At 73.1% G+C, this 54,993-nt stretch carries 36 protein-coding genes, 1 tRNA gene, 1 rRNA gene and 2 pseudogenes; 28 read left to right on the forward strand and 12 right to left on the reverse strand.

Annotated elements, in window-relative coordinates; genetic code table 11:
- Both rrf and BM242_RS25670 read left to right on the forward strand, forming a co-directional pair.
- A 5S ribosomal RNA gene (gene rrf, locus BM242_RS25665) occupies positions 1-94 on the forward strand; the annotation flags it as partial.
- A 4-nt stretch (positions 95-98) separates the two neighbouring features.
- A tRNA-Thr gene (locus BM242_RS25670) sits at positions 99-171 on the forward strand.
- Positions 172-266: 95 nt separating this feature from the next.
- Here the strand turns inward: BM242_RS25670 and BM242_RS25675 are convergent.
- Positions 267-2,897: a SpoIIE family protein phosphatase gene (locus BM242_RS25675; RefSeq protein WP_093841327.1), complete on the reverse strand. Its 2,631-nt coding sequence runs from the start codon at positions 2,895-2,897 to the stop codon at positions 267-269.
- A 305-nt stretch (positions 2,898-3,202) separates the two neighbouring features.
- Here BM242_RS25675 and BM242_RS25680 point away from each other — a divergent pair, with 305 nt between their 5' ends.
- The 8 genes from BM242_RS25680 (at position 3,203) to BM242_RS25715 (ending at position 17,308) form a co-directional block, all read left to right on the forward strand.
- The gene (locus BM242_RS25680) at positions 3,203-8,845 is read left to right on the forward strand and encodes a HAMP domain-containing protein (protein WP_245834528.1); all 5,643 of its coding nucleotides are present in this window, start codon (positions 3,203-3,205) and stop codon (positions 8,843-8,845) included.
- Between the two features lie 205 nt (positions 8,846-9,050).
- Positions 9,051-9,734: a response regulator gene (locus BM242_RS25685; RefSeq protein ID WP_093841329.1), complete on the forward strand. Its 684-nt coding sequence runs from the start codon at positions 9,051-9,053 to the stop codon at positions 9,732-9,734.
- A gap of 106 nt (positions 9,735-9,840) precedes the next feature.
- Positions 9,841-12,639, forward strand: coding sequence for a DNA translocase FtsK (locus BM242_RS25690; RefSeq protein ID WP_093841330.1), 2,799 nt, complete (start codon positions 9,841-9,843; stop codon positions 12,637-12,639).
- 239 nt (positions 12,640-12,878) lie between these two features.
- Positions 12,879-13,709 carry a helix-turn-helix domain-containing protein gene (locus BM242_RS25695; RefSeq protein ID WP_093841331.1) on the forward strand — a complete coding sequence of 277 codons (831 nt, stop codon included), beginning with the start codon at positions 12,879-12,881 and terminating at the stop codon, positions 13,707-13,709.
- Between the two features lie 153 nt (positions 13,710-13,862).
- Positions 13,863-15,380 (forward strand): 30S ribosomal protein S12 methylthiotransferase RimO, encoded by a 1,518-nt coding sequence (rimO, locus tag BM242_RS25700; RefSeq protein ID WP_093841332.1) that lies wholly within the window; start codon positions 13,863-13,865, stop codon positions 15,378-15,380.
- Positions 15,377-16,114: a CDP-diacylglycerol--glycerol-3-phosphate 3-phosphatidyltransferase gene (gene pgsA / locus BM242_RS25705; RefSeq protein WP_093841333.1), complete on the forward strand. Its 738-nt coding sequence runs from the start codon at positions 15,377-15,379 to the stop codon at positions 16,112-16,114. Before rimO ends, pgsA begins: the two co-directional genes overlap by 4 nt.
- Before the next feature lie 47 nt (positions 16,115-16,161).
- Positions 16,162-16,635, forward strand: coding sequence for a CinA family protein (locus tag BM242_RS25710; RefSeq protein ID WP_093841334.1), 474 nt, complete (start codon positions 16,162-16,164; stop codon positions 16,633-16,635).
- Positions 16,636-16,930: 295 nt separating this feature from the next.
- Positions 16,931-17,308 (forward strand): helix-turn-helix domain-containing protein, encoded by a 378-nt coding sequence (locus BM242_RS25715; RefSeq protein ID WP_093841335.1) that lies wholly within the window; start codon positions 16,931-16,933, stop codon positions 17,306-17,308.
- A gap of 23 nt (positions 17,309-17,331) precedes the next feature.
- Here BM242_RS25715 and BM242_RS25720 read toward each other — a convergent pair whose 3' ends face one another.
- Positions 17,332-22,224 (reverse strand): Lhr family helicase, encoded by a 4,893-nt coding sequence (locus BM242_RS25720; protein ID WP_217652591.1) that lies wholly within the window; start codon positions 22,222-22,224, stop codon positions 17,332-17,334.
- Between the two features lie 48 nt (positions 22,225-22,272).
- Between BM242_RS25720 and BM242_RS25725 the strand changes: the two genes are divergently transcribed.
- The 6 genes from BM242_RS25725 (at position 22,273) to recX (ending at position 26,628) form a co-directional block, all read left to right on the forward strand.
- Positions 22,273-23,145, forward strand: a complete 873-nt coding sequence (locus BM242_RS25725; protein WP_245834529.1) for an AraC family transcriptional regulator — start codon at positions 22,273-22,275, stop codon at positions 23,143-23,145.
- A 164-nt stretch (positions 23,146-23,309) separates the two neighbouring features.
- The gene (locus tag BM242_RS25730) at positions 23,310-24,041 is read left to right on the forward strand and encodes an AzlC family ABC transporter permease (RefSeq protein ID WP_093841384.1); all 732 of its coding nucleotides are present in this window, start codon (positions 23,310-23,312) and stop codon (positions 24,039-24,041) included.
- A 5-nt stretch (positions 24,042-24,046) separates the two neighbouring features.
- Complete coding sequence (locus BM242_RS25735) at positions 24,047-24,367, forward strand: AzlD domain-containing protein (protein WP_093841383.1); 321 nt, start codon at positions 24,047-24,049, stop codon at positions 24,365-24,367.
- A 27-nt stretch (positions 24,368-24,394) separates the two neighbouring features.
- On the forward strand, positions 24,395-24,589 hold the full coding sequence (locus BM242_RS25740; RefSeq protein ID WP_093841338.1) for a DUF3046 domain-containing protein: 195 nt from the start codon (positions 24,395-24,397) through the stop codon (positions 24,587-24,589).
- Between the two features lie 257 nt (positions 24,590-24,846).
- Complete coding sequence (gene recA, locus BM242_RS25745; RefSeq protein ID WP_093841339.1) at positions 24,847-25,980, forward strand: recombinase RecA; 1,134 nt, start codon at positions 24,847-24,849, stop codon at positions 25,978-25,980.
- 3 nt (positions 25,981-25,983) lie between these two features.
- Positions 25,984-26,628 carry a recombination regulator RecX gene (gene recX / locus BM242_RS25750; protein WP_093841340.1) on the forward strand — a complete coding sequence of 215 codons (645 nt, stop codon included), beginning with the start codon at positions 25,984-25,986 and terminating at the stop codon, positions 26,626-26,628.
- 20 nt (positions 26,629-26,648) lie between these two features.
- Here recX and BM242_RS25755 read toward each other — a convergent pair whose 3' ends face one another.
- The 5 genes from BM242_RS25755 to BM242_RS25775 all read right to left on the reverse strand — a co-directional run bounded on the left by BM242_RS25755 (position 26,649) and on the right by BM242_RS25775 (position 31,706).
- Positions 26,649-28,184 carry an FAD-dependent oxidoreductase gene (locus tag BM242_RS25755; RefSeq protein WP_093841341.1) on the reverse strand — a complete coding sequence of 512 codons (1,536 nt, stop codon included), beginning with the start codon at positions 28,182-28,184 and terminating at the stop codon, positions 26,649-26,651.
- Positions 28,185-28,220: 36 nt separating this feature from the next.
- Positions 28,221-29,186, reverse strand: coding sequence for an amino acid ABC transporter permease (locus BM242_RS25760; protein WP_093841342.1), 966 nt, complete (start codon positions 29,184-29,186; stop codon positions 28,221-28,223).
- Complete coding sequence (locus BM242_RS25765; RefSeq protein WP_093841343.1) at positions 29,183-29,854, reverse strand: amino acid ABC transporter permease; 672 nt, start codon at positions 29,852-29,854, stop codon at positions 29,183-29,185. The genes BM242_RS25760 and BM242_RS25765 overlap by 4 nt, the downstream gene beginning before the upstream one ends.
- A 79-nt stretch (positions 29,855-29,933) precedes the next feature.
- A complete protein-coding gene (locus BM242_RS25770; protein WP_093841344.1) occupies positions 29,934-30,788 on the reverse strand; it encodes a glutamate ABC transporter substrate-binding protein in 855 nt (284 codons plus the stop codon).
- A gap of 129 nt (positions 30,789-30,917) precedes the next feature.
- Positions 30,918-31,706: an amino acid ABC transporter ATP-binding protein gene (locus BM242_RS25775; RefSeq protein ID WP_093841345.1), complete on the reverse strand. Its 789-nt coding sequence runs from the start codon at positions 31,704-31,706 to the stop codon at positions 30,918-30,920.
- Positions 31,707-31,971: 265 nt separating this feature from the next.
- Between BM242_RS25775 and BM242_RS25780 the strand changes: the two genes are divergently transcribed.
- Positions 31,972-32,691: a response regulator transcription factor gene (locus tag BM242_RS25780; protein ID WP_093841346.1), complete on the forward strand. Its 720-nt coding sequence runs from the start codon at positions 31,972-31,974 to the stop codon at positions 32,689-32,691.
- A 16-nt stretch (positions 32,692-32,707) separates the two neighbouring features.
- Positions 32,708-34,117: pseudogene (locus tag BM242_RS25785) on the forward strand (sensor histidine kinase); the annotation flags it as partial.
- A 254-nt stretch (positions 34,118-34,371) separates the two neighbouring features.
- Here the strand turns inward: BM242_RS25785 and BM242_RS25790 are convergent.
- Positions 34,372-35,397 (reverse strand): TAXI family TRAP transporter solute-binding subunit, encoded by a 1,026-nt coding sequence (locus BM242_RS25790; protein WP_093841347.1) that lies wholly within the window; start codon positions 35,395-35,397, stop codon positions 34,372-34,374.
- A gap of 185 nt (positions 35,398-35,582) precedes the next feature.
- Between BM242_RS25790 and miaB the strand changes: the two genes are divergently transcribed.
- The 8 genes from miaB to hflX all read left to right on the forward strand — a co-directional run bounded on the left by miaB (position 35,583) and on the right by hflX (position 46,423).
- Positions 35,583-37,103 carry a tRNA (N6-isopentenyl adenosine(37)-C2)-methylthiotransferase MiaB gene (miaB, locus tag BM242_RS25795; RefSeq protein ID WP_175541584.1) on the forward strand — a complete coding sequence of 507 codons (1,521 nt, stop codon included), beginning with the start codon at positions 35,583-35,585 and terminating at the stop codon, positions 37,101-37,103.
- Positions 37,104-37,263: 160 nt separating this feature from the next.
- Positions 37,264-38,004 (forward strand): class III extradiol dioxygenase subunit B-like domain-containing protein, encoded by a 741-nt coding sequence (locus BM242_RS25800; protein WP_093841385.1) that lies wholly within the window; start codon positions 37,264-37,266, stop codon positions 38,002-38,004.
- Between the two features lie 74 nt (positions 38,005-38,078).
- Positions 38,079-39,035, forward strand: a complete 957-nt coding sequence (gene miaA, locus BM242_RS25805) for a tRNA (adenosine(37)-N6)-dimethylallyltransferase MiaA (RefSeq protein WP_093841349.1) — start codon at positions 38,079-38,081, stop codon at positions 39,033-39,035.
- Positions 39,036-39,143: 108 nt separating this feature from the next.
- Positions 39,144-39,701 carry a hypothetical protein gene (locus BM242_RS25810; RefSeq protein WP_093841350.1) on the forward strand — a complete coding sequence of 186 codons (558 nt, stop codon included), beginning with the start codon at positions 39,144-39,146 and terminating at the stop codon, positions 39,699-39,701.
- Positions 39,702-39,803: 102 nt separating this feature from the next.
- A complete protein-coding gene (gene dapF, locus BM242_RS25815) occupies positions 39,804-40,721 on the forward strand; it encodes a diaminopimelate epimerase (RefSeq protein ID WP_093841386.1) in 918 nt (305 codons plus the stop codon).
- Between the two features lie 290 nt (positions 40,722-41,011).
- Entirely contained in the window at positions 41,012-43,180 is a 2,169-nt protein-coding gene (locus BM242_RS25820) for a RelA/SpoT family protein (protein WP_093841351.1), read from the forward strand.
- A gap of 104 nt (positions 43,181-43,284) precedes the next feature.
- Positions 43,285-44,811, forward strand: a complete 1,527-nt coding sequence (locus BM242_RS25825) for a M1 family metallopeptidase (protein ID WP_093841352.1) — start codon at positions 43,285-43,287, stop codon at positions 44,809-44,811.
- Positions 44,812-44,938: 127 nt separating this feature from the next.
- Positions 44,939-46,423 carry a GTPase HflX gene (hflX, locus tag BM242_RS25830; protein WP_245834531.1) on the forward strand — a complete coding sequence of 495 codons (1,485 nt, stop codon included), beginning with the start codon at positions 44,939-44,941 and terminating at the stop codon, positions 46,421-46,423.
- A 106-nt stretch (positions 46,424-46,529) separates the two neighbouring features.
- Here hflX and BM242_RS25835 read toward each other — a convergent pair whose 3' ends face one another.
- Positions 46,530-47,840 carry a hemolysin family protein gene (locus tag BM242_RS25835; protein WP_093841354.1) on the reverse strand — a complete coding sequence of 437 codons (1,311 nt, stop codon included), beginning with the start codon at positions 47,838-47,840 and terminating at the stop codon, positions 46,530-46,532.
- Positions 47,841-47,856: 16 nt separating this feature from the next.
- Positions 47,857-50,595 carry a cation-translocating P-type ATPase gene (locus BM242_RS25840; protein WP_093841355.1) on the reverse strand — a complete coding sequence of 913 codons (2,739 nt, stop codon included), beginning with the start codon at positions 50,593-50,595 and terminating at the stop codon, positions 47,857-47,859.
- A 723-nt stretch (positions 50,596-51,318) separates the two neighbouring features.
- Here BM242_RS25840 and BM242_RS25845 point away from each other — a divergent pair.
- Positions 51,319-52,455, forward strand: a complete 1,137-nt coding sequence (locus BM242_RS25845; RefSeq protein WP_245834532.1) for a tyrosine-type recombinase/integrase — start codon at positions 51,319-51,321, stop codon at positions 52,453-52,455.
- 8 nt (positions 52,456-52,463) lie between these two features.
- On the opposite strand, the pseudogene BM242_RS25850 reads toward BM242_RS25845, so the two are convergent.
- Positions 52,464-52,949: pseudogene (locus BM242_RS25850) on the reverse strand (IS5 family transposase); the annotation flags it as partial.
- 224 nt (positions 52,950-53,173) lie between these two features.
- On the opposite strand from BM242_RS25850, the gene BM242_RS25855 reads away from it, so the two are divergent.
- Positions 53,174-54,376 (forward strand): IS110 family RNA-guided transposase, encoded by a 1,203-nt coding sequence (locus tag BM242_RS25855; protein ID WP_093841358.1) that lies wholly within the window; start codon positions 53,174-53,176, stop codon positions 54,374-54,376.
- Here BM242_RS25855 and BM242_RS25860 read toward each other — a convergent pair.
- Entirely contained in the window at positions 54,346-54,651 is a 306-nt protein-coding gene (locus BM242_RS25860; RefSeq protein WP_093841359.1) for a transposase, read from the reverse strand. The two genes, BM242_RS25855 and BM242_RS25860, sit on opposite strands and share 31 nt — an antisense overlap.
- Positions 54,652-54,993: the final 342 nt, after the last annotated feature.

A 54,993-nucleotide genomic window follows, 5' to 3' on the forward strand; every position in this document is an offset into this window, starting at 1 on the left:
TACGCCCGGTTACTTTCCGAACCCGGAAGCTAAGCCTTGCTGCGCCGATGGTACTGCATGGGGGACCGTGTGGGAGAGTAGGTCGCCGCCGAACATCTGCCCCTATAGCTCAGTCGGCAGAGCGTCTCCATGGTAAGGAGAAGGTCAACGGTTCGATTCCGTTTGGGGGCTCTGGAAAAGCCTGATGGGCACTCGCCCGGCGAGTGCCCATCAGGCTTTTTGTCTTTCCCGGCCAGTTTCTCGGCTGTGCCTTCGGGCCGCCTCGTTCATTCCGGGACGCGAAGCGTCAGGATGGCCATGTCGTCCGACAGCGGGGCGGAGGCGAACCGTTCCACCGCGCGCTTGATCTTCGCTGCCACGGCCCCGGCGTTGAGGCCGGTGCAGGTTTTGAGGATCTCGGCCAGGCCGTCGTCGCCGAGCATGCGGGTTCCTTCGCGGCGTTCCGTGACGCCGTCGGTCACGCACAGCAGCACATCACCCGGGTCGAGCGTCACGGTCTGCTCGTGGAGTTCGAGATCCTCCATGACGCCGAGCAGCGGCTGCGGGTCGGTGGCCGGCTCGACGGTGCCGTCGGGGCGCAGGCGCAGCGGGAGCGGGTGCCCGGCGCACACCATTTTGAGTTCGGCGCCCCCGCCTGGCCTGGCGGCGAGCTCGCCGTACAGCAGGGTCAGAAAACGTGAGCGGGCGCCCTCGTCGAGAATGGCGGCATTGAGGCGTTCCAGCACGGCGGGGCCGCCCAGGCCCTCGCGGCCGAGGAGGCGCAGCGCATGCCGGGCCAGGCCGGTCACCGCGGCGGCCGGCGGGCCGGTGCCGCAGACATCGCCGATGGCCAGGCCGTAGACGCCCTCCCGGATGGGGAAGACGTCGTAGAAGTCCCCGCCGACCTCGTTGCCCTCGCCCGCCGGCTGGTAGATGACCTCGACCTCGACATTCACGCCCTCGATGGCCGGCAGACCGGGCGGCAGCAGGCTGCGCTGCAGGGACTGGCTGATGGCGGTGCGTTCGCTGTAGAGACGGGCGTTGTCCAGGGCGAGCGCGGCCCGGCGGGAGAGATCCTCGGCCAGCTCCAGGGTCTCCTGGCGGAAGTGCTCGTCGGCCGGCTTGCCCAGCACCAGCAGACCGATGACGCGGTTGCGGGCCAGCAGCGGCAGGATGACGGTCTCGCCGCCGACCGCCGCGGCCGTGGCCTGGCCGATCGGCGTATTGCCGCCGCCCACGCCGTTGAGGTCGCCCAGGGTGAGGCTGCGCAGCGAGGAGCGCAGCGGGATCTTGCGGCGGGCCGCCTCGGCCGGCTCGTGCCAGGTGCGGACGCCCAGGCCGGCGTCCGGGTCGGGCGGCGGCACCCGTTCCAGCAGATGGCGGATGCCGTCGATGCGGTCCTCGTCCTCGTGCAGCACATAGGACAGGACAGGCTCGGTGCCGGGTTCGGTGATGGTGTAGACGGCGCACCAGGCGGCCAGGGTGGGGACCGACATCTGGGCCATCAGAGCCAGTGTCTGGCGCGGATCGAGCGTCCCGGCCAGCAGCTCGGAGGCCTCGACCAGGAAGGAGAGCGAGCCGCGGCGCAGGCGTTCCAGCTCGGTCAGGCGGGCGGACTCCACGGCCAGGGCGACCCGGTCGGCGGCGAACTGGAGGCGCAGCGCCTCCTCGTTGGTGTAGCGGCCGGGGGACTCCGAGGCCACGCCGAGCGAGCCGGTCAGCCGGCCCTCCACCTTGAGCGGCACGGTCACCACGGCGTGCATGCCGGTGCCGCTGAGCAGCGGCACCGCGCCCGGGGCGGCGGCCAGGTCCTCGTGCACGGCGGGCATGCGCGCGGAGCCGTAGCGTCCGCTGCCGGTCTCCACCGGGACCCGGGCGAAGCGCTGGCGGGTGGAGGGCAGGCCGGTGGAGGCGCGGACCTCCAGCTCGGTTTCGTCGTCGGTGGCCAGCAGCAGGAAGGCGGCGTCGCCGTCGAGCATGTCGCGGGCGCGCTCCACGGTGCGCTGCAGCAGGCCGTCCAGATCGTCCGGGACGGGGGTGCCGATCAGGTCTTCCAGGGTGTCGGGTGCGGCGCCGCGTTGCATGGGGTCGCGGGGGCCGCCGCCGTGCCCGGGGCGCCGGCCGCCGCCCTGGAGGATGGCGCGCTCGTGCTCGGGCACGAGCAGGCAGACCGTGGAGGGTTCCCCATGGGTGTCGCGGATGCGCAGGTGGGAGGCGTAGACGGGGACGATGCGGCCGTCGGCGGCGCGCACCCCGTAGCTGCCCTCCCAGCGGGAGAGGGACAGTGCCTCGGCGATGCCGGTTCCGGTGCCCGGGCTGAGCGGCCAGGCGGCGAGGTCGGGCAGCGGCTTTCCGGTGACCTGCTCGGCGGGGTGGCCGAACAGCCGGCGGGCGTCGTCGTTCCAGGCGGTGATGGTGTGGGCGGCGTCCACCTGCACCACGGCCACCCGGGGCGGGGTCTCGGCGGTGGGCAGCTTCTCGACGGGGAGCACCGGGCCGGCGGAGCGGGTGCCGACCAGCAGCTCGGGCTCGTCCAGGCGGAACCAGACCCGCTTGTCCACGGCGGTGTACTCGACGCCCCAGCGGGTGGAGAGCGCGGCGCACAGCATCAGGCCGCGTCCGCCCTCGCTCTCGGCGTCCACATAGCCGCGCAGGGCCTCGGCGACCGGCAGGCCGCGCTCGGGGTGGCGGTCGGCGACCTCGACGCGGACGCCCTTGGCATCGCGCAGGCAGTGCACCTCGGCGCTGGTGCCCGCGTGGATCACGGCATTGGTGACGAGTTCGCTGGTGAGCACCACGGCGTCATCGATGAGGTCGTCCAGACCCCAGCCCTGGAGGGTGTCCCGGACGAAGCCGCGTGCGGTCGCGACGGAGCGCCCGACCGGCTCAAAGGTGGCCGCAGCTCGCGCGGTGATCACGTCACTCCCCCAAGAAGGTGTCTCGTCCGCCGTCCGCTCCCTCGCGGACGGCCAAGGGTCAGGTTACTGAGGTACCCGGCCGTGGTGGGCGGCGCATCCTGCGTTTTCCCTCCTTATGGGAACTGCCCGGTGCGCGATGCTGCCGAACTGTTATCGCCCGGTTGGGAATGGGTGAAACACTGGGGGTGCTGGACCGAAGATCCCGGCGGAAGAACCTAGCCTGCGGGAGGGCAACAGTGGCGGCTGAGGGAGCGGTGGCACGCGCCGGTACTCGTGCGCGTCAGGGCAGGGCGCGGAGCAACGGCATGGTGGACGTGGACGCCGCCGCTCTGGACCGTCTGCTCTCGGCTCTGGCGGCGATGCGGGACGGCAATTTCCGGCGGCGGCTGACGGTGGCGGGCGACGGCCCGATGGCCGAGCTGGCCGCTGTATTCAATGAAGTCGCGGACCGTAATCTTCATCTCACCGGACAATTGGCCCGGGTGCGGCGAGTGGCCGGCAGGGAGGGCAAACTCACCGAGCGGCTTGATGTCGGCGCCTGCGAGGGAGCCTGGGCGAAGGCCATCGATGACGCCAACGATCTGATGGAGGATCTGACCCGGCCGATGGCCGAGGTGGGCCATGTGCTCAGCTCGGTCGCCGAGGGTGATCTGTCGCAGCGGATGGATCTGCGCACCCAGGTGCGCAACGGTGCCAACCGGCCGCTGCGCGGCGAGTTCCTGAAGGTCGGGCGGACGGTGAACGGGCTGGTGGACCAGCTCTCCTCGTTCACCGACGAGATCTCCCGGGTCGCGAACGAGTTCGCCACCGAGGGCAAGCTGGGCGGCGGGGCGCGGCTGCGCGGTATGCAGGGGTCCTGGAAGGACCTGACCGACTCGGTCAACACCATGCTGTACCGGCTGACCGCCCAGGTGCGGGACATCTCGCATGTGACCACGGCGGTGGCGAACGGCGATCTGTCGCAGAAGGTCACCGTCCATGTGGACGGGGAGATGCTGGAGCTGAAGAACACCGTGAACCGCATGGTGGACCAGCTCTCGTCGTTCCAGTCCGAGGTGACCCGGGTGGCCCGTGAGGTGGGCACGGACGGCCAGCTCGGCGGTCAGGCGCAGGTGCAGGGCGTGGCCGGCGTGTGGAAGGACCTCACGGACAACGTCAACCAGATGGCGTCCAATCTGACCGCGCAGGTGCGGGAGATCTTCCGGGTGACCACGGCGGTCGCGGAGGGTGATCTGTCGCAGACCATCACGGTCTCGGCGCGCGGTGAGGTGGCGCAGCTCGCCGAGACGGTCAACGCCATGACCAAGACGCTGGCGGCGTTCGCGGCCGAGGTGACCCAGGCGGCGCTGGAGGTGGGCACCGAGGGCCGCCTGGGCGGTCAGGCGCAGGTGCCCGGTGTGGCCGGGGCCTGGAAGGATCTCAACGAGTCGGTCAACACGGCCTTCCGCAACCTCACCAACCAGGTGCGGGATATCGCCCAGGTGACCACGGCGGTGGCCAACGGCGACCTGACCCAGACGGTCACGGTGGACGTCAAGGGCGAGATGCTCGAACTGAAGAACACCGTGAACAAGATGGTCGGCCAGCTCTCGTCCTTCCAGTCGGAGGTGACCCGGGTCGCCCGGGAGATCGGTGACGAGGGACGGCTGGGCGGTCAGGCGCAGGTGCCCGGGGTCGCCGGGGCCTGGAAGGACCTGACCGACTCGGTGAACACGGCCTTCCGCAATCTGACCGACCAGGTGCGGGACATCGCCCAGGTGACGACGGCGGTCGCGGACGGCGACCTGACCCAGAAGGTCACCGTCGATGTGAAGGGCGAGATGCTGGAGCTGAAGAACACCATCAACAAGATGGTGGGACAGCTCTCCTCCTTCGCGGAACAGGTCACCCGGGTGGCCACCGAGGTGGGCATCGAGGGACGGCTGGGCGGCCAGGCCCAGGTGGAGGGCGTGTCCGGCACCTGGAAGGACCTGACCAACTCGGTGAACGGCATGGCCCGCAACCTCACCGAGCAGGTCCGGAACATCTCGCAGGTCACCACGGCGGTGGCGCGCGGTGACCTGTCGCAGAAGATCACCGTGGACGCCCGCGGGGAGATCCTGGAGCTCAAGAACACCTTCAACACCATGGTCGGGCAGCTCTCGGCCTTCGCCGAGCAGGTGACCCGGGTGGCGCTGGAGGTGGGCACCGAGGGCCGCCTGGGCGGCCAGGCGCTGGTGCCCGGGGTGGCCGGCGTGTGGCGGGACCTGACGAACTCGGTGAACGGCATGGCGCGCAATCTGACCGACCAGGTGCGCGGCATCTCCCAGGTGGCCACCGCGGTGGCCAGCGGCGACCTGACCCAGCGGATCACGGTCGACGCCCGGGGCGAGATCCTGTCCCTGAAGGACACCCTGAACACCATGGTCGATCAGCTCTCGTCGTTCGCCGAGCAGGTGACCCGGGTGGCCCGGGAGGTCGGCACGGAGGGACGGCTCGGCGGCCAGGCCGAGGTCCGGGGCGTCTCCGGCACCTGGAAGGACCTCACCGAGTCCGTGAACAACATGGCGAACAACCTGACCCTCCAGGTGCGCAACATCGCCGATGTGACCACGGCGGTGGCCAACGGGGACCTGACCAAGAAGATCACCGTGGACGCGCAGGGCGAGATCCTGGCGCTGGCGACCACGGTGAACGGCATGGTGGACCAGCTCTCCTCGTTCGCCGAGCAGGTCAGCCGGGTGGCGCGCGAGGTGGGTACCGAGGGGCAGCTGGGCGGCCAGGCCCGGGTGCTGGGGGTGTCCGGCACCTGGAAGGACCTCACGGACAACGTGAACCTGATGGCCCGCAACCTGACCAGCCAGGTGCGGAACATCTCGGACGTGGCGACGGCGGTGGCCGACGGCGACCTGACCCGCAAGGTGACGGTGGAGGCCAGCGGTGAGGTGGCGCAGCTCGCCGACACGGTGAACAAGATGGTCACCACGCTGTCGTCGTTCGCGGCCGAGGTGACCCGGGTGGCGCGCGAGGTGGGTACCGAGGGGCAGCTGGGCGGGCAGGCCCGGGTGCTGGGGGTGTCCGGCACCTGGAAGGACCTGACCGAGTCCGTCAACAGCATGGCGAACAACCTGACCGGCCAGGTGCGGAACATCGCCGAGGTCACCACCGCCATCGCCAAGGGCGATCTGACCAAGAAGATCGACATCGAGGCGCGCGGCGAGATCCTGGGGCTGAAGACCACGATCAACACGATGGTGGAGCAGCTGTCGTCGTTCGCCGACGAGGTGACCCGGGTGGCGCGCGAGGTGGGTACCGAGGGGCAGCTCGGCGGCCAGGCCCGGGTGCCGGATGTGGCGGGCACCTGGAAGGAGCTCACCGACTCGGTGAACGAGATGGCGGGCAATCTGACCCGCCAGGTGCGCGGCATGGCCAAGGTGGCCACCGCGGTGACCCGTGGCGAGCACGAGGTGACCATCGACGCCGAGGCGTCCGGCGAGATCCTGCAGCTCCAGGAACACATCAACACGATGATCAAGAACCTGCGGGACACCACCACGGCCAACAAGGAACAGGACTGGCTGAAGTCCAACCTGGCCCGGATCTCCAATCTGATGCAGGGGCGGCGCGACCTGAAGGAGGTCGCCGACCTGATCATGAGCGAGCTGGTGCCGGCGGTGCTGGCGCAGCACGGTGCCTTCTTCCTCGCGGTGCCGCTGGGCGCGGCCGACGACGTGGTGGCCGGTCCCGGCCGGGACGGCTCCTACGAGCTGCGGATGCTGTCCTCCTACGGCTATGCGGCGGGCACCATGCCGGCCAGCTTCCGGCCGGGCGAGTCGCTGGTCGGCACGGCGGCGCAGGAGCGCCGCACGGTGCTGGTGCGCAACGCCCCCGAGGGCTATCTGAAGATCTCTTCCGGGCTGGGCGAGGCCCCGCCGGCCGAGGTGATCGTGCTGCCGGTGCTGTTCCAGGACACCGTGCTGGGCGTGATGGAGCTGGCGGCGTTCCAGCAGTTCAGCCAGATCCAGCGGGACTTCCTGAGCCAGATGGCCGAGATGATCGCGACCAGCGTCAACACCATCGCGGTCAATGTCCGTACCGAGCGGCTGCTGACCCAGTCGCAGGAGCTGGCCGAGCAGCTCCAGGAGCGCTCGGTGGAACTGGAGAGCCAGCGGGCGGCGCTGCAGTCGTCCAACGCCGAGCTCAAGGAGAAGGCGGACCAGCTCGCCGAGACCAACCGGCACATCGAGGTCAAGAACTCGGAGATCGAGCAGGCACGGCAGGTGCTGGAGGAGCGCGCCGAGCAGCTCGCGCTCTCCATGCGGTACAAGTCCGAGTTCCTGGCCAATATGTCGCACGAGCTGCGCACGCCGCTGAACTCGCTGCTGATCCTGGCCAAGCTGCTGGCCGACAACGCGGAGAACAACCTCTCGCCCAAGCAGGTGGAGTTCGCCGAGACCATCCACGGCGCGGGCTCGGACCTGCTCCAGCTCATCAACGACATCCTCGACCTGTCCAAGGTGGAGGCCGGGAAGATGGAGGTCAGCCCCGCCCGGATCGCGCTGGTGCAGCTGGTGGACTACATCGAGGCGTCGGTGCGCCCGCTGACGGCGGAGAAGAACCTGGAGTTCTCGGTGCGGGTCTCGCCGGAGCTGCCGCCCACCCTGCACACCGACGAGCAGCGGCTGCTCCAGGTGCTGCGGAATCTGCTGTCCAACGCGGTGAAGTTCACCGAGAGCGGCTCGGTGGAGCTGGTGATCCGGCTGGCCGGGGGCGAGGTGCCGGGCGTGATCCGGCAGCAGATGCTGGACTCCGGTTCGATGAAGGATCCGCAGGCGCCGGTGGTGGCGTTCGCGGTGACCGACACCGGGATCGGCATCGCGCCCAGCAAGATGCGGGTGATCTTCGAGGCGTTCAAGCAGGCCGACGGCACCACCAGCCGCAAGTACGGCGGCACCGGACTGGGGCTGTCCATCAGCCGGGAGATCGCCCGGCTGCTCGGCGGCGAGATCCACGCGGCCAGCGAACCGGGCCGCGGCTCCACGTTCACGCTGTATCTGCCGCTGCATCCGGTGGAGCTGCCCCCGCCGGGCTACGCCCAGTTGGCGGTCGGGCTGCTGACCGCGGAGAGCGAGGGCAGCCGGGCCCGGTCGGCGGCGCTGGCGGCGGCCGGTGCCGCCGGCGCGGCAGCCGCCGCGCTGCCGGCCCCGCCGCCCGCCGCGGCGGGGCCCGAGGCGCCCGCCGAGGCGTCGCCACAGACCGCCCGGCAGACGGAGGCCCAGGAGGCCCAGGAGGCGCAGGAGGCGCAGGGGCCTGAGGAGCCGCGGGAGGGGCGGGAGCGGTCCGTGGCGGCGGCGGAGCCCGCCGCCGCGCCCGCCGGGCCCGGCCGGGCACCGGAGCCGGCCGGCGGCCCGGGCGGGGCCAATGGAACCGCGCCGCGTGAGCCGGAGGGTGCGATGACGCTCGCCGAGCGCACCGCGGAGTCCCTGGCCCGGCGCCGGCGCATGCGGGCCGAGGAGCCGGTCGCCGACACCCCGGCCGCCCCGGCCGGGGAGGGCGCCCCGGACCGCAAGTACGCCTTCCACCAGCAGAAGGTGCTGATCGTGGACGACGACGTGCGCAATGTCTTCGCCCTGACCAGCGTGCTGGAGCAGCACGGGCTCCAGGTGCTGTACGCGGAGAACGGCCGGGAGGGCATCGAGCGGCTGGAGTCCCACGAGGACGTGGCGCTGGTGCTGATGGACATCATGATGCCGGAGATGGACGGCTACGCCACGACCTCGGCGATCCGGCGGATGCCGCAGTTCTCCGGACTGCCGATCGTGGCGCTGACCGCCAAGGCCATGAAGGGCGACCGGGAGAAGAGCATCGAGTCCGGGGCCTCCGACCACGTCACCAAGCCGGTGGACCCGGACTATCTGCTGTCCGTGATCGGCCGGTGGCTGAGCGACGAGGAGTCTTCCGAGTCGTGAACACCGTTGCCGGCGCCCGGAGTAGGGGGAACCTTCCGGGCGCCGGGGACGTTGCGGTGCATGACGGTGACATCATCGTGACTGGGTGTGTCCGGGCCCGGGATGCGGCTACCATGTGCGGCACGGACAGCGGGGCGGCGCATCAGGGTGCCGCTCCGGAGGGCGGCAGCAGCGGCCAAGCCGCGGGGCGGAGGAGGAGCAGGCCATGGTGCAGAAGGCCAAGATCCTCCTGGTCGATGACCGGCCGGAGAATCTGCTCGCGCTGGAGGCCATTCTCTCGGCGCTCGATCAGACCCTGGTCCGGGCATCCTCCGGGGAGGAAGCACTCAAGGCACTGCTCACGGACGATTTCGCGGTGATCCTGCTCGATGTGCAGATGCCGGGCATGGACGGCTTCGAAACGGCCGCGCACATCAAGCGGCGGGAGCGCACCCGGGACATCCCGATCATCTTCCTCACCGCGATCAACCACGGGCCGCACCACACCTTCCGCGGCTATGCGGCCGGGGCGGTGGACTACATCTCCAAGCCGTTCGACCCGTGGGTGCTGCGGGCGAAGGTCTCGGTCTTCGTGGATCTCTACATGAAGAACCTTCAGCTCCGCGAGCAGGCCGCGCTGTTGCGCCGGGAACTGGACGGCGGCGCGGTCCCGGAGAACGGCACCGGCCAGGTCAACGGCGGCCTGCTGCCGGAGCTCTCGGCGCGGCTGGCGGCCGTGGAGGAACAGGCCGAGGCGCTGAGCAAGGAACTGGAGAAGGCACCGGGTGGCAACACCACCGCGGTGGCCACCGCGGCGCACCTGGAGCGCAAGCTGCGTTCCCTGCGCCGTGCCTTCGACGCCCTGGACCCCGGCGGCTCCGGCCCCGGCCAGGGCGACAAGCCCGCCTGAACGAACTCCCGCCCGCCGCCGCGCCGGTGACACCGGGGCGCGGGCCCGGGTGTCCGGGGCGGCATTCCTCCGTGCCGCGGCTCACCGTCCCCGGTAACCTCACCCCATGGCCTCAGGTACGTCCGGCAGAAATCCCCAGGACACGCGCGCCGGGCGCAGTGGCGGGGGACCGAAGAAGGCGGCGGCCCGCAAACCGGCCGCCGGGAAGACGGCTGCCAAGAAGACCGCCGCCAAGAAGACCACGGCCGCAAAGACCCCGGCCGTGAAGGCACCGGCGGTCCGGCAGCCCCCGCGCAACCCCGTGCTGCGGCTGCTGCGCGCCCTGTGGATGGGCATCGCCCACCCCCTGGGCGCCCTGCTGCGCTCGATAGGAAAGGGCGCCCGAGGGCTCGACCCGGCGCACCGCAAGGACGGCGAGGCGCTGCTGCTGATCGGCCTGGCCCTGGTGGTGGCCGCCGGCACCTGGTCCAGCCCGCAGGGGCCGGTGGGCGATCTGGTGACCCTGGTGGTCACCGGCGCCCTGGGCCGGCTGGATCTGGTGCTGCCGCTGCTGCTGCTGTTCATGGCGGTGCGGCTGTTCCGCTATCCGCAGCAGCCGGAGGCCAACGGGCGGATCGTCATCGGTCTGAGCGCGCTGGTGCTCGGGGTGCTGGGGCTGGTGCACACCGCCACCGGTGCGCCGGGGCGCAGTGCCGGGGCGCAGGCCCTGCAGGACGCCGGCGGGCTGATCGGCTGGGCCGCCTCCCGGCCGCTGATCTTCCTGGTCGGCGAGGTGCTGGCGGTGCCGTTGCTGCTGCTGGTCACCGTGTTCGGGGTGCTGGTGGTGACGGCCACGCCGGTGAACGCGATTCCGCGCCGGCTGCGCGCGGCGGCGGTCCGGCTGGGCCTGCTGGAGGCGCCCAGTGAACAGGAACCGGCCCCGGCACCGGCCGCGGCGGGGGCCGACGACGACGGCCCGGAGGACTGGGACGCCGCCGAGGAGAACGCACTGCGCCGGGCCCGGCTGCGCGCCCTGCCCGGCGGCCGGGACCCCTCCGGGGAGCCGGGTGCCGGTCCCGGGGCCGGCCGGGGCCGCGGCCGGGGCTCCCGGCGGCGCACCGCCAAACCCGCGGCGGAGCCGTCCGCCGGCGACCATGTGGTGGGCGATCCGGTGGACGTGGCCGCCGCGGCGGCCGCCGCGCTGGACGGCGCGGTGCTGCACGGCGTCAACCCCTCGCCGGTGGTGGCCGATCTCAGCAGCCGGATCAGCATGCGCCGCGCCGACCCGGGCACCGCCTCGGCGGCCCCGGTCGCGGAGCCCGCGGCGCCCGGCCGGGGGGAGGGCGAGGGCGACCCGGCCGCCTCGCGGGTGCCGGATCTGACCAAGCCCGCGCCGGTCTCCTCCGAGCCCCTGCCGCCGCGCGCCGAACAGCTCCAGCTCGCCGGGGACATCACCTACACGCTGCCCGCCCTGGACCTGCTGGAGCGCGGCGGGCCCGGCCGTACCCGCAGCCCGGCCAACGACGCCGTGGTGGATTCCCTCACCGAGGTCTTCTCCCAGTTCAAGGTGGACGCCCGGGTCACCGGCTTCACCCGGGGCCCGACCGTCACCCGCTACGAGGTGGAGCTCGGCCCGGCCGTCAAGGTGGAGAAGATCACCGCGCTCACCAAGAACATCGCCTATGCGGTGGCCAGCCCGGATGTGCGGATCATCAGCCCCATCCCGGGCAAGTCCGCGGTCGGCATCGAGATCCCCAACAGCGACCGGGAGATGGTCAACCTCGGCGACGTGCTGCGCACCGCGGACGCGGTGGGGGAGGACCACCCGCTGGTGGTGGCCCTGGGCAAGAACGTGGAGGGCGGCTACGAGACGGCCAATCTGGCCCGGATGCCGCATCTGCTGGTGGCCGGCGCCACCGGCTCCGGCAAGTCCTCCAACATCAACTGCCTGATCACCTCGCTGCTGATGCGGGCCACCCCGGAGCAGGTGCGGCTGGTCCTGGTGGACCCCAAGCGCGTCGAGCTGACCGCCTACGAGGGCATCCCGCATCTGATCACCCCGATCATCACCAACCCCAAGCGGGCCGCCGAGGCGCTCCAGTGGGTGGTGCGCGAGATGGACCTGCGCTACGACGACCTCGCCACCTACGGCTACCGGCACATCGACGACTTCAACACGGCGGTGCGCTCCGGCAGGCTCACGGCGGCCGAGGGCGAGGAGCGCGAGCTGAGCCCTTATCCGTATCTGCTGGTCATCGTGGACGAGCTGGCCGACCTGATGATGGTGGCGCCGCGGGACGTGGAGGACGCGATCGTGCGGATCACCCAGCTCGCCCGCGCTGCCGGCATCCATCTGGTGCTGGCCACCCAGCGGCCCAGCGTGGACGTCGTGACCGGCCTGATCAAGGCGAATGTGCCGTCCCGGCTGGCCTTCGCCACCTCCTCGCTCGCCGACAGCCGGGTCATCCTGGACCAGGCCGGGGCGGAGAAGCTGATCGGCAAGGGCGACGCCCTCTTCCTGCCCATGGGCGCGGGCAAGCCGGTCCGGATGCAGGGCGCGTTCGTCACCGAGGGGGAGATCGCCGCGGTCGTGGCGCACTGCAAGCAGCAGATGGCCCCGGTGTTCCGGGACGATGTGGTGGTCGGCGGCAAGGACCGGAAGAAGGAGATCGACGAGGAGATCGGCGACGACCTGGACCTGCTCTGCCAGGCCGCCGAGCTGGTGGTCGGCACCCAGTTCGGCTCCACCTCCATGCTCCAGCGCAAGCTGCGGGTCGGCTTCGCCAAGGCGGGCCGGCTGATGGACCTGATGGAGAGCCGGGGCGTGGTCGGCCCCAGCGAGGGCTCCAAGGCCCGGGACGTGCTCGTCAAACCGGACGAACTCGACGGTGTTCTTGCCCTTCTCCGGGGTGAAAACGGGTCATAGCGCGGATGGCGGACCGACCGTGGGGGAAGGGGTTGCGGCACGGCCGCCGCCGGCCGGTGCGCCACCCCGCGGGGCGCATTGTCCGGCGGCCGGCCACAGTCCGCCAGCCGTGCCGGGCCGCCGGAGCCACCCGGCACCAGATGGCCCACAAACTGAGGTCATCCCGCTTGCCGCTCCCTTCCCCCGAGCCCCTAGACTTGTCCGCATAACACGCGGCTTCACGCTCGAAAGGCGCCCCCGTGTCCCACGGCAACTCACCCCCCAGCGACCGGCCTTCGGTCGGCCGGACCCTCCAGCAGGCCCGTCTGGCAGCCAAGCTGACCGTGGAGGAGGTCAGCGCGACAACGCGCGTACGCGTCCCCATCATCCAGTCCATCGAGCAGGACGATTTCTCGCGCTGCGGCGGCGACGTCTACGCCCGCGGCCATATCCGGACGCTGGCGCGCGCCGTGGGTATCGATCCCGCCGAACTGATCGAGCAGTTCAACGCCGAGCGGGGCACCGCGCCGGTGACGGTCCCGACCGCGCCGGTGTTCGAGGCCGAGCGGATCCGTCCCGAGCCGCGCCGCCCGAACTGGACGGCCGCCATGATGGCCGCGATCGTCGCCGTCGTCGGCTTTGTGGCGTTCACCGTGTTCAGCGGGGACGACAAGGAAACCGGCACGGTCGCCGAGGACACCACCAACGGCGGCCCGCAGGCCGAGGAGACCACCGGCCCGGAGCCGGAGGAGGAGCCGGGCAAGCCCGTGGGTGACACCGGGCAGCAGCCCGAGCCCACCCCGACCGACAGCGCGGTGGCCGGTGTGCCCGCCGACAAGGTCACGGTCAAGGTGGAGGCCAACGGCCGGAGCTGGATCTCGGTCAAGGACCAGAACGGGCAGCAGCTCTTCGAGGGCGAGCTGAACAGCGGCGACTCCGAGACCTTCACCGCGGACGAGCAGATCGACCTGGTCACCGGGAACGCCGGCGCCATAGAGCTCTACGTCAACGGCAAGCACATCGACGACGTGGGCGGCGCCGGCGAGGTGCAGCGGCTCAGCTTCACCAAGGGAGATCCCGAGGAGGGCTGAGCCCTTCCGCATCCCGGGGCCCTTGTCCGGTCCCGTCCCGCTCTTCCCGGCCCCCGCCGCGGCGCACCCGCGGCGGGGGCCGGCCGGCGTTCGGGCACCAGTCCCCGGCCGTCCCGCGCGGAGAGCCGCTCCGGGACGAAGTACGCTGAGAGCATGTCTGAACGCCGCACCGTCGCCCTGGTCACCCTTGGCTGCGCCCGTAACGAGGTGGACTCCGAAGAGCTGGCCGGCCGGCTGGCCGCGGACGGCTGGGACCTGGTGACCGACGCCGGGCAGGCCGACATCGCCGTGGTCAACACCTGCGGTTTTGTGGAGGCGGCCAAGAAGGACTCGGTCGACGCCCTGCTGGAGGCGAGCGACCTCAAGGGCGCGGCCGGTGGCCGCACCCGCGCCGTGGTGGCGGTCGGCTGCATGGCCGAGCGGTACGGCAAGGAGCTCGCCGAGGCGCTGCCCGAGGCGGACGGCGTGCTCGGCTTCGACGACTACGCGGACATCTCCGACCGCCTGCAGACCATCCTCTCCGGCGGCCGTCACACCGCGCATGTGCCGCGTGACCGCCGCAAGCTGCTGCCGGTCAGCCCGGCCGAGCGGCAGGACGGCGCCGCCGGGGTGGCGGTGCCCGGCCACGGCCACGGGGCTCCGGGCGACCTGCCGCCGGGGCTGGCCCCCGCCTCCGGGCCGCGCGCCCCGCTGCGCCGCCGCCTGGACAGCAGCCCGGTGGCGTCGGTGAAGCTGGCCTCCGGCTGCGACCGGCGGTGCACCTTCTGCGCCATCCCCGCCTTCCGCGGCTCCTTCATCTCCCGGCGGCCGTCGGATGTGCTGAACGAGGCCCGCTGGCTGGCGGAGCAGGGCGTGCGGGAGATCATGCTGGTCTCCGAGAACAACACCTCCTACGGCAAGGACCTGGGCGACATCCGGCTGCTGGAGGCGCTGCTGCCGGAACTGGCCGCGGTGGACGGCCTGGAACGGATCCGGGTCAGCTATCTGCAGCCCGCCGAGATGCGGCCGGGGCTGATCGAGGTGCTCACCGGCACCGAGAAGGTCGCGCCGTACTTCGACCTCTCCTTCCAGCACTCGGCGCCGGGCGTGCTGCGCGCCATGCGGCGGTTCGGCGACACCGACCGGTTCCTGGAGCTGCTGGACACCATCCGGACCCGGGCGCCGCGGGCCGGGGTGCGGTCCAACTTCATCGTCGGCTTCCCCGGCGAGAGCGAGGCCGACCTGGCCGAACTGGAGCGCTTTCTGAACGGGGCCCGGCTGGACGCGATCGGGATCTTCGGCTACTCCGACGAGGACGGCACCGAGGCGGCCGGTTTCGACGGCAAGCTCGCCCCCGAGGCGGTCGCCGAGCGGGTGGAGCGGGTGACCCGGCTGGCCGAGGAACTGACCGCGCAGCGCGCCGAGGAGCGGATCGGGGAGACGGCCCGGGTGCTGGTCGAGGCGGTGGAGCCGGACGGCACGGCGGTGGGGCGCGGGGCGCACCAGGCGCCCGAGACCGACGGCCAGATCACGATCGGGCCCGGCGGCGGCGAGCCGCCGCGGGTGGGCGCCTTCGTCGAGGCGGAGATCACCGGAACCGAGGGCGTGGACCTGTTCGCGGTGCAGCGTGCGGCGGCGCCGGGCGCGGAGCGGGAACCGGCCTCCGCGATGGCAGCCGGGGCGGCCGGATGACGCGGGTACCGGCGGCCTCGGCCGCGGGCGCCGGGCGCGGCCGAGGCCGGGGCGGCGCGGGACCGGCGCCCAAGGCGTCCGCGGCGGCGGGCAAGGACACCGGTGCGGGCGGGGCCGGCGAGGGCTCCTCCGCCACCGCCCGGAGCGCCGGGCTGTGGAACCTGGCCAACATCCTCACCATGGTGCGGCTGCTGCTGGTTCCCGGGCTGGTGCTGCTGATGTTCGTGGACGGCGGGCATGACCCGGCCTGGCGCTCGCTGGCCTGGGCGGCGTTCACCATCGCCATGATCACCGACCTGTTCGACGGCGAGATCGCCCGGCGGCGTGATCTGGTCACCGACTTCGGCAAGATCGCCGACCCGATCGCGGACAAGGCGATCATGGGTGCCGCGCTGGTCTGCCTGTCCGTCCTGGGCGACCTGGACTGGTGGGTGACGGTGGTGGTCCTGGCCCGGGAGATCGGTATCACCCTGATGCGGTTCTGGGTGATCAGGCACGGGGTGATCCCGGCCGGCCGGGGCGGCAAGATGAAGACCCTGGCGCAGGGCATCGCGGTCGGGATGTACATTCTGGCGCTGACCGGGCCGCTGGCCACGCTGCGCTGGTGGGTGATGGCGGTGGCGGTCGCGCTCACCGTGCTGACCGGGCTGGACTACATCCGGCAGGCCGTGACGCTGCGGCGGCGCGGGCTGGCCCGGGAGCGGCGGCAGCGGGCCGCGGGCGGCGGGGGATGAGCGGGCCGGGCGGCCGGGGGGCCGTTGCCGCGGGGGACGGGACGGGCATGGCGGAGCAGGTGCTGGAGCTGCTCCTGGCACGCGGGCAGACCCTGGCGGTGGCCGAATCGCTCACCGGCGGGCTGGTGGCCGCGGCGCTGACCGGCGTACCGGGCGCTTCCCGGGCGTTCCGGGGTTCGGTGACCGCCTATGCCACCGGACTGAAACAGGAACTGCTGGGCGTGGACGGCGCACTGCTGGCCGAGCGCGGCGCGGTGGACCCCGAGGTCGCCCGGCAGATGGCGCTGGGCGTGCGGGACCGGCTGGGCGCGGACTGGGGCATCTCCACCACGGGGGTCGCCGGGCCGGAGCCGCAGGACGGCAAACCCGTGGGCACGGTGTACACGGCGGTGGCCGCACCGGGGGCGGCGGAGGCGCTGGCGCTGCGGCTGGCCACGGACGGTGACCGGGCGGCGATCCGGGCCGCCAGTGTGCGGGGCGTGCTGACCGCACTCCGCAACGCATTGGTCGAGGCGGGCTGACCGGCTTCCGGGCCGGCGCTGCATATGCCGCGGCTTCATCGGGCGTGCACCCGCCGGATCGTGGGTACCGGAGTTGATGCTGGGCGCACACTCCGTGGATCGCTCAGTGGATCAGGGTGTGACGCGCTCCCGATGGGTGTACGGTCGGGACGCGGGGAGTTCACACGAATGGATCTAGCGCCCACACCATGCGCCTTCAGCGAACACGGCAGCCTTCCCCTCACGGTTGGAGTCCGAGGCGGTACGGTGGGGCATGAAGCTAAGCGAGGCCAACGGTCCGAGGAGGGAGCCACCGATGATTCTGCTCCGTCGCCTGCTGGGTGACGTGCTGCGTCGGCAGCGCCAACGTCAGGGCCGCACGCTGCGCGAAGTGTCCTCGTCGGCCCGGGTCTCGCTGGGGTACCTCTCCGAGGTGGAGCGCGGACAGAAGGAAGCGTCCTCGGAACTGCTCGCCTCGATCTGCGACGCCCTCGACCTGAGGATGTCGGAGCTGCTGCGCGAGGTGAGTGACGAGCTGGCGCTGGCCGAGCTCGCCCAGTCCGCGGCGAGTGACACCGTGCCCGCCCCGATGCGGCCGATGCTCAACCCCGTCCGGGTCACCTCGGTCACCAGCCGGCCGGACAGCGTCACCATCAAGGCGCCGGCCGAGGCCGTCGACGTCGTCGCCGCCTGACCGCCGCGGCGGCGGCCCGCCTCTCAGGCGCGTATCCGCATTCCCTGGGGGGTGGCGTGGAAGCCCGCCTCCTCCAGCAGCCGCACCCATGACGGATCGCCGAGCACGGCCGCGCCATTGACCCGGCCGACCGTCACCGAGCTGCCCAGGGCGCCCGCCGCGGCGGCCCGGGCCAGCACCCGGACCGCCGTATCCAGCCGGGAGCCCGCACGCCGCCCGGCCTCCCGCCCGCCGAGCGCCCCGGGGGGCGCCGTGCCGCCGGTCCCGCTCTCCTCCTCGTCCCATGCCAGCAGGGTCCGCCCGCCGCGCTCCACATAGAGCATCAGCCGGCCGTCCACCAGCACCACCAGCGCCCCCGCCTTGCGGCCCGGTTTGTGACCGGCGCCGTCCGGCGGCTCGGGCCAGGGCAGCGCGGCACCGTAGGCATTGGCCGGATCGGCGGCGGCCAGCACCACCGCCCGGGGCGCGGGGGCGGCCGGAGCCCGCTCGCGGGCACTGCCCACCGCGCGCAGCCGGTCCACCGCGCCGTCCAGCGCGAACTGTGCCGCGCCCAGCCCTTCCACCACATAGCCGCGCCGGGCCTGCCCGCGCTCCTCGAACGCGGACAGCACCCGGTAGGCGGCGGCAAAGCCGCCCTCCACGCCCTCGGCGGCCACCGCGCCCCGGGTGATCACGCCATGCCGGTCCAGCAGGGTGTGGGCGAGGGCGGCGGCGCGCACCGTCGGGTCCGTCTCCCGCGGCGGCAGCAGCGACCAGCGGCCCGCCATGGTGGGCGGCGCGGAACGCGCCGCCGGGCGCCCGGCGGCCAGGGAGCCGTACCGGCCACGCGGCGCGGACCGCCGCGCCCGGTGCGCGGTGGACCCGGCGGTACGCCCGGAACCCAGCCGGGCCCGCAGCGGCCCCAGCGTGTCATTGGTCACCAGCCCGGCCCACACCAGATCCCACACCGCCTCCGCGATCAGGGCATCGCCGTGCGGCTCCGGCGGCCCGCCCCCAGCGCCCTGCCCGGCGGCCTCGGCGCCGCCCTCCGCCGCCGTGCCCGGGACCGGCACCAGGCGGGCCCGGACCTGGTCGGCGAGCTGGCGGAAGAACAGGCCGTAGCCGCCGGCCAGCACCTCCAGGACGGCCCGGTGCACCGGGGACTGCTCCAGCGGCCGGGGCGGCGGCAGCAGCAGCGGCGCGGTGTCGGCCGGATACAGCGACAGCCAGCCGTCCTTGCCGGGCAGCGCCCCCGCGCCCGCCCAGACCACCTCCCCCGAGGCGGTCAGCTCGTCCAGCATCGTCGGTGCGTAGCCCGGCACCCGCGAGGGCAGCACCAGCTTCTCCAGCGCCGAGGCCGGCACGGGCGCGCCCTGCAACTGCTCGATCACCCGGACCAGCCCCTCCGTGCCGCGCAGGCCGCCGCCGGCCCGGCCGTTCTCCGGCTCGGCGGCCGAGGCCGGGACGTGCTGCCACTGGGGCAGGAACTCGGCCAGCGCCTCCGGCGCCACCGGCTCCAGCTCCTGGCGCAGCGCCGCCAGCGAGCGGCGCCGCAGCCTGCGCAGCACCCCCGGATCGCACCACTCGTGATCCGGCTCCCCGGCCTCCGCGCCTTCCGCCGGCACCGGCCGGAAGCGGCCCTGGACCAGCCGGTTCTCCGCGGCCATCCGGCGCAGCGCGCCGTCCACCACCGCGACCCCCAGCCCGAACCGCGCCGCGGCCTGCGCGGAGGTGAACGGACCGTGCGTGCGCGCGTAGCGGGCCAGCAGATCGCCCAGCGGATCCTTCACCGGCTCGGTGAACGCCTCCGGCACCCCGATCGGCAGCGCCGCGCCCAGCGCGTCCCGCAGCCGGCCGGCGTCCTCCACGGCCGCCCAGTGCTCCCGGCCGCCGAACCGCACCGGAATGGCCCGCCGGGCCCGGCCCAGCTCCCGCACCCACTCCGGACCGGCACCGCGCCCGGTCAGCTCGTCCTCCGTCTGCGGCCCCAGCAGCCGCAGCAGATCGGCCAGGCCCTCCAAGTCCCGCAGCCGCCGCTCCTCGGTGCGCCACTGGAGCTCCCGCTCCAGCTCGTGCAGCACCGCGGGATCGAGCAGCTCGCGCAGCTCGGCCTGGCCCAGCAGCTCGGACAGCAGCCGGGAATCCAGCGACAGCGCCGCCGCCCGCCGCTCGGCCAGCGGGCTGTCCCCCTCGTAGAGGTACTGGGCGACATAGCCGAAGAGCAGCGAGCGGGCGAACGGCGAGGGCTCCCGGGTGGTGACCTCGACCACCCGCACCCGGCGCGACTCGATGTCGCGCATCAGCTCGCGCAGACCGGGGACGTCGAAGACGTCCTGAAGGCATTCGCGCACCGCCTCCAGCACGATCGGGAACGAGCCGAACTCGCTCGCCACCGAGAGCAGCTGGTGCGCCCGCTGCCGCTGCTGCCACAGCGGGGTGCGCCTGCCGGGACTGCGCCGGGGCAGCAGCAGCGCCCGGGCCGCGCACTCCCGGAAGCGGGAGGCGAACAGCGCCGAGCCGCCCACCTGGTCGGTGACGATCTGCTCCACCTCGTCATGGGTGAACAGCACATCGGCGGCCCCGACCGGGGCCCGGGCGTCGTCGTGGGCGGCGTCCCCGGCGCCCTCGGGCAGGGGGGCGGTACCGTCGAACTCGCCGTCGGGGAAGCCTTCGGTGCCGAGCAGATCGGCGTCGGGCAGCCGCAGCACGATGCCGTCGTCCGCGTGCAGCACCTGCGCGTCCAGCCCGTGCCGCTCCGCCAGCCGGGCGCCGAGCGCCAGCGCCCAGGGGGCATGCACCTGGGCGCCGAACGGGGAATGCACCACGATCCGCCAGTCACCCAGCTCGTCCCGGAACCGCTCGACCACGATGGTGCGGTCGTCGGGGACATGGCCGGCGGTCTCGCGCTGCTCGGCCAGATGCGCCAGGACGTTGTCCACCGCCCAGTCGTCCAGCCCGGCCGAGGCCAGCCGCTCCCGGGCGGCGGGCGTCCCGAGCCCGCCCAGCTCGCGCAGGAACGCGCCCAGCGCCCGGCCCAGCTCCAGCGGCCGGCCGAGCTGATCGCCCTTCCAGAACGGCAGCCGGGCGGGCACCCCGGGCGCCGGGGACACCAGCACCCGGTCCCGGGTGATGTCCTCGATCCGCCAGGAGGTGGTGCCCAGGGTGAACACATCGCCCACCCGGGACTCGTAGACCATCTCCTCGTCCAGCTCGCCGACCCGGCCGCCGCCCTTCTTCGGGTCGGCCCCGGCCAGGAAGACGCCGAACAGGCCGCGGTCCGGGATGGTGCCGCCGGAGGTGACCGCCAGCCGCTGGGCGCCCGGCCGGCCGTGCACCGTGTTCGCCACCCGGTCCCACACCAGCCGGGGGCGCAGCTCGGCGAAGGCGTCCGACGGATAGCGGCCGGCCAGCATGTCCAGCACAGCGTGGTACGCCGACTCGGGCAGTGCGGCGAACGGCGCCGCCCGGCGCACCAGGGCCAGCAGCTCGTCCACGTCCCAGGTGTCCATCGCGGTGATCGCGACCAGCTGCTGGGCCAGCACGTCGAGCGGATTGGCGGGCACCCTGAGCGCCTCGATGGCACCCTGCCGCATCCGCTCGGTGACCACCGCGGACTGCACCAGATCCCCCCGGTACTTGGGGAAGACCACACCCGTGGAGACCGCGCCGACCTGGTGCCCGGCCCGGCCCACCCGCTGGAGCCCGGAGGCCACCGAAGGCGGCGACTCCACCTGCACCACCAGATCGACCGCGCCCATGTCGATGCCCAGCTCCAGGCTGGAGGTGGCCACCACGGCGGGCAGCCGGCCGGCCTTGAGATCCTCCTCGACCTGGGCGCGCTGCTCCTTGGAGACCGAGCCGTGGTGCGCCCTGGCCAGCACCGGGGGAGCGCTGCTGCCCGCGCCGGAACCGCCCATCAGCTCGGCCGGGCCGTGCGCCTCGGGCAGGGTTTCTCCGGTGGCGCGTTCGTAGGCGATCTCGTTCAGCCGGTTGCACAGCCGCTCGGCGAGGCGGCGGGAGTTGGCGAAGACGATGGTGGAGCGGTGCGCCTGGACCAGATCGACGATCCGCTCCTCCACCGAGGGCCAGATGGAGGGGCGCTCTCCGGCCGGGCCCGGCCCGCCGCCGCCCGCCCGGGCCCGCCCGCCCGGCGCCAGGGGGTTCTCCGGCGGCCGGGACCCTCCCGGCTCCCCCATGTCCGGCACCGGAACCACCACGGAGAGCCGCCACTCCTTCTCGGCGGGCGGCTGGACGACCAGCGCGCCGCGCCGCGGGGAGAGAAAACGGGCCACCTCGTCCACCGGGCGGACGGTGGCGGACAGGCCGATCCGGCGGGCCGGGCGGGGGAGCAGCTCGTCCAGCCGCTCCAGGGAAAGCGCGAGATGGGCGCCGCGCTTGGTGCCGGCCACCGCGTGCACCTCGTCCAGGATGACCGTCTCCACGCCGGCCAGGGCCTCCCGGGCGGCGGAGGTCAGCATCAGGAACAGCGACTCGGGGGTGGTGATCAGGATGTCCGGCGGGCGGCGGGCCAGCGACCGGCGCTCGGCCGCCGGGGTGTCGCCGGAGCGGACGCCGACCGTGATCTGCGGCTCGGGCAGACCGAGCCGCACCGCCTCCTGGCGGATGCCGGTGAGCGGAGAGCGGAGGTTGCGCTGCACGTCCACGGCGAGCGCCTTGAGCGGGGAGACGTACAGCACCCGGCAGCGCCGCAGCGGATCGGCGGGCGGCGGCACCGAGGCCAGCCGGTCCAGCGAGGCGAGGAAGGCGGCCAGCGTCTTGCCGGAGCCGGTGGGCGCCACCACCAGGACATCGGACCGGGCGGCGATGGCCCGCCAGGCGCCCTCCTGCGCGGCGGTGGGCGCGCGGAACGCCCCGCTGAACCACGCGCGCGTGGCCGGGGAGAAGCCGTCAAGGGCCGGGGCCGGACCGTCCGTCATGCGACCCATGGTGCACCCCGCCGCCGACAACGCCGCACAATGGGCGTCATGAGCGTGGCCATGGAAAGCTCCTGCCCGGTCCCGGGCGGCGGCGAGTGGGCGCGGCACTGGCGCTACGCCGGGCTGCCGGGCCTGGAGCTGCTGCGTGCCCGCTATGTGGGGCATGCATTCCCCCGGCACACGCACGACGGGTATGTGCTGGGCGCGGTCACCGCCGGGGTGGAGGCGGTCGGGCTGCCGGGCGGGACGGAGTACGCCGGTCCGGGCAGTGTGGTGATGATCAATCCCGAGGTGCCGCACACCGCGCGGGCCGGGCGGCCGGACGGCTGGGCGTATGCCACCCTCTATCCCTCGGCCGGGCTGGTCGCCGAGGTGGCCGCGGAGACGGGCGCGGCCGGGCGCGGCGGCGGCACGGTCGGGTTCCGCCGGGAGATGGTGCGGGATCCGGAGGCGGGCAGACTGATCACCGAGGTGCACCGGGCGGCCGAGCAGGACGATCCGCTGACCGCGGACACCCTGCTGCGGGTCGCGCTGGCCCGGCTGCTGCGCGACCACGGCGGGGTGCTGCCGGACCGGGCGCCGCGCGGCGCGGGCGCGCGTGACGCCGAACGGGCGCGGCTGCTGCTGGAGGAGCGGATGACCGCCCCGCCCACGCTGCAGCGGCTCGCCGCCGAGCTGGACACCAGCCCGTTCGCGCTGCTGCGGGCCTTCCGGCGGCGGTACGGCATGCCGCCGCACGCCTGGCTGACCGACCGCCGGGTGCGGCGGGCGCGGGCGCTGCTGGCGGCGGGGAGCCGGCCCGCCGAGGCCGCGGCGGCGGCCGGTTTTTCCGACCAGGCGCATCTGACCCGTCACTTCACCCGCATCGTCGGGGTGCCGCCGGCCGCCTACCGGCGGGCGCACGCCGTGCCCCGCCGCTGAGCGCGCCGACGTCCGGCCGGGGTGCAAAAACGTACAAGACCGGGCGGCACCGGATCGCTTAGCGTGCCGGGGTGAACGATCGGGTCGATTCCTCAGCCTTCCCGGCGGGTCCCGCGGGCGCCGGAGAACCCGCGGGCGCCGGCGCCTCCGCCGGCGCCTCCGCCGTGACGTCCGGCGCAGCCGCCGCGGTGCCCGCTCCGGACACCGTGCGCCGGGCGGTGCGCCAGGCCCTCGGGACCGGTGTCGCCGTGGGCGTCTCCGGCTTCGCCTTCGGCGCCACCGCCGCCGCGGCCGGCCTGAGCGTGGCCCAGAGCTGCGTGCTCAGCCTGCTGGTCTTCACCGGCGCCTCGCAGTTCGCGCTGGTCGGCGCGCTTGCCGCGGGCAGCGGTCCGGTCACCGCCGCGGCCGGGGCGTTCTTCCTCGGGGTGCGCAACTGCTTCTACGGTCTGCGCCTGTCCGCGCTGCTCCGCCCGCCGCGCCGGCTGCGGCCGTTCGCCGCCCAGTGGGTGATCGACGAGACCGCCGCGGTGTCCTTCGCCCAGCCCGACCGGCGGGCGGCCCGGGCCGGCTTCGCCGTCACCGGACTCACTCTCTATCTGCTGTGGAACCTCACCACCCTGCTGGGTGCGCTGGGCGCCTCCGGCCTGGGCGATCCCGCGGTCTGGGGCCTGGACGCGGCCGGGCCCGCGGTCTTCCTGGCGCTTGTCGCGCCGATGCTGAAGACCGCGGTGGAGCGGGCCACGGCGGTGCTGGCGGTGCTGCTGGCGCTGATCGGTCTGCCGCTGATCGGTCTGCCGCTGCTGCCGGCCGGGGTCCCGGTGCTGCTGGCCGCGCTTGCGGCGCCCGCCGTGCTGTGGGTGCACGGCCGCCTGGACGGCCGGGAGGTGACCCGGTGAGCGGGCTGGACCCGGCCGCGGTGTGGCCGGCCGTGGTGCTGACCGCGGTGGGCTGCTACCTGGTCAAGCTGCTGGGCCTGTCCGTGCCGGCCGGGGTGCTGGAGCGCCCGCTGGTGCGGAAGCTGGCCGCCCTGCTGCCGGTCGCGCTGCTGGCGGCGCTGACCGCGATCCAGACGGTGGACGACGGCACCGGCGCACCGGTGCTGGACGCGCGTGCGGCCGGGCTGGCGGCGGCGGCCGTGGCGGTGCTGCTGCGGGCGCCGTTCCTGCTGGTGGTGGTGGCGGCGGTGGCGGTGACGGCCGGGGTCCGGGCGCTGGGCGGCTGACCCGGTGGCCGGGGGGATACTGGGAACATGCGGCTGACGGACTTCTGGGAACGGATGCGGGAGCATTTCGGCGAGACCTACGCGGACTCCTTCGCCCGCGACCATGTGATGTCGGAGCTGGGCGGGCGCACGGTGTACGAGGCGCTGGAGGCGGGCTGGGAGGCCAGGGACGTGTGGCGTGCGGTGTGCAGGGCGATGGACGTACCGGCCCGGCTGCGCTGAACCTGCCGGGAGGACGGAACCTGCCGCATCTCCACGCTTCCGCGAGGCGCCCCCGACCTGCTGCTTTGCTCCTTCGTCACCCCTTTGAACTGCGGGTTTGCGGTTTTCCACAGGCCCGGCGGGTCGCTTGACACAAAAATCGAACATCCATTCATATGGAGGGACGGCGGCTGCCGCAGGCCGCCCCGGACCGATTGTCAGTGGCACGCGCTAGCGTCATTGACGTGAAGCGATCGAACCAGAAGACGGTGGCACCCATGGCAGGTACGGACCGCGAGAAGGCGCTGGACGCCGCTCTCGCGCAGATTGAACGGCAGTTCGGCAAGGGCGCTGTCATGCGCATGGGCGAGCGGACCCAGGAGCCGATCGAGATCATTCCCACCGGTTCGACCGCCCTCGACATCGCGCTCGGCGTCGGCGGTCTCCCCCGGGGCCGGGTGGTGGAGATCTACGGTCCGGAGAGCAGCGGCAAGACGACCCTGGCCCTGCACGCCGTGGCCAACGCCCAGAAGAACGGCGGCACGGTCGCCTTCGTGGACGCCGAGCACGCGATGGATCCCGAGTACGCCAAGAAGCTCGGGGTGGACGTGGACCAGCTCATCCTCTCCCAGCCGGACAACGGCGAGCAGGCGCTGGAGATCACCGACATGCTGATCCGGTCCGGCGCGCTGGACCTGATCGTGATCGACTCGGTGGCCGCCCTGGTGCCGCGGGCGGAGATCGAGGGCGAGATGGGCGATTCGCATGTGGGTCTCCAGGCCCGGCTGATGAGCCAGGCGCTGCGGAAGATCACCGGCGCGCTCAGCCAGGCCAAGACCACGGCGATCTTCATCAACCAGCTCCGGGAGAAGGTCGGCGTGATGTTCGGCTCCCCGGAGACGACCACCGGCGGCCGGGCGCTGAAGTTCTACGCCTCGGTGCGGCTCGATGTCCGCCGCATCGAGACCCTGAAGGACGGCACCGACGCGGTGGGCAACCGCACCCGGGTCAAGGTCGTGAAGAACAAGGTCGCGCCCCCCTTCAAGCAGGCCGAGTTCGACATCCTCTACGGCGTGGGCATCAGCCGCGAGGGCGGACTGATCGACATGGGCGTGGAGCACGGCTTCATCCGCAAGTCCGGTGCCTGGTACACCTACGAGGGCGACCAGCTCGGCCAGGGCAAGGAGAACGCCCGCAACTTCCTGCGCGACAACCCCGATCTCGCCAATGAGATCGAGAAGAAGATCAAGGAGAAGCTGGGCGTCGGCCCCAAGCCCCAGGCCCCGGAGCCGGAGCCCGGCGCGGACGCGGCCGGCGGCGAGGCGGCGGCCACCGTACCCGCTCCCGTGGCGGCGGCACCGGCAGCCAAGGCGCCCCGGACCGCCAAGGCCGCGGCGGCGGCCAAGAGCTGAGCCGTGCACCGGCCGGGACGGCAGCCGCAACGGCAGGAAGAACGCGAAGCGCATGAGGAGCACGCGGAAACCGGAGGACATGGGCACGGGACACCGGGCGGCGGCGGAACGGACGGCGGCCGGGCCGGGGCGAGGGCTCCGGCCGATCCGGTGGAGCGGGCGCGGGCGCTCTGCCTGCGGCTGCTGACCGGAGCCCCGCGCACCCGAGGGCAGCTTGCCGAGGCGCTGCGCAAGCGGGAGATCCCGGAGGAGGCCGCCGCAGCGGTCCTGGACCGTTTCGAGGAGGCCGGACTCATCGACGACGCGGCCTTCGCCGACGCCTGGGTGGAGTCCCGCCACCATGGCCGGGGCCTGGCCCGGCGGGCACTGGCCCGCGAGCTGCGCACCCGGGGCGTGGACAGCACACTCATCGAGGAAGCGGTCTCCCGGCTGGACGGCGAGCGGGAGACCGAGACCGCCCGGGAACTTGTGGCGCGCAAGCTGCGTGCCACCCGGGGCCTGGACCGCCAGAAGCGGATCCGGCGGCTGGCCGGGATGCTGGCCCGCAAGGGCTATCCCGAGGGCCTGGCCCTGCGCGTCGTCCGGGAGGCCCTGGAGGCCGAGGGCGAGAACCCGGACGTCCGGGACGGCTGCCTCCCCGAGCCCTGACCGGACGGGGCCCCGGAAGGTCAGGCGCGCAGCGCGGTGACGGCGTGGCGCAGGGCCGGGGCATCGGCGGCGGGCAGCGCCGCCGCCAGCCGGCCGTCCGGGCGGACGAGCAGCAGGGTGTGTGCCCCCGCACCCGGATACTCCTCGGTGACCAGCAGTTCCGTCGGCAGGGGCACGGTCCGCAGCGCCTCGGCGAGCTCCGGGATCAGTCCCGCGGTCAGCCAGTGCCGGGAGTCCCACACCCGGGAACCGGGTGCGGTGAGCACCGCCAGCAGTGGCCCGCCCAGCAACGCGCGCAGCATGGCTCGGGTGCCGTCCAGCGCGGTCACCGGCACATCGGCGGCCGGTGAGCCCGGGGGAGTGGCCAGTGCCCGGGCCCGGCGTGGGTCGCCGCCCGGGGCCGGGTAGACACCGGGGCCGCCCAGGGTGCCGAGGCCCAGATGGGCGTCGGTGAGCAGGGCCAGCCGGCCCCGGCCGCGCACCGTCTGCCGGTCGCCGCCGCGCCCGCGTACCAGCGGCAGGGCCTGGTCCACGGCGCGCAGCCGGGTGCCCACGGCCGGGCGCCGTTCCCGCTCGTAGCCGTCCAGCAGTTCCCCGGCATCGTCCTGGTGCCAGGCGACGGCCAGCCTCCAGGCCAGGCTGTCGGCGTCCCGCAGGCCCTCGGCGGTCTGCTGGGTGCCCAGCGCGCCCAGCAGATGGGCGGCGTCCCCGGCCAGAAAGGCCCGGCCGTGGCGCCAGCGCCGGGCCAGCCGCTGGTGGCACTGGTGCACCCCGGTGTCCAGCAGCTCATAGGCCGGGACCCCGCCGTCGCCGTGCCAGGCCGCCAGCGTGCGGTGCAGTGACTCCAGCAGCGCCTCCGGGGTGACCAGCCCGCCGTCCGGCGGCATCGGCCAGTCCAGCCGCCATCGCAGTCCGGTCAGCGGCCGGGCCAGCACCTCGGGGGTCCGGCCGCGGTCCGGCCCGGGCAGAGCCCGGTGCAGCGCACCCTCGTCCGGTTCCGCCCCCGGCCACAGCAGCGCCGCCCGTACCGTGGCCACGGCATAGCGCTCCACCGCGGTCCGGCCCGGGAACGGGATCCGCAGCAGTTTGCGCACCGTGGAGCGGGCGCCGTCGCAGCCCACCAGGAAGCTGCCGGACCGTTCCCGGCCCCCGCTCAGCACGGCGGTGACACCCTTCTCGTCCTGTTCCAGCCCGGTGATCCGGCAGCCCGGGGCGATCTCCACCAGCCCGGTGCCCAGTGCCTCCGCCCGCAGCCCGGCCTCCAGCGCGTCCTGCGGCAGATGCAGCGGGGCGGCGTCCCGTGGGAACGCGGTGTGCTGCACCGTTCTCCCGCGATGCGTGGTGCGCCAGCCGGACCAGGCCAGGGCGTGCCGGCGCACCGCGGGCGGCCCGGCCCAGTGCGCGGCGTCCGGCGGCAGCACACACGTCCGGGCCGGCCGCCCCTCCGGCTGCCGGTCCGCGCCGTCCAGCAGCAGCACGGGCACGGCACGGCGGGCCAGGGCGAGCGCCAGCGCGAGCCCGGTCGGGCCCGCGCCGGCGATGATCACGGGCTGCACAGGAGTATGCAACCCAGCGGCCGACACCGCGTCAAGTCAGGTTTGCCCCTGGTCGTTGGGCTGGTCCCCGGGCCGGTCCCCCGGGCGGTCGTGGGGCGGTTCCAGGGCCTTGACCGTCGGCAGCGTCGGCTGGCCGGCCTCGGTCTGCTCGTGGGGCTCCATGGTGAGCACCGCCCCGGTGGTCCGCTTGCCGCGCCGGATCCGTGCCTCCAGCCAGTGCGCGAAGCTGGTGATCAGGTAGTTGAGCACGATGTAGATGACGGCCACCACGGTCAGTGAGGCGATCAGATTGGCGTAGTTGGCGTTGATCAGGCCCGCCGAGCGCATCAGCTCGCTGTAGCCGAGCACCGCGCCGCCCAGCGCGGTGTCCTTCACGATCACCACAAGCTGGCTGAGGATGGCCGGCAGCATGGCGGTCACCGCCTGCGGCAGCAGCACGTACAACATGAGCTGGCTCTTGCGCATGCCGACTGCCAAGGCCGCGTCTGTCTGTCCGCGTGGCAGGGCTTGAACTCCAGCGCGCACCACTTCGGCCAGCACCGAGGCGTTGTACAGCACCAGCGCGGTGACCACCGCGTACAGCGGCCGGTTGTCCGGCTCCACATCGGTGAACCGGGCGTACGCCTCGTTGGCGAAGATCATCAGGATCAGCACCGGGATGGCCCGGAAGAACTCCACCACGGCGCCGGCCGGCACCCGGACCCAGGAGTGGTCGGACATCCGGGCGATGCCCAGCACCGCGCCGAGCGGCAGCGCGATGACGATGGCCAGCAGCGCCGCCTTGACGGTCGCCCACAGTCCGGGGAGCAGGAAGGTGGTCCACACCCGGCCGTCGGTGACGAACGGCTTCCACTTGTCCGCGGCGAGCTGTCCCTCGTCGTGCATGGTGTCCAGCACCCACCACGCGGCACCGCCCAGCACCAGCACGAACAGCACGGCCAGGAGCACGTTGACCGACCGGGCGCGCGGCCCGGGCACGTCGTAGAGAACGGAAGAACTCATCGCTTCACCGCCACCCGCTTGGCCACCCAGCCCAGGACCAGCCCGGTCGGCAGGGTGAGCAGCACGAATCCGGAGGCGAAGAGCAGGCCGATGACCAGCGTCTGCGCCTCGTTCTCGATCATTTCCTTCATCAGCAGCGCGGCCTCGGCCACCGAGATCGCCGCCGCCACCGTGGTGTTCTTGGTCAGGGCGATCAGCACATTGGTCAGCGGCGCCACCGAGGAACGGAACGCCTGCGGCAGCACGATCAGCCACAGCACCTGGACGAAGCTCAGCCCCATGGCGCGGGCAGCCTCGGCCTGGCCCATCGGCACGGTGTTGATGCCGGAGCGCAGGGCCTCGCACACAAAAGTGGCGGTGTAGGCGGACAGCCCGAGTACGGCGAGCCGGAAGTAGGCGGTGCTCTGGTCGTCCGAACCCATGTCTACCCGCAGTGTGAAGTACAGCCCCTGGGCGCAGGCGATGATGATCACGGTGAGCGGGATGTTGCGGATGATGTTGACGTATGCGGTGCCAAAGGCACGCATCACCGGCACCGGGCTGACGCGCATCGCCACCAGCGCGGTTCCCCAGACCAGGGAACCGATCGCCGAGAACACGGTGAGCTGCACCGTCATCCAGAACGCGCCGAACAGGTCGTACCGTTCGAGATCAAGAAAATCGAACACGGGTCTCGTACTCTCGCCGGGCAGCAGGGACGGGGAACGCGCGCGGGGCCGCCGGCGGCCGGCGGCCCCGCGCCGCGGGTCAGCTCGTCTCGGTGATCTCCGGGGCCGGCTCGTACTCGTAGCCGGAGGGCCCGAAGTTCTTCTCCACGAACTGCTCCCAGGAGCCGTCCTCCACCATCTTCTCCAGGGCCGCGTTGATGTCGGCCTGGAGTTCGGTGTCGCCCTTGGGGATGCCGATGCCGTAGTTCTCGTCGCTCAGGCTCAGCCCGGCCAGCTTGAACTTGCCGGCGTACTGCTCCTGCGCGGCATAGCCGGCCAGGATGGCGTCATCCGTGGTCAGCGCGTCCACCACACCGCTCTCCAGACCGCTCAGGCACTCGGAGTAGGTGTTGAACTCACTCAGATCGGCGTCCGGGGCGAGGTTCTCCTTCATGTTCTGCGCCGACGTGGACCCGGAGACCGAGCACAGCGTCAGGTCGTTGATCTCCTCGACCGAACCGACCGAGTCGTCCGCGCGGATCAGCAGGTCCTGGTGGGCCAGGAAATAGGGGCCGGCGAAGCTGACCTTCTCCTTGCGCTCGTCGGTGATCGAGTAGGTGGCCACGATGAAGTCCACGTCACCACGGCTGAGCATGTTCTCCCGCTCCGGGCTCGGGGACTCTTTGAACTCGATGTTCTCCGCATCGACGCCCAGTTCCTTGGCCACATAGGTCGCGACATCGACATCGAAACCCGTGAAGGTCCCGTCCTCGGTCTTCAGGCCCAGGCCCGGCTGGTCGAACTTGATGCCGATGGTGAGCGTCTGCGCCTCCTCGCCGCCGCCACCGCTCCCGGCGCCGTTGTCGCCGGAGTCGTCATCGGACCCGCAGGCGGTGGCGGTCAGGGAGAGAGCGAGAACGGCAGCGGCCAGCGCGCTTGCCTTGCGGATCTTCATTGTCGGCTTCCCCTTGGAATCGGTGGGTGGTGAACATCGGTGGGCCGCCGCGGTCCGCCGCGGCCCGTGAGGTTCCGCGGTCGCCCCCCGGACACGGGGCCGGTGGCGCGGAGCTTCGGTGCGGAGGACTCAGTGGTGCAGGATCTTGGACAGGAAGTCCTTCGCCCGGTCGCTGCGCGGGTTGTCGAAGAACTGGTGCGGCTCGGCCTGCTCGACGATGCGGCCGTCCGCCATGAACACCACCCGGTCGGCGGCCGAGCGGGCGAAGCCCATCTCATGGGTGACGACCACCATGGTCATTCCCTCGCGGGCGAGCTGCTGCATGACCTCCAGGACCTCGTTGATCATCTCCGGGTCCAGTGCCGAGGTGGGCTCGTCGAAAAGCATCACCTTGGGGTCCATGGCCAGCGCCCGGGCGATGGCCACCCGCTGCTGCTGGCCGCCGGAGAGCTGCGCCGGGTACTTGTCGGCCTGGTTGGCCACCCCCACCCGGTCCAGCAGCGCCCGCGCCCTCTCCTCGGCATCCGCCCGCCCGCGCCGCCGCACCTTGACCTGGCCCAGGGTGACGTTCTGCAGCACGGTCTTGTGTGCGAACAGATTGAACGACTGGAACACCATGCCCACATCGGCGCGCAGCCTGGCCAGCTCGCGCCCCTCGGCGGGCAGCGCCCTGCCGTCGATGGCGATGGTCCCCGAGTCGATGGTCTCCAGGCGGTTGATGGTGCGGCACAGGGTGGACTTGCCGGAGCCGGACGGGCCGATCACCACCACGACCTCACCGCGGTGGATCGTGAGATTGATGTCCTGGAGCACATGGAGCGCACCGAAGTGCTTGTTCACATCCGCCAGGACGACCAGTTCCTCCGCCGCCGGCGGTGCGTCCCTCGGCTCCTTGGCAAGCGATACGTCGTCGCTCATCGGTCTGGTCTCGCTCCGTCCTTGTCGATTCCAGGGACCCTAGCCAGCACCCCGGGCGGCGTCAGCAGAGTTGAGCGGAAATTGAGCATAACGATACGGACACGTATCGATGCGGTCCGTGATCATCCGTCACCTGGGGTACCGGGTGGATAACGAAAGGCGCCCCCGTTCCGGGCGCTCTTGACGCATCCTTGTTCCATCGGCGTCCATGCCGGGAAGGGCGTGCCCGGCACGCCCCGGGCACGACCCTGGAGAAGGAGGCACGGTGCGACTGCTGCTCGTCGAGGACGACAACCATGTCGCCGCGGCCCTGATCGCCGTCCTCGGCCGGCACGGCTTCGAGGTCCGGCACGCCAGGAGCGGCGAGGAGGCGCTGGCCGCCCTCCGCACCGACACCTTCGGCGTGGTCCTGCTCGATCTCGGCCTGCCCGATGTGGACGGCTTCGAGGTCTGCGGGCGCATCCGCCGCCTCAGCGGCACGCCCGTCATCATGGTGACGGCCCGCGCCGATGTGCGGTCCCGCATCCACGGGCTCAATCTGGGCGCCGACGACTATGTGGTCAAGCCCTACGACATGGGGGAACTGCTGGCCCGGATCCACGCGGTCAGCCGCCGCACCGCCACCGACGGCACCGAGGCCGAGTCCGGCGCCGGCGCCGGCTCCGGCGAGGCCGGCGCCCCCCGGGAGACCGTGCTGCGCGCCGGCCCGGTCACCGTCGACCTGCCCGGCCGCCAGGTGACCGTCGCCGGCGAGCCGGTCGCCCTCACCCGCAAGGAATTCGACCTGCTGGCCCTGCTCGCCCAGCGGCCCGGCGTGGTCTACCGGCGCGAGCAGATCATCAGCGACGTCTGGCAGACCAGCTGGGAGGGCACCGGCCGCACCCTGGAGGTGCACATCGCCTCGCTGCGCGCCAAGCTCCGCCGCCCCGAGCTGGTCGAGACGGTCCGCGGCGTCGGCTACCGGCTCGCGCTCCCCGCCGCCTGAAGCGGCCCGCCCCGGTATGCGCTCCCGCCTGCTCCTGCTGCTGACCGTGCTGCTCGCCGGTCTGCTGCTGGCGCTCGGCGTGCCGCTGGCCGCCAGCCAGGCCGCCAGGGAACAGCAGCGGGTGGTGGTGGACCGGATCGACGACACCGCCCGCTTCGCCTCGCTCGCCCAGTTCGCCGCGGCACCCGGCGGCGGCTCGGCCGGCGGTGCGCAGGCCCAGCTCCAGGACGAGCTCAACCGCTACTACGACCTCTACGGCATCCGGGCCGGCGTCTTCGACCGCAACGGCCTGGCCATCGCCCAGGCCCCGGCCGACTGGCGGATGGCCCCGGACGGCGCGGCGGCCCGCGCCTTCGACAGCGCCTTCGCCGAGGCCCTGGCCGGCCGCCGCAGCCAGGGCCTGGGCCAGATCTGGCCCTGGGACACCGACGCCCGGCTGGTCATCGCCTCCCCGGTGACCAAGGACGGCGATGTGGTCGCCGTGGTGCTCACCGACTCGCCCACCGGGCCGATGCGGGCCCGGGTGCTGCGCGGCTGGCTGCCGGTGGCCGCCGCCGAGGCCGCCGCCATGCTGCTCGCGGTGGCCGCCGCGCACGCCATGACCCGCTGGGTGCTGCGCCCGGTCCGGGTGCTGGACCGCACCGCGCACGCCATCTCCACCGGGCAGCTCAACTCCCGGGTCGCCACCGCCGGCGGGCCGCCCGAGCTGCGCCGGCTGGCCCGCTCGTTCAACGAGATGGCCGACCATGTCGAGCAGGTCCTGGAACAGCAGCGGGCCTTTGTCGCGGACGCCTCCCACCAGCTGCGCAACCCGCTGGCGGCGCTGCTGCTGCGCATCGAGCTGCTGGGCCTGGAGCTGCCCGGCGGCCACCGGGAATTCGAATCGGTGCGGGCCGAGGGCCGGCGGCTGGCCCAGGTGCTGGACGGGCTGCTGGACCTGGCGCTGGCCGAGCACAGCCCCGCCGACCCCCGCCTGACCGACATCGCCGCACTGGTCGCCGAGCGGATCGCGGCCTGGCGGCCGGTCGCCGAGCGCCGGTCCATCACCCTGGCGGCGGCCGGTCCGGCCGCGGTGACCGGCTGGGCCGACCCGGTCGCCACCTCCAGCGCCCTGGACGCGCTGATCGACAACGCCCTGAAGTTCACCGCGGACACCGGCGAGGGCCGGGTCACGGTGGCCGTGGCGGCCGAGGGCGAATGGACCCGGATCCGGGTCACCGACAACGGCCCCGGCCTGACCGACGAGGAGCTGGCCCGGATCGGCGACCGCTTCTGGCGCAGCGGACGCCACCAGAACGTCTCCGGCTCCGGCCTCGGCCTGTCCATCGTCGGGGCGCTGCTGGCGGCCGGCGGCGGAAAGCTGGACTACGCCCACCACCCGCCGCACGGCCTGTCGGTCACCGTCTCGGTGCCGCGCGCCGAGCCCGGCACCGCGCCCGCCGCGGACCGGCCGCGGGCCGCGGCCCTGGCCGCCTCACTGGCCTCGTCCCCGGAGGGAACCGGTCCGGGGGAGCCGGCGGACCCGGGAGCGGCCCGCGGAACCGGGGACGGCGGCGCCGGCGCCGGCATCCGCGCCGCCGGGCGCCGCTCCCTGTTCCGGCCGCCGTTCCGGCCCCGCCGCCCCCGGCCGGACGACCCGCCCCTCGCACCGTCGCCCGGCTCCCCGCCAGCCGGGAGCGCTCAGGACTTGACCGAGCGGTAGTAGCGCTTGGCGCCCTCGTGCAGCTCCAGCGGCCGGGTGTAGATGGCGGTGCGCAGATCCACCCGCTGTGCCGCGTGCACCTCCTCGGCTATCCGGTCCCGCCCGCTGATCACCGCCCTGGTCACATGCTCGGTCAGCTCCCCGTCCAGCGCCTCCATGGCCACCAGCAGATTGGCCACCGCTATGGTGTCCACCGTGCCGCCGGTACGGATCTCCGGATAGACGTCCGAGGGCACCACCGCCGCCCGGTAGTGCGTCCCCTCCTGGCCCAGCGAGTGCAGCCCGGTGAGCAGCTCGCCCAGCGGCACCAGCCGGATGTCCATCCGCTGCGACAGCTTCTGCACCGCCGAGGTGGGCAGCCCGCCGGACCAGAAGAACGCGTCCAGCCGGTCGTTCTCCAGCAGCCGCGGCATGGTGTGGATGCCCTCCCGCACCGGCCGCAGGTCCTGCTCCATGTCCAGCCCCGCCGCGGCGAGCATCTGCCGGGCGACCAGCTGCACCCCCGACCCGTCCTGGCCCACCCCGACCCGCAGCCCGGCCAGCTCGGCGGCCGAGCCGACCGGCGAATCCACCGGCACCACGAGCTGCATGTAGTCGTCGTACAGCCGGGCCAGCGCGCGCAGCCGGCCGGAGCCCGCGCCGCCGCCGAGCTGATAGGTCACCAGGGAGTCGGCGGTGGCAATGGTGATGTCGGCCTCGCCGGACACCAGCCGCCGGATGTTCTGCAGCGATCCCTCGCTGGGCAGCAGCACCACCTCCATGCCCGGCAGCTCCCGGGTGAGCTGGGCCTGGAGCAGCTGGCCGTAGCGGACATAGACCCCGCTGGGCACGCCGGTGCTCATGGTCAGGGTGCCGTGCGGTCCGGGCCCGTCGTCCGCCGCGGCCTGCCACCACGCCCCGCCGGCCAGCGCCGCCGCCCCGGCCGCGCCCCAGCCGAGCAGCCTGCGGCGGGCGGGCGGCAGCGGGCGCCGCCCGCCGGCCGGCGGGGACAGACGTATGTTCACCTGCCACAGTGTGCCGGTCCCCGGCCGTCCCCGGAAAGCGGCGTGAGGGCTGTCGGTACGGGCCCGTAGACTGGGACACCGTCCCGGCACCGGCCGCTGGCGAGGCCGGGCGGGGGAAGAAGGACGACCGGACGGACCGGCGGCGCGGCAGCGCCGCCCGCGGATGGGTTTGGATGAGTTCTGGCATGTCGGACGGCGCACGCACCTACCTGGTCAAGACCTTCGGCTGTCAGATGAATGTGCACGACAGCGAGCGGATGTCCGGCCTGCTGGAGGCGGCCGGCTATGTCCGGGCCCCGCAGGAGGCCGAGCTGGCGGACGTGGTGGTCTTCAACACCTGCGCGGTCCGGGAGAACGCCGACAACCGCCTCTACGGCAATCTGGGCCGGCTCGCCCCCGGGAAGGCCGCCCGCCCCGGTATGCAGATCGCGGTCGGCGGCTGCCTGGCCCAGAAGGACCGCGACACCATCGTGCGCCGCGCCCCCTGGGTGGACGTGGTCTTCGGCACGCACAACATCGGCCGGCTGCCGGTGCTGCTGGAGCGCGCCCGGATGCGGCAGGAGGCCCAGGTGGAGATCGCCGAATCGCTGGAGGCATTCCCCTCCACCCTGCCCACCCGGCGGGAGAGCGCCTATGCCGCCTGGGTCTCCATCTCGGTCGGCTGCAACAACACCTGCACCTTCTGCATCGTGCCCGCGCTGCGCGGCAAGGAGAAGGACCGCCGCCCGGGGGAGATCCTGGCCGAGATCGAGGCGCTGGTCGCCGAGGGGGTCAGCGAGATCACCCTGCTCGGGCAGAACGTCAACGCCTACGGCTCGGACATCGGCGACCGGCAGGCGTTCTCCAGACTGCTGCGCGCCTGCGGGCGGATCGAAGGGCTGGAGCGGGTCCGCTTCACCTCCCCGCATCCGCGGGACTTCACCGACGACGTCATCCAGGCCATGGCCGAAACGCCGAATGTGATGCCCCAGCTCCACATGCCGCTGCAGTCCGGCTCGGACCGGGTGCTGCGCGCCATGCGCCGCTCCTACCGGCAGGACCGCTACCTGGGCATCATCGAGAGGGTGCGCGCCGCCATCCCGGACGCCGCCCTCTCCACCGACATCATCGTGGGTTTCCCCGGCGAGACCGAGCAGGACTTCGAGCAGACCCTGCATGTGGTGCGGGAGGCCAGGTTCGCCCAGGCGTTCACCTTCCAGTACTCCAAGCGGCCCGGCACCCCGGCCGCGGAGATGGACGGCCAGATCCCCAAGGCGGTCGTGCAGCAACGGTACGAGCGGCTGGTCGCCCTCCAGGAGGAGATCTCCTGGGCGGAGAACAAGAAGCAGGTCGGGCGGCGGCTGGAGCTGATGGTCGCCGAGGGCGAGGGCCGCAAGGACGACGCCACCCGGCGGATGTCCGGCCGGGCGCCCGACAATCGCCTGGTGCATTTCAGCCCCGCCCGGGACGGGGAGGGAGACGGCGAGACGGCTCCGCCGCGCCCCGGCGATCTGGTCACCGTCAGCATCAGCTACGCCGCCCCGCACCATCTGCTGGCCGAGGGCCCGGCGCTGGGCGTGCGGCGCACCCGGTCGGGGGATGCCTGGGAGGCGCGGCAGGCGGCGGAGCGGCAGCCGGGCGGGGAGCGGGGAGTGATGCTGGGGATGCCCACGGTGGGCGCCCCGGCGCTCACACCCGAACCGGCCGGCGGGTGCGGCCTGCACTGACTGCACTGACCGCGCCGACCGTACCGACCGCGCCGACCCCCGCGGCCGGACCACGGAAGCAAGGCGCGGCCGAGCGGCCATGCCGTGCTGAGGCGCGGACCGCGCCGAGCGCACCCCGACGGCCGTCGCCCCGCGGCGCCCGCCGGTTAGGCTGGTGATCATGCTGGTCGCCGCCGCCGTCTGCCCCTGTCCGCCGCTGCTGGTGCCCGCCGTCGCCGGGCAGGCCGCCGCCGAACTCGACCCGGTGCGGGCCGCCTGCCGGGAGGCCGTCGACGCACTGGCCGCGGCCCGGCCCGCCAGGCTGGTGGTGGTCGGCCCGGACGGTGCCGACGGCCCCACCGTCCATCCGGCCGGCACCCCGGGCGGATTCCACGGCTACGGCGTTCCCCTGGAAGTCACCCTCGGTACCTCCGGTACTCCCGGCCCGTCCCGCCCGGAGAGCGGCGGCGGCCGTCGCCTGCCGCTCTCGCTGGCGGTCGGCGCCTGGCTGCTGGCCGAGGCCGGCTGGACGGCCGCGCCGGTGAGCGGGCTGGCCGTCGGCCCGGCCATGGAGCCGGCGCGCTGCGCCGACGAGGGCCGGCGGCTGGCCGCCGAGGCGGAACGGGTCGCCCTGCTGGTGATGGGCGACGGCAGCGCCTGCCGCGACCGCAGGGCCCCGGGCTATCTGGACGAACGCGCCGTGCCCTACGACGACGCGGTGGCCCGGGCCCTCGCCTCGGCCGACACCGCCGCGCTCACCGCCCTGGACCCGGAGCCGGCCGCCGGACTGCGTGCGGCCGGCCGCCCGGCCTGGCAGGTCCTGGCCGGTGCCGCGGGCCCGGCCGCCATGGCTTCCCGCCTGCTGTGGTACGGCGCCCCGTACGGCGTCGCCTACTTCACCGCCCTGTGGACCGCCTCCTGAACCACCCGCCCACCGGACGGGGGCCCGGCCCCGGGGGCGCATCGGCCCCGGGGCCGGTCTGGGAGGATGCGGGGGTGACCGCCTTCTCCTCGCTGCCCTCCGCCCCGCAGGTCATCGCCGTGGTGGGAGCCACCGCCGCGGGCAAATCGGACCTCGGCGTCACCCTTGCCCAGCGGCTCGGCAGCGAGGTGATCAACGCCGACTCCATGCAGCTCTACCGCGGTATGGACATCGGCACCGCCAAGCTCACCGAGGCCGAGCGCCGCGGCGTGCCGCACCGTCTGCTCGACATCTGGGACGTCACCGTCACCGCCAGCGTCGCCGAGTACCAGCGGCTGGCCCGCGCCGAGATCGACCGGCTGCTCGGCCGTGGGCGCATCCCCGTCCTGGTCGGCGGCTCCGGCCTGTATCTCCGCGGCGCCGTGGACGCGCTGCGCTTCCCCGGCACCGACCCCGGCGTCCGCGCCCGCCTGGAGGGCGAACTGGCCCGGCACGGCAGCGGCGCCCTGCACGCCCGGCTGGCCGCCGCCGACCCCCGCGCCGCCGCCGCCATCCTGCCCAGCAACGGCCGCCGGATCGTGCGCGCCCTGGAGGTCATCGAGATCACCGGACAGCCCTTCACCGCGCAGCTGCCGGGCCCCGGGGAGGAGCAGTCGGTCTACCGCACCCTCCAGATCGGCGTGGCCGTGCAGCGCCCCGAACTCGACGCCCGGATCGCCGGCCGGGTGGAACGGATGTGGGGGCAGGGACTGGTGGCCGAGGTGCGGACGCTGGAGGCCGCGGGCCTGCGCGAGGGCCGCACCGCCTCCCGGGCCCTGGGCTACCAGCAGGTGCTGGCCGCACTGGCCGGGGAGTGCAGCGAGGACCAGGCACGTGCGGAAACCGTGCGCGCCACCCGCCGCTTCGCCCGCCGCCAGGAGACCTGGTTCCGCCGCGACGGCCGGGTGCACTGGCTGGACGGCGGCGGCGCGGCCCGTGACCGCCTTCCGGAACACGCATGGACGCTGGTCGAACGGGCGGTCACATCCTGATCACGTGATGGCATAGGAACGCCTCAGGCGCGTGGTTGCCCGGGCCGGACGTGCCATCATCAAGCTTGCTGCTGCTGTTTGAGCCGTACGCTGGGAGGGCGCGTGGCGATGGAAGCCGGCCCTCGGAAAAACGATGGCCGCACGGCAAGACCCCCGGGACACCACCGGGGCGATGTGCCGGTGGCAACGGAGGACGCCGCACCGGGCGTTTCCGCGGAGACCCTCGACGCCTCCGCCGTGCCCGCGGCCCCGGGTTCCGTGCCCCCCGCCTCGTCCGGGCCGGAGCCCGGAGGAGGCGGCGGCGGTGACGGCGAACCGGAGGAGCCCGCCGAGTCCTATGCCGAGCTGCGCCCGCCGCGCCGGCTGCGGCTGATCCAGCTCGCGCCCATCCTGCTGCTCAGCCTGCTCGGCTCGCTGATGTTCGCCTTCCCGCTGGCCTTCGCCTTCGACGAGACCGGTGCCGTGGTGGCCATGCTCGGCCTGCTGATCGGCTGCAGCGCGGCCGGCTGGGGCCTGGTGGCCGCCCGCCGGGTCGGCTACACCCTGCCCGGCCTGCCGCCGCGCGGTTCCGGCCGCCGCCCGGACTGGCGGCTGCTGGCGCTCTATGCCCTGGCCGTGGTGGTCTTCCTGGTCTTCGCCGTCTGGCGGGTCGCGGCGCTGCGCTGAGCCGTGCCCGCCCCGGCGGCGGGCGGCGCCCCCGGATCCCCGTACGATCGGGGTGTGACCACCGCGCAGCAGGACGCACAGCCGCAGCAGGACCGCCGCCGGGTGCCGAGCCGGCCGGTGCCCTTTCTCAAGGGCCACGGCACCGAGAACGACTTCGTCATCCTCCCCGATCCGCTGGGCGGGCTGAGGCTCTCCGCCGCCACCGTGGCCCGGCTGTGCGACCGCCGGGCCGGGCTGGGCGGCGACGGACTGCTGCGCGTGGTGCGCTGCGATGCCATCCCGGAGGGCCGGGCGCTGGCCGGCCGGGCCGAGTGGTTCATGGACTACCGCAACGCGGACGGTTCCCTCGCCGAGATGTGCGGCAACGGCATCCGGGTGTTCGCCCGCTATCTGGAGCGTGCCGCGCTGATCCGCCCGGAGGACGGCGAGGTGCCGATCGGCACCCGGGCCGGCATCCGCCACGTCCGGCTGACCGGGACCGGCAGCGGCGACGGGGCCGACGGGGGCGACGGCGGGGCGGTGACGGTGGCCATGGGCGCGGCCCGGCTGCCCTCCGGCCCCGGGGAGTCCGTCACCGTCACCATCGGCGACCGCCGCTGGCCCGCCCGTCATGTGGACATGGGCAATCCGCACGCGGTGGCCTTTGTCGCCGACCTGGCCGAGGCCGGTCCGCTGCTGGAGCCGCCGGCCGTCACCCCGGCCGCGGCCTATCCGCACGGCACCAACGTGGAGTTCGTCACCCGCCGCGGCCCGGGCCACATCGCGCTGCGGGTGCACGAGCGCGGCTCGGGCGAGACCCGCTCCTGCGGCACCGGCGCCTGCGCCGCCATGGTGGCCGCCGCCCGCCGGGACGGCCGGGATCCGGCGGCGGACGGCACCTCCGTCCACTACACCGTGGACGTGCCCGGCGGCCGGCTGGAGATCAGCGAACACCCCGACGGCGCCGTCGAGATGACCGGGCCGGCGGTCATCGTGGCCGAGGGCATCCTGGATCCGGCCTGGCTCGGTCCGGCGGAGTGAGGCCGTCCGGGCCGGGGCCCCGGCCCGGGAACCGCCGGACCGGCCACCGGACCGTTGGATTTCGGCCACTTCGCCGCGGACAAACGTCCCTCGAACGGGTGAAGCGCCTGCATCCGGGCGGCCCGGGTCCGGGGGCCCGTGGTGGGCTCGGTACCATCAAGCACCGGCGCCACTACGGGGAGAGACAGCGTGTGGGACGCGCGGACGACGGCCCCTGACCAGGCCGCCCGCCGCCGCCTCCTTTGAGCTCCTGCAAGAGCCCGGTCATCCGACAGGCCGCGGAGGTGTCCATGAGCAGCGCAGAGGCGACCGGCTCCACCATGCCCCGTCGCTGGCGGGGCAACCGCATCGATGTCGCGCGGCTGTTCCGCGCCGGGCGGGCCGCCCTGCTCTCCGGCCCGCTGCGCGGCGCCCTGCCGGACGCCGTGGAGCACATCGGCCGGGCCCACCGGCAGCACCATCCCGACGCCGACCCCGGCATGCTCAGACGTGCCTATGTGCTGGCCGAGTCCGCGCACCGCGGGCAGATGCGCAAGAGCGGCGAGCCGTACATCACCCACCCGGTGGCCGTCACCCTCATCCTGGCCGAGCTGGGCGCCGAGACGACCACCCTGACCGCCTCGCTGCTGCACGACACGGTGGAGGACACCGAGGTCACCCTGGACCAGGTGCGCGAGCAGTTCGGCCCCGAGGTCGCCCATCTCGTGGACGGCGTCACCAAGCTGGAGAAGGTGGACTACGGTGCCGCCGCCGAGCCGGAGACCTTCCGCAAGATGCTGGTGGCCGCCGGCAGCGATGTACGGGTGCTGTCCATCAAGCTGGCCGACCGGGTGCACAACATGCGCACCCTGGGCGTGATGCGGCCCGAGAAACAGGCCAGGATCGCCCGGGTGACCAGGGATGTGCTGATCCCGCTGGCCGAACGGCTGGGCGTGCAGGCGGTCAAGACCGAGCTGGAGGACCTGGTCTTCCGGGTGCTGCATCCCGAGGAGCACGACCGTGCCCTGGAGCTGATGCGCCGCCACCGGGCCGCGGGCGAGCCGCTCGCCCCGGTGGCGGACGCGGTGCGCGCGGTGCTGCGGGAGGCCGGTATCGCCGCCGAGGTGGCCATCCGGCCCCGGCACGTGGTGTCGGTGCACCGCAACGCGGTCAAGCGCGGCGGCCGGCTCGGCCCGTACGACTTCGCCCGGCTGCTGATCCGGGTGCCCGAGAACGCCGACTGCTATGCGGCCCTGGGGGAGCTGCACACCTGCTTCACCCCGGTGATCTCCGAGTTCAAGGACTTCATCGCCGCCCCCAAGTTCAACCTCTACCAGTCGCTGCACACCGCGCTGGCCGACGACGCGGGCGGGATCACCGAGGTGCTGATCCGCACCCACCGCATGCACCGGGTGGCCGAGACGGGGGTGATCGCGCTGGGCGATCCGCTCGCCGGCGCCGCCGAGGGCGGGCCGGGCGCGGCTGCGGCCGTCCCGGCCGGGGAGGACTCCGAGCAGCCGGGACAGCCGGCCGACCCGACCCGGCCCGGCTGGCTGTCCCGGCTGCTGGAGTGGCAGCGGCAGGCCCCGGACCCGGACACCTTCTGGACCGAACTGCGCGACGAGCTCGCCGAGGACCGGGAGATCACGGTCGTCGCGGAGTACGGCGACCGGCAGCAGCCCCTGCCCCTGCCGGCCGGGGCGAGCTGTGTGGACGCCGCCTACGCCCGGCACGGCGAGGCCGCGCACTCCTGCATCGGCGCCCTGGTCAACGGCCGGCTGCAGCCCCTGCACACCCGGCTGCGGGACGGCGATCTGGTGCATCTGATCCTCGCCCCGGAGGGCACCTCCGGGCCCGCGCCGGAGTGGCTGGAGCACGCCCGGACGCCCGCCGCGCGGATCGCCATCCGCCGCCGGCTGGTCGGGGCCGCGGAGCGGGCGGCGCCGGCGCCGGAGCCGGTGCCCGCGCCGGTGCCCGCCCCCGCGCCCGCCGCCGGGCGGCCGGCGCCCGGGCCGGAACCGGTGGGCGCGGCGGTGCTGGTCGCGGACGTCCCGGACGCCCAGGTACGGCTGGCCCGGTGCTGCACCCCGGTGCCGCCGGACGAGATCACCGCGTTCGCGGTGCGCGGCGGCACCGTCACCGTGCACCGCACCAACTGCGCGGCGGCCGGGGAGATGACCGCCGCCGGGCGGAGCACGGTCGCGGTGGGCTGGCGCTCCGCCACCGCGGGCTGCCGGGTGACGCTGTGCGCGGAGGCCCTGGGCCGGCCCCATCTGCTGGCCGACTTGGCGGAGGCGCTGGCCGAGAACGGCGCCGATGTGCTCCAGGCCGAGGTCGAGCCGCCGCGTGAACAGCGGGTCCGGCACACGTACACGGTCCGCCTTTCCGATGCCAGCGGGCTGCCGCGGCTGATGCGCGCCATGCGCCGGGTTCCCGGCGTCTACGACGTCACCCGGGCGCTGCGCACCCCCGCCGCCTGACGGGCCGGTCCCCGGCGGCGGCGTGGACGCGGAGGCCACCTGATCGGGTGGCGGACCCGGGTTTCGGCCATGGGCCGGGACCGGCCGCTGGTACCGATGGGCACATGATCATCCATGCCCCGCGTGCCCCCGGCGCCGTGCGCCGCCGCGTTCTGAGCCTTGCCGCGGCCCTCACCGGCACCGTTGCGCTGACCGCCGCGCAGCTTCCGGCACCGCCCCCGGCACCGGCCGGCGCCGGCGACCGGCTCTTCCCCCACCTCGGCAACCCGGGGTACGACGTGCTCGGCTACCACCTGGACCTCGGCTACGGCGGGGACAACACCAGGCCGCTGACCGGGCGCACCAGTCTGGTGGCGAGGGCCGAGGCCACTCTGGAGCGCTTCAATCTCGACTTCGCCGGCGGCCGGGTGCGGTCCGTGACCGTGGACGGCGCGCCCGCCGCCTTCGCCACCGCCGGGGAGGACCTGGTGATCGATCCCGCCGAGCCGCCCGCCGGCGGGACCACCTTCCGGGTCACGGTGGAGCACACCAGCCCCACCGAGGGCGCCGGCACGGCATGGATCCGGACCTCCGAAGGCGACGGGGGCCTGGTCACCGCGGCGCAGCCGGACGCGGCGCACCGGGTCTTCCCGGCCAATGACCACCCCTCGGACAAGGCCCTGTTCAGCTTCCGGATCAGCGCCCCGCAGGGAGTGACCGCGGTCGCCAACGGTGTCCCGGCCGGCCGCACCCCGGGGCCGGCTCCCGGCCAGGTGACCTGGAGCTACCGCACCCTGCATCCGATGGCCCCGGAGCTGGTGCAGATCGCGCTGGGCGATCTCGATGTGGTGCACCGCGACACCGCGGCCCCGGTCGCGCTGCGCGATGTGGTGCCGTCCGCCGACCGCGAGGCCCTGGAGCCGTGGCTGTCGCGCACCCCCGGCCATCTGCGGTGGCTGGAGGAACGCCTCGGCGGCTATCCGTTCGGCAACTACGGGGTGCTGGTCGCCGACGCGGTGTTTCCCTTCGCCCTGGAGACCCAGACCCTCTCGCTCTTTCCGCGCTTCCTCTTCCTGGCCGGCCAGGGCCGGGTGGCGGACTGGCAGCGGGAGGAGATCATGGTGCACGAGCTGGCCCACCAGTGGTTCGGCAACAGCGTCACCCCCGCCGAGTGGAGCGACCTGTGGCTCAGCGAGTCGCATGCCACCTGGTACGAGTGGACCTGGGCGGCCGAGCACGGCGGCCCGGCCCTTGAGGAACGTGTCCGCGCCGCGTACGAGCACTCGGACCGGTGGCGCGCCGAGGCCGGCCCGGTCGCGGCACCGCACGGCCCGGACGGCGAGGAGCCCCCGGACATCTTCCATCCGGTGGTCTACGACGGCGGCGCCGTCGTCCTCTACGCGCTGCGCGAGCGGATCGGTGCCGCCGCCTTCGAGCGGCTGCAGCGCCAGTGGGTCGCCCGGCACCGGGACGGCACCGCCGGCACCGCCGACTTCATTGCCCTGGCCGGGCAGGTCTCCGGCCAGGAGCTGGACGGCTTCCTCACCGCCTGGCTGTACGGCGAGCGCACCCCGGCCATGCCCGGCCACCCCGGCTGGCGGCCCGCACCGCGCGGCAGCGGCGGCGGCAGCGGCGGCGGAGAAACCGCATGACGGGCGGGAGGGGCCGTGCCACTATGGAGCCCGGCTTCCGGCGCCGGCACGGACCGCGGGAATGTCCCGGCCGGCGCGCACGTTGTACCGGAAGCCAGTCATCCTGCTCTGCTACGTAAGGAATCACTTGACCTTCACTTCCCTTCCTCAGGAACACCAGCCGCGCGCCAAGGGACGGCGGGCCGACGCCCTGATGGATGAGGACGCCGGGTGGAACGTCTTTGACGCGGAGCGGGACGGCGAGCAGTTCGACCGTGAGGAGCGGGCCGCGCTCCGCCGGGTCGCCGGGCTCTCCACCGAGCTCCAGGACGTCACCGAGGTCGAATACCGGCAGCTCCGTCTGGAGCGGGTGGTGCTCGTCGGAGTCTGGACCTCGGGCACGGCCGCGGACGCGGAGAACTCCCTCTCCGAGCTGGCCGCGCTCGCCGAAACCGCCGGTGCCCTCGTTCTGGACGGCGTCATCCAGCGCCGCGACAAGCCGGACCCGGCCACCTACATCGGCTCGGGCAAGGCCCAGGAGCTGCGCGACATCGTGCTGGAGACCGGCGCGGACACCGTGGTGTGCGACGGCGAACTCAGCCCCGGCCAGCTCATCCATCTCGAAGACGTCGTCAAGATCAAGGTGGTGGACCGCACCGCCCTGATCCTGGACATCTTCGCCCAGCACGCCAAGTCCCGGGAGGGCAAGGCGCAGGTCTCGCTGGCCCAGATGCAGTACATGCTGCCGCGGCTGCGCGGCTGGGGCCAGTCGCTGTCCCGGCAGATGGGCGGCGGCGGATCCGGCTCGGCGGGCGGCGGCATGGCCACCCGCGGACCCGGTGAGACCAAGATCGAGACCGACCGCCGGCGGATCCGCGAGAAGATGGCCAAGCTGCGCCGGGAGATCGCGGAGATGAAGACCGGCCGGGAGGTCAAGCGCGGGGAGCGGCGGCGCAACCGGGTCCCCTCGGTGGCCATCGCCGGGTACACCAACGCGGGCAAATCCTCGCTGCTGAACCGGCTCACCGGGGCGGGAGTGCTGGTGGAGAACGCGCTGTTCGCCACCCTGGACCCGACCGTGCGGCGGGCCGAGACCCCGAGCGGGCGGGTGTACACCCTGGCCGACACCGTGGGGTTTGTGCGTCATCTGCCGCACCACCTGGTGGAGGCTTTCCGCTCCACCATGGAGGAGGTCGGCGACGCGGACCTGCTGCTGCATCTGGTGGACGGTTCGCATCCGCAGCCGGAGGCGCAGCTCGCCGCGGTCCGGGAGGTCATCCGCGAGGTGGGGGCGCAGAAGGTGCCCGAGATCGTGGTGATCAACAAGGCCGACATCGCCGATCCGCTGACGCTGCAGCGCCTGCTGCGCGCCGAGCCACGGGCCATGGTGGTCTCCGCCCACACCGGGCAGGGCGTCGAGGACCTGCTGGAGCTGATCGACGCCGAGCTGCCGCGGCCCGAGGTCGAGCTCAAGACGCTGCTGCCGTACACCGAGGGCGCCCTGGTCGCCCGGGTGCACCGGGAGGGCGAGGTGCTCGGCGAGGAGCACACCGCCGAGGGCACCCTGCTCACCGCCCGGGTCCACCAGGAGCTGGCGGCCGACCTGCGGCGCGTCTCCCTGACCCCGGCCTGATTCCCTTCCTTGCCTTCCTTCCCTTCCTTCTCTTCCTGACCGGCACACCGCCGGACGCGTGGGCCCGGGCCGCGGCGAACCGCCGCGGCCCGGGCCCACGCCGTGCTCAGGGGCCCCGCCGGGACGGGCGCTGGAGCTGCCGCGGCCGGCGGGGACGGAGACGGACGCCGGTGATGGCGTTGCGGTGCATCCCGGTGACCTCGATGGTCCAGCCCGGCAGCCGGACACTCTCCCCCGGCCGCCGCGGCACATGCCCCAGCCGGGCAAGGACCAGGCCGGCGACGGTGGAGTACGGGCCATGGCGGAGATCGCCGAGGTCGACGCCGAGATCGGGCAGATCATGGAGCGGGAAGCTGCCGGGCAGCAGCAGGGAGCCGTCGGGCTGGGCGCGCACGGTTGCCGTGTCCCGGTCGGTCTCGTCGTAGATCTCGCCCACGATCTCCTCCAGGAGATCCTCGATGGTGACAATGCCCTCCACCGAGCCGTATTCGTCGACGACGACGGCGAAGTGCCGGCGGGCGGCCATCAGTTGGCGCAGGGCGTCGGTGATCTTGGTGAAGTCGGAGAGCGAGTGGGCGGGGCGGGCGAGCTCGGTGACCGGGGTGGTGTCCCCGGCGGTGGTCAGGTCCCGCAGATGGACGATGCCGAGGACCTCGTCGAAGTGACCGGCGCGCAGAACCGGTGCCCGGGAGTGGCCGGAACGGGCCAGGGCGTCGCGCGCGCCCGCGGCCCGCATGTCGTCGGACAGGCTGAACACCGCCCGGCGCGGCACGAGGACGGCCCGCAGCGGCCGTTCATGGATCTCCAGGGCGCTGGAGATGATGGTGCGCTGTTCGGTGGTCAGTCCGCGGTGGCTGATGACCATGTCGCGCAGCTCCTCGGGAGAGGGCGGCTGCTGCGCCTGGCGCGGGTTCCCGCCCAGCGCCCGGACGACCAGGTCGGTGGCCCGGCTCAGGGCCCAGACCGCGGGGCGGGAGACGACCGCCAGCAGATGCAGCGGGGTGGCCGCCAGCAGCGCCCAGCGCTGCGCGTACTGCATGGCCAGACGTTTCGGCGCCAGCTCGCCCACCACCAGCGTCACAAAGGTCAGCGTCAGGGTCACCAGGGCGATGGCCAGCGGTTCGGCGGCCCGCCCGGCGAAACCCAGAACGGGCACCAGCGGCTCGGCCAGGGCGACCGCGGCGGTGGCCGAGGCCAGGAAACCGGCCAGGGTGATGCCGATCTGGATGGTGGCCAGGAACCGGTTGGGGTCCTCGGCCAGGCGCACCAGCCGCGTCGCCCGCCGTTCCCCGCCGGCCCGCAGCCGGCGCAGCTGGCTCTCCCGCAGCGAGATCAGGGCGATCTCGGTGCCCGCCAGCAGCGCGTTGAACACGATCAGCACGGCGATCAGCGCCAGATTGAACCAGTAGCCGTTCATGGCGGAAGGGCTCCACTCACCTTGCCGGGCCTCCGTGCGAGGCGACGGCGCCGGTCTCCCGGTCCCCGGCGCCGCGCCGGGCCCGCAGGATGTACCAGAGGTGTTCGGTCCACAGCACGGTGGAGGAGGTGGCCAGGCACACCGCCCACTGGAGGGGGGTGAGCGAAACGGTGTCGAAGACACCTTGGGCGAAGGGCGCCTGCACCGCGAGGATCTGCAGCGCGAGAACGGCGGCCAGACAGATCCACAGCACGCGGTTGCGCAGCTGGTGGCGGCCGAGGACGGGGCCGCTGCCGCTGCGTGCGTTGAGCGCGTTGAAGAGCTGGAAGAGCACAAAGGTGGTGAAGGCCATGGTGGCCGCGGTCGCCGGATCGGCCAGGTCGCGGGCCGCGGCGAACACGGCCACGGTGCCGGTGGCCATGATGGCGCCCGCGCGGCTGATGACGGTCAGCCGGCGGGTGTTGAGGATGCGCTCGCCCGGCGGGCGGGGCGGGCGGCGCATCACGTCCTCCCGCGGCGGGTCGATGCCCAGGGCCATCGCGGGCGGGCCGTCCATGATGATGTTGACCCACAGCAGCTGGATCGCGGTCATGGGGGCGGGCAGCCCGGCCACCACGGTGGCGAGCAGGGTGAGGATGGCGCCGACGTTGGTGGAGAGCTGAAAGCGGACGAACGTGGTGATGTTGTCGTAGATGGTGCGGCCCTGCCGCACCGCGCGCACGATGGTGGAGAAGTTGTCGTCGGTGAGCACCATGTCGGCGGCCTCCTTGGCGACATCGGTGCCGGTGATGCCCATGGCCACACCGATGTGCGCGGCGCGCAGGGCCGCGGCGTCGTTGACCCCGTCGCCGGTCATGGCCACGATGTGGCCGTGCCGGCGCAGGGCGTCCACGATGGTGACCTTGTGCTCGGGGGCGACGCGGGCGAAGACGCCGATGTCCTCGATGCGCGAGGCGAGTTCCGCGCCGCTCATCCGGGCGAGCTCGGTGCCGGTGACGACGTTGCCGGCGATGCCCAGTTCGCGGGCGATGGCGGCGGCGGTGTCGGCATGGTCGCCGGTGATCATTTTGACCGTGACGCCGGCCGCCTGGGCCAGGGCGACGGCGTCCCGGGCCTGCGGGCGGGGTGGGTCGGCGATGCCGGCGACGGCCGTCAGGGTCAGGCCCTCCGCTCCCCGGGGCTCGTCGGCGGTGGCCGTGGCGGCCCCGAGCACGCGCAGGCCCTGGTTGCCCAGCCGGGTGGCGGCGGCGGTGACCTCCCGGCGCCGCCGGTCGTCCAGCGGGGCGGGGCCGTGCTCGGTCAGCACGTCGGTGCAGCGCTCCAGCAGGACATCGACCGCGCCCTTGACATGGACCCGGGTGCCGCCGGCCGGGTCGGCGTGCTGGGTGGCCATGTACTTGGCGGCCGGATCGAAGGGGACCTCGCCGGTGCGCGGGGTGCGGGCGCGCAGCGCTTCGGGGTCCAGGCCGGCCTTGGCGGCCAGCACCAGCAGAGCCGCTTCGGTGGGGTCTCCGATGATGCCGTCGCCGGTGAGGCGCGCGTCGTTGCACAGCGCGAAGGGCACCACCGCCTGCGACGGGTCGGTGCCCGCCGGCCCGCGGCCGGCGGGTTGCACCCGGCCGGCGGTGCCGTAGCCCTCGCCGCTCACCTCGTAGAAGCGTCCGGCCGACCACAGGGCGCGGGCGGTCATCTCGTTCATGGTCAGGGTGCCGGTCTTGTCGCTGCACACCACGGTCGCGGAGCCCAGGGCCTCGACCGAGGCCAGGCGCTTGACGATGGCGCCGCGGCGGGCCATCCGGTGCACGCCCAGGGCCAGGGTGAGAGCGAGGACGGCGGGCAGACCCTCGGGAATCGCGGCGACCGCCAGCGCCACCGCGCGCAGCGCCAGGTCGGCCGGCTCCTCCCCGCGCAGCAGGGACACCAGCGCATAGGCGGCCACGGCGACACCGCTGACCAGGGCCAGACGTCGGCCCAGGCTGTCCATCTGCACCTGTAGCGGACTGGGCGGCTCGCTTCCGGTGCGCAGGGCCTCGGCGATCCGGCCGACCTCGGTGCGCATACCGGTGGCGGTGACGACCATCTCGGCACGTCCGCGGGTCAGCGCGGTGTTCATGAACAGCATGCCGGTGCGCTCGGCGACCGGCACCGGTTCGTCGCCGCCGGCCCCGGCGGGCGCGGTCGTCTTGGCGACGGGATGGGACTCGCCGGTCAGCGCCGCCTCGGCGGCCTCGACGGATTCGGCGACCGCCAGCCGCCCGTCGGCCGGGATGCGGTCTCCGGCTTCGAGCAGCACCACATCGCCCGGCACCAGGGTGCGGGCCGGAACCACCCGCACCTCGCCGTCACGGCGTACCCGGGCACTGGGCACCAGCATCTGCCGCAGCGCCTCCAGACTGCGCTCGGCACGGCGTTCCTGGAGATAGCCGATAACGGCGTTGACCACCAGGACGACGCTGATGACGACGGCGTCCTTGAGCTCGCCGATGATGCCGGCCAGGACCGCGGCGCCGAGCAGGATGCCGATCAGCCAGCTGCGGAACTGATCCAGCAGGCGCAGCCACTGCGGCCGGCGGGCGGCCTCGGCCAGCTCGTTGGCACCCCAGGCATCGACCCGCTGCCGCGCGGCCGCCTCCGGCAGCCCCTCGGCCGGATCCACCCCGAGCCCGTCCGCCACCTCCGCGGCACCGCGCCGGTAGGCGTCCGGCACCGATTCCGCGGGCTGCCGGGCGGCCTGGCCGGAGGGCCGGAGGGTCATGGCCGGTCACTCCTCGTGCGCGGGACGACGGTGAGCGGGATGCCGCCATGGCGCGGGAGCGGACCGGCTGCCGCTCCGCGGGGGCCCGCAGGGCGGTGCACCGGTCCCGGTACCGTTCCCAGCCCGCCCATCGTGCCTCCCGCTCCGCACCCCGCGGTGCCTACCGCTCCTCAGCCTCCCTGCGGTCACTCTCCACCGCCGGCGGACGAGCGGCCACCGGCATTGGGCCATCCGGCCCCGCCCGGCCCGCGCCGCGGCGGGCGGTGGGTGAGGGCGGTGCGACTGCGGGTGGAGGTGGCCCCCGGCATGGCGCAGGGGGCGATTGCGTACCCTGGGGGCGTCGTCACGGCAGGGGTCCGGAGAGCCGGCGCAAGCCTTCCGCCCGTGCCTGACGGCGTGTCAGGAAAGTCGGCAATCGGTCAGCAAGAGTCCTGCAAAACCTGGTGAAAGCCGGCCGGACGCGCGACTTGCCCCAGGGTACGGAAACCGCCCTTGACCTGCGGATATGCAGGCAGGGAGCCATAGTCCAGGAGTGCCGCAATGCTGCGTACCATGTTCAAGTCCAAGACCTGGTGATTGGACATCGGCGCAGGTCAGAGCCACCATGACGGGGCCCGGGTCAGCAATCGGTCAGCATCGGTCCCAGGGGGCCCGCTGTCCCGCCCCCGGGCACGGCAACGGGAGGCCGGAGAGGTGCCTCCCGGCGGGCCGGAAGGCTCTTCCTTGGCTCGACAGCTGGCCCGCGGCATGGGCTCCTTCTTCAAGCCCTGCGACTGCACCCGCCCGACCCGCTGCCCGCACCCGTACACGGTCCGGTTCCGTGATGCCCTCGGCAAGCAGCGAGAGGAAGCCGGCTACAGCACGCAGGACGGCGCCATTGAGCGCCTGACAGAGCTCTACGCGGAACGGAAGAAGACTTCCCCCACAGTCGCCGAGACTCGCCGCGAACTGGGACAGCGGAGCATTGAGGAATATGCCGAGACGTGGCTGCCACGTCAGCGCAAGATGACCGAATACTCGACGGCGCAGCACGTAGCCAGCTACTTCAAGGTCCACATCAACCCGGCCCTCGGCTCGCGGAAGCTGATCTCCGTCACTCCGGTCGTGGTGGAGAAATTCCTGGATGACCTGGAGGCCAGCGGTGTGGGCCGAGGCCATCAGTCGAACATTTACCGCGTCTTGAAGTCCCTGCTCCGGGATGCATACGAAAAAGGTGCGATGGCGGACGACCCTGTCAAAGGCGTGCAGGACCCGGAGTATGTTCCGAAGACCGTTGTCATTCCCACGCTTGAATACATCACGAAGGCATTGACGGTGGCGGATGAATTCCTCGCCATGGAGATCGTCATGATGGTCGGCTGTGGCTTGCGTAATGGCGAAGCTCGCGCCGTCAATCTGAACAACATGGTCGCCTTCGACGTGTACCGAGTGACCGAACAAATACACTCGAACCTGCATATGCCCGCCAAGCTGAAGCATCGCAAACCGGGTGAGTTCAGGGAGGTCCCGTTGCCCTGCACGGTGCGGGGTGCCATGGAACGGTTCGCAGAAAAGCATGGCGCCTCGCCGAATGGCTATCTTCTCCGAGGTCCCGGCGGATACTTCACGGAACCGATGGAGCGGCGCCGCGTTCGAAAACTGTTTGAGAAGCTGCCTCCACAGAAGGGGGTGGGTATGTATGGCTTCCGTCACTTCTTCGCCACCAACGCATTGGGCAACGGCATACCGATCACGGACGTTGCCGAATGGATGGGCCACAAGTCCATCGAAGAGAGCTACCGAACCTACAGGCACCTGATGCCCGGCAGCATCAACAAGGCCGCCAAAATCCTCGACGCAGCCCTCCAACTGGTTGTTTAGACGTCATCTCATGTGGTGAGTTTGGCGAGCTTTTTGTAGCAGATCAGGGTGGCTGCCAGGGCGAGGAAGGCGGCGAAGTGGCGGCTGGTCCGTTCGTATCGGACGGTCAGTCGGCGGTAGCTGAACAGCCAGGAAACGGTGCGCTCGACCTTCCACCGGTGGCGGCCCAGTCGCTCGCTGGACTCCACGCCGCGGCGGGCGGTCTTCGGGGTGATGTTCCGCTCTCGCAGCCAGATGCGCAGGTGCTCGTAGTCGTAGCCCTTGTCCGCCCGGAGCCGGCCGGGCCGCCGTCTGCGCGGTCCGCGACGGGAGCGGACGGTCGGCACCGCCATCACCAGCGGCTTCAGCGCGAGGCTGTCGTGGGTGTTGGCGGCGGAGACGCCGGTGACCAGAGGCAGGCCCTCGGCATCGGTCAGGATGTGGAGCTTGGAGCCCGGTTTGCCCCGGTCGACGGGGTTCGGCCCGACGAGCTCGCCCCCGTTACCTTCTTCGTGGCCCCGCGATGGGGCTCCCGGTCTCCGGGCCTGGCATGACTTGTGCCCCCTGTCGGTTCATGATCGAAAAGGTGGTGTCACCAAGCCCGGAGGCATCGGCAGACCGCTGATGAGGGGCATGACCGCCGACCTCCGTCGAGGGCGGCAGAGGTCTCCGTAACGTGGATGCCGGCACGCTGATGCCGCAGGTGGGACCGGGAACGACACAGCTGTGGAGATGACACGTGACCGACACCAGCGGCATCGGCGTCTTCTGCGGCCTGGACGTCGGCAAGGGCGAACATCACGCCACCGCCGTCACTCCAGCCGGGAAGAAGGTACTTGACCAGCGGCTGCCCAACAGCGAAGCGAAGCTCCGGGAGATAATCGACCGCCTCCAGTCCCGGCACGGCACCGTGCTGGTGGTGGTCGACCAGCCCGCCTCCATCGGCGCTCTGCCGCTGGCAGTGGCCCGTGACGCCGGCTGCAAGGTGGCCTACCTGCCCGGACTCGCAATGCGGCGGATCGCCGACCTCTATCCCGGCGAAGCCAAAACCGACGCCCGGGACGCGTTCGTCATCGCGGACGCCGCCCGCACCATGCCGCACACCCTGCGCGACCTCGCCCCGGACGACGAGACCATCGCCGAGCTGCACATGCTCGTCGGATTCGACGACGACCTCGCCCAGGAGTCCACCCGCCTGACCAACCGCCTGCGCGGACTGCTGACCCAGATCCATCCTCCGCTGGAACGGGTACTCGGCCCTCGCCTGGACCACCCGGCAGTCCGAGCCATCCTCGAACGCTTCGGCTCTCCGGCCGCCATCCGAAAGGCCGGACGCCGTCAGCTGCTCCGCCTGACCCGGCCCAGGGCCCCGCGCATGGCTGAGCGCCTGGTGGACGACATCTTCACGGCCCTGGACGAGCAGACCGTCACCGTCCCGGGGACCGACACCGCCACGCTGATCCTCCCCAGCCTGGCCGGCTCATTGGGATCCGTCCACGATCAGCGCGGGCTCCTCGCCACCCGAATCGAGGAGCTGCTGGAGGCCCACCCTCTTTCCAAGGTCCTGACCTCCCTGCCCGGCGTCGGGGTCAGGACCGCAGCCCGCATCCTCATCGACGTCGGCGACGGCTCGGCCTTCCCCACCGCCGGACACCTGGCCGCCTACGCGGGCCTGGCCCCCGCCACCCGCACCAGCGGCTCCTCCATCCGCGGTGAACACCCCTCCAGACGCGGCAACAAGCTCCTCAAACGCGCCTTCCACCTCTCCGCGTTCGCCGCGCTCCGGGAACCCGCCTCCCGCGCCTACTACGACAAGAAACGCGCCGAAGGCAAACACCACGTCGCCGCCCTCACCTGCCTCGCACGCCGCCGCATCGACGTCCTGTTCGCCATGCTCCGCGACGGCACCCTCTACCAGCCTCCCGCAACGTCAGCGGCTTGACGAAGCACATAGGGGCACCTTTTCGCCCGCACGGACGCGGAGTCCAGCAGTGCGGCCGACCAGTCCACCACCCCGGCGCCGCCGAGCCGGTCCAGCACCTCGCCGTGCAGCCGCTGCCACAGTCCGGCCCGGGTCCAGGCGGCGAAGCGGCGGTGCGCGGTGGCCGGGGAGACCCCGAAACACGGCGGCAGCTTCTGCCACGCGCAGGGAGCGGTCAGCGCATACACGATCGCGCAGAACACCTTCCGGTCCGCCACCGGCACCGTACCCCCCACCCTGCCGCCGAGGCCGGAACGCGGGAATCAACGGCTCCACGATCTCCCACAGCCCGTCCGGCACCAACTCACGCTCAAGATCCCTCGCCACAGTCCACGATGATGCACCAAGTCAGCGCCACACCACGTGAGATGACGTCTTAGCGCGACTACCGCTGCAGGGTCCCCCGGGGATGGCCAGCCCCGAGGTCGGTACCGAAGGCAGGCCCGGCCATCGCGTTAGGATTCTCGGCCGTCCCGGAGGACGGCCGCCACCAGGCGCGCACCTGCCGCAGCACCGCACCCCAGTCGGTGTTGCGACTCTCGGCCGTCCCGGAGGACGGCCGCCACCCCGCACACGAC

Origin of the sequence: Streptomyces aidingensis, from assembly GCF_900112355.1 — a bacterium.
Taxonomy (GTDB): domain Bacteria; phylum Actinomycetota; class Actinomycetes; order Streptomycetales; family Streptomycetaceae; genus Streptomyces; species Streptomyces aidingensis.

Bases quoted from the DNA above. Each gene is read 5' to 3' on its own strand.
- BM242_RS25835 (WP_093841354.1), bottom strand. From the start codon at position 47,840: ATGAACGGCTACTGGTTCAATCTGGCGCTGATCGCCGTGCTGATCGTG.
- BM242_RS25690 (WP_093841330.1), top strand. From the start codon at position 9,841: ATGGCCTCAGGTACGTCCGGCAGAAATCCCCAGGACACGCGCGCCGGG.
- BM242_RS25800 (WP_093841385.1), top strand. From the start codon at position 37,264: ATGCTGGTCGCCGCCGCCGTCTGCCCCTGTCCGCCGCTGCTGGTGCCC.
- BM242_RS25825 (WP_093841352.1), top strand. From the start codon at position 43,285: ATGATCATCCATGCCCCGCGTGCCCCCGGCGCCGTGCGCCGCCGCGTT.
- BM242_RS25710 (WP_093841334.1), top strand. From the start codon at position 16,162: ATGGCGGAGCAGGTGCTGGAGCTGCTCCTGGCACGCGGGCAGACCCTG.
- BM242_RS25775 (WP_093841345.1), bottom strand. From the start codon at position 31,706: ATGAGCGACGACGTATCGCTTGCCAAGGAGCCGAGGGACGCACCGCCG.
- BM242_RS25770 (WP_093841344.1), bottom strand. From the start codon at position 30,788: ATGAAGATCCGCAAGGCAAGCGCGCTGGCCGCTGCCGTTCTCGCTCTC.
- BM242_RS25820 (WP_093841351.1), top strand. From the start codon at position 41,012: ATGAGCAGCGCAGAGGCGACCGGCTCCACCATGCCCCGTCGCTGGCGG.
- BM242_RS25685 (WP_093841329.1), top strand. From the start codon at position 9,051: ATGGTGCAGAAGGCCAAGATCCTCCTGGTCGATGACCGGCCGGAGAAT.
- BM242_RS25725 (WP_245834529.1), top strand. From the start codon at position 22,273: ATGAGCGTGGCCATGGAAAGCTCCTGCCCGGTCCCGGGCGGCGGCGAG.
- BM242_RS25740 (WP_093841338.1), top strand. From the start codon at position 24,395: ATGCGGCTGACGGACTTCTGGGAACGGATGCGGGAGCATTTCGGCGAG.
- BM242_RS25715 (WP_093841335.1), top strand. From the start codon at position 16,931: ATGATTCTGCTCCGTCGCCTGCTGGGTGACGTGCTGCGTCGGCAGCGC.
- BM242_RS25680 (WP_245834528.1), top strand. From the start codon at position 3,203: ATGGTGGACGTGGACGCCGCCGCTCTGGACCGTCTGCTCTCGGCTCTG.
- BM242_RS25720 (WP_217652591.1), bottom strand. From the start codon at position 22,224: ATGACGGACGGTCCGGCCCCGGCCCTTGACGGCTTCTCCCCGGCCACG.
- rimO (WP_093841332.1), top strand. From the start codon at position 13,863: ATGTCTGAACGCCGCACCGTCGCCCTGGTCACCCTTGGCTGCGCCCGT.
- recA (WP_093841339.1), top strand. From the start codon at position 24,847: ATGGCAGGTACGGACCGCGAGAAGGCGCTGGACGCCGCTCTCGCGCAG.
- BM242_RS25840 (WP_093841355.1), bottom strand. From the start codon at position 50,595: ATGACCCTCCGGCCCTCCGGCCAGGCCGCCCGGCAGCCCGCGGAATCG.
- miaB (WP_175541584.1), top strand. From the start codon at position 35,583: ATGTCGGACGGCGCACGCACCTACCTGGTCAAGACCTTCGGCTGTCAG.
- pgsA (WP_093841333.1), top strand. From the start codon at position 15,377: ATGACGCGGGTACCGGCGGCCTCGGCCGCGGGCGCCGGGCGCGGCCGA.
- BM242_RS25810 (WP_093841350.1), top strand. From the start codon at position 39,144: ATGGAAGCCGGCCCTCGGAAAAACGATGGCCGCACGGCAAGACCCCCG.
- BM242_RS25760 (WP_093841342.1), bottom strand. From the start codon at position 29,186: ATGAGTTCTTCCGTTCTCTACGACGTGCCCGGGCCGCGCGCCCGGTCG.